This window comes from Archangium sp. (assembly GCF_057119385.1).
Genome location: NZ_DBNGVP010000078.1, coordinates 1 through 57,671, shown reverse-complemented (window position 1 = coordinate 57,671; position 57,671 = coordinate 1). Strand labels below are relative to the sequence as shown.

42 protein-coding genes (1 of these 42 running past the window's edge) are annotated in these 57,671 nt (G+C 70.1%); 18 read left to right on the top strand and 24 right to left on the bottom strand.

Translation table 11 applies throughout. From position 1 onward, the window contains the following. On the top strand, positions 1–1,222 hold the 3' portion of the coding sequence (locus AC16DP_RS18810; protein WP_329727337.1) for a HAMP domain-containing sensor histidine kinase. 158 nt of this gene lie to the left of the window's left edge; 1,222 of the gene's 1,380 nt are visible here — the last part of the coding sequence; its start codon lies off the left edge, out of view; its stop codon occupies positions 1,220–1,222. Here the strand turns inward: AC16DP_RS18810 and AC16DP_RS18805 are convergent, their stop codons facing one another. From AC16DP_RS18805 to AC16DP_RS18765, 9 genes are all read right to left on the bottom strand, one after another. Next, on the bottom strand, positions 1,223–2,812 hold the full coding sequence (locus AC16DP_RS18805) for an ABC transporter substrate-binding protein (protein ID WP_329727338.1): 1,590 nt from the start codon (positions 2,810–2,812) through the stop codon (positions 1,223–1,225). A 9-nt stretch (positions 2,813–2,821) separates the two neighbouring features. Next, positions 2,822–3,901 carry an SCO family protein gene (locus AC16DP_RS18800; protein ID WP_329727339.1) on the bottom strand — a complete coding sequence of 360 codons (1,080 nt, stop codon included), beginning with the start codon at positions 3,899–3,901 and terminating at the stop codon, positions 2,822–2,824. Then, positions 3,898–5,880 (bottom strand): YncE family protein, encoded by a 1,983-nt coding sequence (locus AC16DP_RS18795; protein ID WP_329727340.1) that lies wholly within the window; start codon positions 5,878–5,880, stop codon positions 3,898–3,900. The genes AC16DP_RS18800 and AC16DP_RS18795 overlap by 4 nt, the downstream gene beginning before the upstream one ends. A gap of 36 nt (positions 5,881–5,916) precedes the next feature. Further along, on the bottom strand, positions 5,917–11,073 hold the full coding sequence (locus AC16DP_RS18790; protein ID WP_329727341.1) for a copper oxidase: 5,157 nt from the start codon (positions 11,071–11,073) through the stop codon (positions 5,917–5,919). Between the two features lie 412 nt (positions 11,074–11,485). After that, positions 11,486–12,247: an AAC(3) family N-acetyltransferase gene (locus AC16DP_RS18785; RefSeq protein WP_329727342.1), complete on the bottom strand. Its 762-nt coding sequence runs from the start codon at positions 12,245–12,247 to the stop codon at positions 11,486–11,488. A gap of 75 nt (positions 12,248–12,322) precedes the next feature. Continuing rightward, on the bottom strand, positions 12,323–13,288 hold the full coding sequence (locus AC16DP_RS18780) for a hypothetical protein (RefSeq protein ID WP_329727343.1): 966 nt from the start codon (positions 13,286–13,288) through the stop codon (positions 12,323–12,325). Next, on the bottom strand, positions 13,288–13,764 hold the full coding sequence (locus AC16DP_RS18775; RefSeq protein ID WP_329727344.1) for an ABA4-like family protein: 477 nt from the start codon (positions 13,762–13,764) through the stop codon (positions 13,288–13,290). The genes AC16DP_RS18780 and AC16DP_RS18775 overlap by 1 nt, the downstream gene beginning before the upstream one ends. A 109-nt stretch (positions 13,765–13,873) precedes the next feature. After that, complete coding sequence (locus tag AC16DP_RS18770) at positions 13,874–14,806, bottom strand: glutathione S-transferase family protein (RefSeq protein ID WP_329727345.1); 933 nt, start codon at positions 14,804–14,806, stop codon at positions 13,874–13,876. A 64-nt stretch (positions 14,807–14,870) separates the two neighbouring features. Beyond that, the gene (locus tag AC16DP_RS18765; RefSeq protein WP_329727346.1) at positions 14,871–15,161 is read right to left on the bottom strand and encodes a DUF2277 domain-containing protein; all 291 of its coding nucleotides are present in this window, start codon (positions 15,159–15,161) and stop codon (positions 14,871–14,873) included. 165 nt (positions 15,162–15,326) lie between these two features. Here AC16DP_RS18765 and AC16DP_RS18760 point away from each other — a divergent pair, with 165 nt between their 5' ends. Beyond that, positions 15,327–16,457, top strand: a complete 1,131-nt coding sequence (locus tag AC16DP_RS18760; protein ID WP_329727347.1) for a mannosyltransferase family protein — start codon at positions 15,327–15,329, stop codon at positions 16,455–16,457. A gap of 160 nt (positions 16,458–16,617) precedes the next feature. Beyond that, positions 16,618–17,649 (top strand): ADYC domain-containing protein, encoded by a 1,032-nt coding sequence (locus AC16DP_RS18755; RefSeq protein ID WP_329727348.1) that lies wholly within the window; start codon positions 16,618–16,620, stop codon positions 17,647–17,649. Between the two features lie 6 nt (positions 17,650–17,655). Here the strand turns inward: AC16DP_RS18755 and AC16DP_RS18750 are convergent, their stop codons facing one another. Continuing rightward, positions 17,656–18,576 carry a sigma-70 family RNA polymerase sigma factor gene (locus tag AC16DP_RS18750; protein ID WP_483956813.1) on the bottom strand — a complete coding sequence of 307 codons (921 nt, stop codon included), beginning with the start codon at positions 18,574–18,576 and terminating at the stop codon, positions 17,656–17,658. Positions 18,577–18,733: 157 nt separating this feature from the next. On the opposite strand from AC16DP_RS18750, the gene AC16DP_RS18745 reads away from it, so the two are divergent. The 5 genes from AC16DP_RS18745 (at position 18,734) to AC16DP_RS18725 (ending at position 29,683) form a co-directional block, all read left to right on the top strand. Beyond that, entirely contained in the window at positions 18,734–22,621 is a 3,888-nt protein-coding gene (locus AC16DP_RS18745) for a bifunctional serine/threonine-protein kinase/formylglycine-generating enzyme family protein (protein WP_329727349.1), read from the top strand. A gap of 56 nt (positions 22,622–22,677) precedes the next feature. Continuing rightward, a complete protein-coding gene (locus tag AC16DP_RS18740; protein WP_329727350.1) occupies positions 22,678–23,112 on the top strand; it encodes a TetR/AcrR family transcriptional regulator in 435 nt (144 codons plus the stop codon). A 258-nt stretch (positions 23,113–23,370) separates the two neighbouring features. Further along, positions 23,371–25,434 (top strand): CHAT domain-containing protein, encoded by a 2,064-nt coding sequence (locus tag AC16DP_RS18735; RefSeq protein WP_329727351.1) that lies wholly within the window; start codon positions 23,371–23,373, stop codon positions 25,432–25,434. Beyond that, positions 25,431–29,114 carry an nSTAND1 domain-containing NTPase gene (locus AC16DP_RS18730; protein ID WP_329727352.1) on the top strand — a complete coding sequence of 1,228 codons (3,684 nt, stop codon included), beginning with the start codon at positions 25,431–25,433 and terminating at the stop codon, positions 29,112–29,114. The genes AC16DP_RS18735 and AC16DP_RS18730 overlap by 4 nt, the downstream gene beginning before the upstream one ends. Before the next feature lie 98 nt (positions 29,115–29,212). Beyond that, positions 29,213–29,683, top strand: a complete 471-nt coding sequence (locus tag AC16DP_RS18725) for a hypothetical protein (RefSeq protein WP_329727353.1) — start codon at positions 29,213–29,215, stop codon at positions 29,681–29,683. A 41-nt stretch (positions 29,684–29,724) separates the two neighbouring features. Here AC16DP_RS18725 and AC16DP_RS18720 read toward each other — a convergent pair whose 3' ends face one another. From AC16DP_RS18720 to AC16DP_RS18710, 3 genes are all read right to left on the bottom strand, one after another. Beyond that, complete coding sequence (locus AC16DP_RS18720) at positions 29,725–30,333, bottom strand: hypothetical protein (protein WP_329727354.1); 609 nt, start codon at positions 30,331–30,333, stop codon at positions 29,725–29,727. A gap of 6 nt (positions 30,334–30,339) precedes the next feature. Then, complete coding sequence (locus AC16DP_RS18715; RefSeq protein ID WP_329727355.1) at positions 30,340–32,703, bottom strand: BamA/TamA family outer membrane protein; 2,364 nt, start codon at positions 32,701–32,703, stop codon at positions 30,340–30,342. A gap of 121 nt (positions 32,704–32,824) precedes the next feature. After that, positions 32,825–33,757 carry a LysR family transcriptional regulator gene (locus AC16DP_RS18710; protein ID WP_329727356.1) on the bottom strand — a complete coding sequence of 311 codons (933 nt, stop codon included), beginning with the start codon at positions 33,755–33,757 and terminating at the stop codon, positions 32,825–32,827. 109 nt (positions 33,758–33,866) lie between these two features. Between AC16DP_RS18710 and AC16DP_RS18705 the strand changes: the two genes are divergently transcribed. Beyond that, on the top strand, positions 33,867–34,568 hold the full coding sequence (locus AC16DP_RS18705) for a type 1 glutamine amidotransferase domain-containing protein (RefSeq protein ID WP_329727357.1): 702 nt from the start codon (positions 33,867–33,869) through the stop codon (positions 34,566–34,568). A gap of 15 nt (positions 34,569–34,583) precedes the next feature. On the opposite strand, the gene AC16DP_RS18700 is transcribed toward AC16DP_RS18705, so the two are convergent. The 6 genes from AC16DP_RS18700 to AC16DP_RS18675 form a co-directional block, all read right to left on the bottom strand. After that, positions 34,584–35,972 (bottom strand): sigma-54-dependent transcriptional regulator, encoded by a 1,389-nt coding sequence (locus AC16DP_RS18700; protein WP_329727358.1) that lies wholly within the window; start codon positions 35,970–35,972, stop codon positions 34,584–34,586. Between the two features lie 34 nt (positions 35,973–36,006). Continuing rightward, positions 36,007–36,555, bottom strand: a complete 549-nt coding sequence (locus tag AC16DP_RS18695; protein WP_329727359.1) for a hypothetical protein — start codon at positions 36,553–36,555, stop codon at positions 36,007–36,009. A 239-nt stretch (positions 36,556–36,794) separates the two neighbouring features. After that, positions 36,795–37,592: a hypothetical protein gene (locus AC16DP_RS18690; RefSeq protein ID WP_329727360.1), complete on the bottom strand. Its 798-nt coding sequence runs from the start codon at positions 37,590–37,592 to the stop codon at positions 36,795–36,797. A 58-nt stretch (positions 37,593–37,650) separates the two neighbouring features. Continuing rightward, positions 37,651–38,394, bottom strand: coding sequence for a hypothetical protein (locus AC16DP_RS18685; RefSeq protein ID WP_329727361.1), 744 nt, complete (start codon positions 38,392–38,394; stop codon positions 37,651–37,653). 5 nt (positions 38,395–38,399) lie between these two features. After that, on the bottom strand, positions 38,400–39,602 hold the full coding sequence (locus tag AC16DP_RS18680) for a sensor histidine kinase (protein ID WP_329727362.1): 1,203 nt from the start codon (positions 39,600–39,602) through the stop codon (positions 38,400–38,402). Then, the gene (locus AC16DP_RS18675; protein WP_329727363.1) at positions 39,587–40,066 is read right to left on the bottom strand and encodes a SpoIIAA family protein; all 480 of its coding nucleotides are present in this window, start codon (positions 40,064–40,066) and stop codon (positions 39,587–39,589) included. The genes AC16DP_RS18680 and AC16DP_RS18675 overlap by 16 nt, the downstream gene beginning before the upstream one ends. Before the next feature lie 157 nt (positions 40,067–40,223). On the opposite strand from AC16DP_RS18675, the gene AC16DP_RS18670 reads away from it, so the two are divergent. Then, entirely contained in the window at positions 40,224–41,366 is a 1,143-nt protein-coding gene (locus AC16DP_RS18670; protein WP_329727380.1) for a hypothetical protein, read from the top strand. A 13-nt stretch (positions 41,367–41,379) separates the two neighbouring features. Next, the gene (locus AC16DP_RS18665) at positions 41,380–43,551 is read left to right on the top strand and encodes a bifunctional alpha,alpha-trehalose-phosphate synthase (UDP-forming)/trehalose-phosphatase (protein WP_329727364.1); all 2,172 of its coding nucleotides are present in this window, start codon (positions 41,380–41,382) and stop codon (positions 43,549–43,551) included. A 10-nt stretch (positions 43,552–43,561) separates the two neighbouring features. Here the strand turns inward: AC16DP_RS18665 and AC16DP_RS18660 are convergent, their stop codons facing one another. Next, positions 43,562–44,224: a hypothetical protein gene (locus AC16DP_RS18660; RefSeq protein ID WP_329727365.1), complete on the bottom strand. Its 663-nt coding sequence runs from the start codon at positions 44,222–44,224 to the stop codon at positions 43,562–43,564. A 120-nt stretch (positions 44,225–44,344) separates the two neighbouring features. After that, positions 44,345–48,034 carry a DUF3857 domain-containing protein gene (locus AC16DP_RS18655; protein WP_329727366.1) on the bottom strand — a complete coding sequence of 1,230 codons (3,690 nt, stop codon included), beginning with the start codon at positions 48,032–48,034 and terminating at the stop codon, positions 44,345–44,347. A 406-nt stretch (positions 48,035–48,440) separates the two neighbouring features. On the opposite strand from AC16DP_RS18655, the gene AC16DP_RS18650 reads away from it, so the two are divergent. Continuing rightward, positions 48,441–49,454, top strand: coding sequence for a DUF4082 domain-containing protein (locus AC16DP_RS18650; protein WP_329727367.1), 1,014 nt, complete (start codon positions 48,441–48,443; stop codon positions 49,452–49,454). A gap of 66 nt (positions 49,455–49,520) precedes the next feature. On the opposite strand, the gene AC16DP_RS18645 is transcribed toward AC16DP_RS18650, so the two are convergent. Next, positions 49,521–50,285: a hypothetical protein gene (locus tag AC16DP_RS18645; protein ID WP_329727368.1), complete on the bottom strand. Its 765-nt coding sequence runs from the start codon at positions 50,283–50,285 to the stop codon at positions 49,521–49,523. A gap of 137 nt (positions 50,286–50,422) precedes the next feature. On the opposite strand from AC16DP_RS18645, the gene AC16DP_RS18640 reads away from it, so the two are divergent. The 5 genes from AC16DP_RS18640 (at position 50,423) to AC16DP_RS18620 (ending at position 54,045) form a co-directional block, all read left to right on the top strand. Further along, a complete protein-coding gene (locus AC16DP_RS18640) occupies positions 50,423–50,707 on the top strand; it encodes a hypothetical protein (protein WP_329727369.1) in 285 nt (94 codons plus the stop codon). 203 nt (positions 50,708–50,910) lie between these two features. Beyond that, a complete protein-coding gene (locus AC16DP_RS18635; protein ID WP_329727370.1) occupies positions 50,911–51,840 on the top strand; it encodes a hypothetical protein in 930 nt (309 codons plus the stop codon). Positions 51,841–51,843: 3 nt separating this feature from the next. Further along, positions 51,844–52,305, top strand: coding sequence for an immunity 26/phosphotriesterase HocA family protein (locus AC16DP_RS18630; protein WP_329727371.1), 462 nt, complete (start codon positions 51,844–51,846; stop codon positions 52,303–52,305). An 868-nt stretch (positions 52,306–53,173) separates the two neighbouring features. Next, the gene (locus tag AC16DP_RS18625) at positions 53,174–53,497 is read left to right on the top strand and encodes a hypothetical protein (protein WP_329727372.1); all 324 of its coding nucleotides are present in this window, start codon (positions 53,174–53,176) and stop codon (positions 53,495–53,497) included. Between the two features lie 86 nt (positions 53,498–53,583). Then, positions 53,584–54,045, top strand: a complete 462-nt coding sequence (locus AC16DP_RS18620) for an immunity 26/phosphotriesterase HocA family protein (RefSeq protein ID WP_329727373.1) — start codon at positions 53,584–53,586, stop codon at positions 54,043–54,045. A 46-nt stretch (positions 54,046–54,091) separates the two neighbouring features. Here the strand turns inward: AC16DP_RS18620 and AC16DP_RS18615 are convergent, their stop codons facing one another. Further along, positions 54,092–54,787, bottom strand: a complete 696-nt coding sequence (locus AC16DP_RS18615; RefSeq protein WP_329727374.1) for a ComF family protein — start codon at positions 54,785–54,787, stop codon at positions 54,092–54,094. A gap of 78 nt (positions 54,788–54,865) precedes the next feature. On the opposite strand from AC16DP_RS18615, the gene pfp reads away from it, so the two are divergent. Beyond that, positions 54,866–56,221, top strand: coding sequence for a diphosphate--fructose-6-phosphate 1-phosphotransferase (pfp, locus tag AC16DP_RS18610; protein ID WP_329727375.1), 1,356 nt, complete (start codon positions 54,866–54,868; stop codon positions 56,219–56,221). A gap of 160 nt (positions 56,222–56,381) precedes the next feature. On the opposite strand, the gene AC16DP_RS18605 is transcribed toward pfp, so the two are convergent. Beyond that, positions 56,382–57,383 (bottom strand): sensor histidine kinase, encoded by a 1,002-nt coding sequence (locus tag AC16DP_RS18605; protein ID WP_329727376.1) that lies wholly within the window; start codon positions 57,381–57,383, stop codon positions 56,382–56,384. Positions 57,384–57,671: the final 288 nt, after the last annotated feature.

Below are 57,671 nucleotides of genomic sequence, written 5' to 3'. Positions count from 1 at the left end.
CTTCGACGGCCCCGGACAGAAGGTCCACCTGCACATGGGCGTGTCTCCCCTCGTCGAGCAGGTGCGCCCCTTCGCCCCGCAGGGCCAGCTCTTCGGCCCGGACGGGCGGCTGGTGATGCACTACCCGCCGCTGCTGGAGGGCGAGTCCGTCACCGACTCGCTGGTGCCGGGAGATCCCCGCGAGCCTCCAAAGCTCTCCACCCGCGTGCTGCCGGACGGCACCCGCCTGCGCGAGGTGGTGGTGAATGTCCGCTCGCCCCATGGAGAGCGGTATGCGCTGCGCCTGTCCGCGCTGATGGCGCAGGTGGATGGCTCCGTGCGCAGCTACTACCGCATGGCCTTCTCCCTGGCCGCGGTGACGGGGCTGCTGCTGCTGGTGCTGCAGACGTTCCTCGCCCGCCGCCTGGCGCGCCGGTTGGGCGCCATCACCCGCCACCTGACGCTGCTGCGCGAGGGGGACTTCTCCCAGAAGCCCGCTCCGGATGGGAGCGAGGACGAGATTGGCCAGCTGCGCGAGGTGCTCGCCGAGGCCACGGACAAGCTGCGCGGGGCGCGCGAGGCCCAGGAGCGGCTCATCGCCGACGCGGCCCATGAGCTGCGCACCCCGCTCACCCTCATGCGCACGCGGATGGACCTGGTGCTGCGGCGCGAGCGGGACGTGGAGGAGCTGCGCGCCTCCTTCCGCGAGGTCCGGGGCGAGGTGGAGCGGCTGGCCGTGCTGGCGAGTGAGCTGCTGGACCTGGCGGCGGCGGGGCGGGGGGAGTGGGACAGGAAGAAGGCGGACCTGGCCGAGGTGGTGCTCCAGGCGGTGGAGGGCGCGCGGGCCGAGGCGGAGGAGCGCGGGCTGCTCATCCGTCTGGAGTCGCCCGGGCGGGAGGAGGCCTGGTTCGATCCGGGTGGAGTGCGGCAGGCGATGGACAACCTGCTGACCAACGCCATCAAGTTCTCCCCGAAGGGAGGAGAGATTCGCGTGCGGCTCTGGCGGGCGCCGGGCGGGTTGCGCATCAGCGTGGCGGACGAGGGGCCGGGCATTCCGCCCGGGGAGCGGGAGGCGGTGTTCGCCCCCTTCCGGCGCCTGCGTGGAGAGGTGCCCGGAGCGGGGCTGGGACTGTCCATCGTGCAGGAGGTGGCGCGGCGCCACGGAGGCCGCGTCTGGGTGGAGCCGGAAATGGCCCGGGGCGCGGAGCTGGTGCTGGAGCTGCCACGCGGCCAGGCCGCCTGATCAGGGCGAGAGGGAGATCCAGGGCGAGGCCGCCTCGAGCCGGCCACTCGCCGCGTCCAGGCGGACGAGCTGGGCGCCCTGCACGCCCACGCGCCGGTTCACCCCGAACGTCACCGGCGGCGTCACCCCGGTGTCGAAGTCGCGCAGCTCCTCCAGCCGCAGCATCAGGTCCGCCCGCGTCACGTCGGCACCCGAGCGCCGCAGCCCCTCCACCAGCACCCGGGACGCCGCGTACGCGCCGAGCTGGAAGGCCACGTGGCGCGGCTTCAGCCCATGGCGCTGGAGGAAGGCGGAGAAGGCCCGCAGATGCGCCTCCCGCCCCTCCACGCCCGGGGGATAGACGAAGAGGACGGGGAGGGTGCTGCCCGCCACCACCTGGGGCTCGGCCAGCCGGGCCGGGGCATACACGGGCACGTCGAGCCGCGGGCGCTCCAGCGCTCCCAGCAGTGCCTTCAGCCCCGCGGTAGGGCCGGCGTAGAGGATGGCCGGAGGCGGGGATTGGCGCAGGCGCTGGAGGGCGTCCGGGCCGGGCACGCCGTCCACCAGCGCGAGCTCCACGGGCGCGGGCAGCTCGCGCCGCAGGGCCTCCTCACGTGCCGCGCGAGCCCAGCCCAGGCCCGCGCCGTCCTCCGAGCGCACCACCACCAGCGGCCGGCGGTGCAGCACGTGCTCCTCCTCGTCGGCCCGGGCCAGGTGCTGCACCACCAGCCGGGCCTGCACCGGCTCCTCCGGGTAGAGGAAGAAGATGGGACTGTCCACCTCGCCCGCGCCCTCGCCGAGCGACATGGGCAGCACCAGCGGGATGCCCTCGCGCCGCAGCAGCGCGTCCGAGTCCGGCGTGCCCCTGCGCACACTGCCCACCAACGCGAGCACTCCCCGCTCCACCAGCCGCGTGGTGGCGTCCGGGCCGGGCACCGTGTCGTGCTCCACCACCAGCTCCAGCCGGCGCCGGAAGATGCCTCCGCCCGCGTTCACCTCCGCGAAGGCCGCGCGCAGCACGTCCGCCACGTCCTGTCCCGCCTCGCCCGCACGGCCCTGGAGCGGCAGCGCCGCGCCCACCGTGAGCGTGGTGGGAGTGATGCCAGGGTCCGTCGTCTCGCCCAGCGTCTCCAGGTAGGCGAGCAGCTCCTCACGCTCGGCCGGGCCAAGCACATAGCGCGGCATGGTGGTGCCCAGCGTCCGCCCGCTGGAGGACACGCCCTCGGTGATGGCGCGCAGCAGGGTGGCGCGGTCATGGGCGGGGCGCGAGCGATCCTCCACGTCCAGCGTGGCGCGCGGGTGGGCTCGCCGCAGGGAGCCGGGGCGGATGTCGGGCACCTCCACGCCTCCTTCGAGGCTGCCCCGGCCCGAGGGTGTATGGCAGCGGGCGCAGGCGGCCACGGTGCCACTCAGCTCGATGCGCTCGGGCCCGAGCAGTCCCACCAGCGGCTCGCCGCGCGCGCTCTCTCCCCGCTGGAAGAGACTCCTCCCACGCCTGGCCGCCTCGGGGTTCGCGGGAGCGGGGGCCGGGGCCGGCTCCTTGCGGCAGGCCCCCAGTACCCCCAGCAGCAGCAGCACCACCACCCGTGCGGCCCACCCTCGCCCCTTCATGCGCGCTCCCTACCGTGGATCATTGAGGTGCTCCACCGCGTACACGAGGTTGTCCACGAAGGACATGGCGGGCGCCTTGACCCACATGCCCGTGGCGGCGTCGCCGATGAGCAGCGTGGAGCTGTGGGCGTTGGGGTCATCCGTGTAGCCGCCGAGCTTCTTGAGCACGAGGGAGATGTTCTCCCGGGAGCCGGTGAGGAAGTACCAGCCGGGTCCCACGCCGAACTTCTTCGTGAAGCGCGCGAGGCTCTCCGGGGAGTCGTTGGCCGGGTCCACGGAGAGGGTGATCATCGTGATGTCCTTGCCCACGCGGCCACCGAGCTTGCGCTGCAGCTCGGCGAGGTGCTTCGTCATGGGGGAGCACACGCCCTTGCAGGAGGTGAAGGCGAAGTTGATGAGCACCTTCCGGCCGCGGATGAGGTCCTCGTAGAAGCGGTGCGTCTTGCCGTGCTGATCCACGAGCTCGGTGTTGGTGAAGTAGCGGGCGGCGGAGGCATCCCGGGCGGAAGCGGAGTCGACGTCGAGCTCGGCGGGAGGGGCGGAGGCGGCGCGCACCTCGCGGATGGCCTCGAGGATGGAGGAGGCGGAGCCGAGCCCGTCCACGCGCAGCCACTTGCCGGCGGTGGCGTTGCCCACGAGGACGAGGGGCCGGTGGGCCTCCTTGTCCGGCGTATAGCCGCCGAGCGCGGTCAGGGCCTCCTTCACCTTGTCCGGCTCGCCGGTGAGGAAGGACCAGTGGGGCCCCGGAGCGAAGCGCTGGGCGAACTGGCCGAGGCGCTCCGGGGTGTCATTGGTCACGTCCAGGGTGATGGAGATGAATCGGACGGGAGGCCCACTGGCACCCAGCTCCTTCTGGACGCGCGCCAGCGTGGCGGTCATGGGCGAGCAGATGGTCTTGCAGCGGGTGAAGATGAAGTTGATGGCGACGGTCTGTCCTCGGACGAGGTCGCTCCACAGCCGCACCGGGCGGCCGTGCTGGTCCACGAGCGGCACATCGGGCACCTGGACGTTCAGGGCCTCCTGGGCGAGCGCCAGGGAGGGCGCCGCCAGCAGCAGCAGGGCGAGGACGCGCGCGAGCAGGGTCTTCATGGATGGGTCTCGGGAGTGGTGCGGGCGGTCAGCGCGGGCTGGACGCCGAGGGTGAAGTGGGGAAGCTCCCCGAGCGCGGCGCCACGGCCCTCCACGCCCACGAGGAGCTGGTACTGGCCGGGCTCGGGCGCGGTGAGCTCGACCTCGAAGAGGCCGTCGCCGACTCGCTGGGGCTCGGGGCGCTGCTGCCAGTGGCCGGAGGGCGGGCGGAACACCAGCACCTGGAGCTCCTCCGGTGACAGCGGGCGTTGATCCTCCAGGTGCGCGGCGGGCGCGAGCTGGAAGCGCAGCCGCGCGGGCACCCCGGCGGTGAGCAGCTGGGAGGGATTGAACTCCGGCTTCAGGGTGAAGGGCAGCTTGCGGAAGGCGGAGGCGTCCTCGGGGACTCCGGCCACCTTCCACTCGAGACACGCCGAGGTGCGCGGGTTGTCCAGCAGCACGAAGACGTCATAGGTGCCGTTCTCGCGCACCACGGCCTCGGAGGTGAAGACGCCGGGCTCCACCTCGCGCAGGGAGCGGTCCAGCACCAGCACGGCCTTGGGCTCGCGGCCGTAGTTCAGGTGGGTGCCGCGCGGGGCCATCATGCCCTCGGAGTACAGGTAGAGGGCGCGGTCCGGAGTGCCGGCCACGAGGACGGTGTTGCCCTCGGGCAGCACGGCGACGGGCGCGGAGCGTCCGAGGTCCTTCGCCAGCGAGGGCCGCTTCTGGCCCATGGTGACCTGCACCACGGAGGGCTTGCCGGACTTCTCCAGCGAGGCCAGCTCGATGAGGGACATGCGCGCGTCCCCGGTGTTGCGCACGTAGGCGAACGCCCGGGTGAAGAGAACGCGATCCGGCTCGGAGAAGCCGGTGAGGGAGTGGGCCACCTGGCTGGAGGCGGCGTCGAGGATGTCCACGCGGTTGCCGCGTGGGTAGAGGACGAAGGCCCAGCGGCCGGAGGGCTCGAAGCGCAGCTCTCCGGGCGCGGTGGCCAGGGAGATGCGGCGGGACACCTCGCGGCTCGCGGCGTCCACCACCCACACCTCGCCGGTGCGCTCCTGCACCGCGTAGAGGGCCCGCGCCACCTCGCTGTAGGCGATGGAGCCCAGGCCCTGGCCCACGTCCACGCGGCCCAGCACCTCGCGCGAGGCCACGTCCACCGCGGCGAGCACGCCCGCCTCGCTGCTGGAGATCCACGCCGTGCGGCCGCCCTCGCCGAAGGCGAACTCGTGCCGGCCCTCGCCCACGTCCAGCGTGTCCAGCACCTCGCGCGAGCCGGTGTCGATGATGGAGACGGTGCCATCTCCCTCGTTGCTCACCCAGACGGAGCGCCCGTCCGGGCTGACGGCGAGCCGCCCCGGCTGCCGGCCCACGGGCACGTTGCGCACCACCACGAAGCGGCGCAGGTCCACCACCGACACCGTGCCCTGCACGGGGATGGAGACGTAGAGGGCCTTCATGTCCGGCGTCAGCGCCCAGTCCGCGGGCGCGCCGCCCAGGGACACCAGGTTCTGCAGCTTGGTGCGGCTCAGGGCGATCTGCGGATCGATGACGGAGAGGGTGTGGTCGTGGTTGAGGGTGAGGAAGAGATAGGAGTTGAGGTTCACATCGGGCCGGGCCGACAGCAGGCCGCCCAGGTACGTCTGGATGCGCTCCTTGCAGGCCTTCTCGTCCGGAGCCGGCTGGCCCTCGGGGCGCAAGGCCATCCACCCCAGGGGACGCACGCCGCGCAGGGGCTGGCCGGTGCGGGGATCCGTCAGCGTGAAGTGGGTGGTGGCCTCCAGCGGAGAGCCCCGGGCGGCGTCCGGCGTACGGGCACGCAACTGAAGGTCGAACGACACGGCCAGCTCCGCCTTCTTCACCGACACGGGCGGAGGCGCGGGCAGGACCACGGGCTCGGGAGGAGCCGGAGGCGGTGGGCTGGACGGAGTCCGCAGGCCCGCGGCGGCGAGGAGCCCCGCGAGCACGACGCTCGCGGCGAGGAGGAGGTGCTTTCTCATGGGAGTCATCTGGAACCGGGGAGGGCGGGGACTGCTCTACTTCACGCGGAACACGCCCCAGAGACCGCCACCGCTCCACTGGAAGCTGGCCAGGTCGCGGTAGAGGTAGTCACCGGGGGCGGCGAAGCGGCCACCGGCACCGTACTCGGGGATGAAGTTCCACGACTGCATGACGGACATGCCGCCCTGGGTGGAGATGACGGGCGAGAACGGGTTGGGGCCCATCCTCCGGGACGAGGCGCCCGCGGCCCAGGCGTTGGTGTACCACTCGGCGCCGTGGAGCGCGAAGGCGTGCTGGCGCCCATGGCCCGAGGGGTGGCCCACGCGGATGCGCAGCGGCTCACCCGGGCTCGCGGTGAAGAGGGGCGTGGCCGGATCTCCATGCGCCGCGGAGCTGAGGATGTCACCCAGGTCCTTGTCGTTGATGTCCTCGGGATCCGTCTGCGGCGGCAGACCCAGGCGGGCCCAGAGGGGCTCGGTGCGGTAGTTGAATGCCTTCAGGCCGGTGTCCTGGGAGTCATCCACGCCCTTGATGTTGCGCAGGGCGGTGCCGCTGTCGAGCCCGTCCGTGTCCCACCAGGTGGCGTTGTCCGAGTGCAGCCCGAGATCGTCCTGGAAGAGCAGGACGGCCTCGCGGAACACCTGCTCCTGGCCGCTCACGCCCGTGTACTTCACGCGGGCCTGGGCGTCGGTGCCCGGGTCCGTGCTCCAGTCGGCGTCGGGCGGCTCGATGATGAGGGCGCCGATGCCGCCGTGCATGCCGTGGTTCACCACGTCCGCCATGTTGCGCAGGTTGACGATGCCGTACTCCACCGGCGTGTAGATGCCGCGGCGGAGGGGCGAGCTCCAGGCGAAGCTGCGGAAGTCACCCGTGTACCAGCGGTAGACGCGCCTGCCTCCCGGCGGCACCGTCTGCCGGGCGTTGAGGCCCACGTTGGCGCCGTCATCCGTGTTCACGTCGTAGTGGACGAGTTGCGGATGCAGCGAGACGTGATTGGAGGGCCGTACCTGGTTGACGTTGAAGTACGGGGTGATGGGCGCGTGGTGGGCCCACTGCGGCGTCTTCTTCAGCACGGACGGCAGGCGGTTGGTGAGCACCACCTGCACGCACTCGCCGGCCCGCGCCCGGAGGATGAGCGGCTCGGGCTCGCGTGCTCCGCTCCTCAGGTCCGCCAGGTACTCGTCCCGCGCGAAGAGGATGGCGTCCGGGTCATACAGGTCGTACTTCTTGTTGTAGACGAGCCGCTTGTCCGGCAGCCAGTTGAGCGCGTCGATGGCGGACACCCGGTAGAGCCGCACCACGCTGCCGCGCGGGCACGAGTCCACCTGCACCGGCTTGATGCCGAACCACTGGAGCTTCACCGCGTCTTCCACCAGGGCCGGCTCCAGCTGCCGCATCTCCTCGGGGTACACCATGGCGTAGTCCACGGTGCGCTGCTCCAGCTGCTTGCCGCTCTCGTCCACCTCGAACGACGCCTGGATCGTCTCTTCCTTCGTCGGATCCAACTTCACGAGGACGGACTCCTCGGGCATGTCCAACAGGGGGAGCGGCTCCCAGGCGCGGATCTTCTCCCTGTAGGAGAGGGCGGCGGAGTCCAACGTGACCACGTCCGCGGCCTGGAGCGCCACGTGGCCGAGCGTCTTCAGGTTGGACTGGCGCTTCTTGTACGTCCGCATGATGCCCCACATGCCGTTCCACAGGTCGCCGGTGGCGGCGCTCTGGTACATGTAGTCGGCCGTCTCGTAGGAGCCGCCGATGGGGGGCAGACCGTTGGTGAGGTTGAACTCGAAGTGCTCGGACATGCCGATGGGCTGCGCGTTGAAGTAGCCGCTGTGCGGATCCGCGCCTTCACGCAACCACTTGTGCCCGTGCAGGGTGAAGGAGTGCTGCTCCTCCTGCGAGCCCTGGATGAGGCGGATCTTCACCTTGTCACCCTCGTAGCCGCGCAGCAGCGGGGTGTACGGATCTCCGTGCACGTCCGAGCGGAAGACGTTGGCCATGTCTCCGCGCGAGTCGGTGCGCTGCACGCGGTTGGCGCACCGCGAGGGCCGGCTGGCGATGCGCAGGGGGATGGGCTCGTTGCGGTAGTTGATGAGCATGGTGCCGGGGTCCGCGGCGCTGATGGCCTCGGGCATGGGCACGTTCTCGAACTCCACCGCCCACGGCAGCTTCGCCTCCTTGTAGTTGGGCGGGTTCACCGGCTGGCCGCACTCGTCATACGCGATGGCGTAGTCGCCGAAGGCGAGCGCGAACTCGCGGAAGCTGTTGGCCGCGTCCTGGGTGATGACGTCCGCCCGCCAGCTCGTGGGGCCGCCGTCGCTCAGGCGTGAGCCGTAGTAGACGCCCGTCTGCGGATCCCTCCACTTCGAGCCCCGGGGCTCCACGATGAGGCCGCCGTAGAAGCCGTGCTGCTGGTGGCTCGAGGGCCCGAAGTGGTCGTGCGTGAAGACGGTCTCGATGGTGCGGTCCCGGCCCGAGGCGTCCTCGAGGGGATCCGCCCACCAGCGCTGGGTGGTGGTCTGCGCGCCCTCCACGCCCAGCAGCGGGTGCTTCACGGGGTGCAGCTGCACGCGGTTGCCGGTGGGCTCCAGTGAGCCGTCGGCCTCGAAGGCGCCGCCCGCGGCGGTGATCTTCTCGATGCGGTGCACCACCTCCTGGAAGGAGAAGGTGCCGTCCTCGTAGTTCCATCCGTTGCCCGCGCCGTCCGCGGACGTCACGTCGAACTTCACCAGGTGGATGTGCTGACCGATGGTGTCGGTGGGCGTGTAGATCTGGTAGTCGTCCGCCTGCAGATCCTTGGGGATGAGGTTGGTGGCGTAGAAGTTGATGCACTCGTTGGACTGCGCCCGGAAGAAGAAGGGCTCCGGAGGCCGGGCACCGCTGCTCGTGGCGGCCACGTCGTCGTTGAGCACCATGAGGCGGGCCTGCCGGTCATGCCAGCCGGCGCGGTTCATGTTCTGCAGGTCGATCTGCAGATAGGCGGCGCGGTAGTTGCGCACGGGCACGCCCTCGGGGCACGGGTCCGCGAAGGGCGCACCGGGCCTCGGCTTGCGGCCGTTGACGTAGAAGGAGCCCGGCGCACCCGTGGCCGTGTAGCCCGGGTAGGCCGCGACGATGTCGCTCGTGTAGTAGGGCCGCGGGCCATGGGAGGCGCCGGGGAACTCACCCGCGTGGAAGGACATGGCCTTCTTCTCCGTGGGCGTGCCGTCCTGGGGCAGCAGCTTCACCTCCAGCGCGTGGTGGTCCATGTAGAAGCGCTTGCCGGGCAGCCCGTACGTGGAGGGCCCGATGGCCTGGGTGACGATGTGGCGCGGAAGGCCGCCGTCCTGCTCGAGGTCCAACGGCGGCTGCGGCGGGCGGTGGCCGGCCTTGCCGGCGATGTAGAAGGGGAAGCCCGGGAAGGCGGGCCGCATCACCGTGTTGCCCGTTGCGTCCACCACGAGCGTGTCCGCGTAGGTGGGCATGGGCGGCATGGCCCGCTCGGGGATGGGGATGACGGCGGGGTTGGGCGTGCCACCGGTGATCTCCGCGTCCGGCAGACGGCGATCCTTCGTGCCGTCCTCGAAGACGTCATGCACGCGCCACAGCGCCCACATGCCCTGGGCGAAGTGCGGGTAGAGGTGGCAGTGGTGGATGGAGTCGCCCGGCGTGAGGTTGCGGTTGCCGGAGCCACCGAAGTTGATGTCGTAGGTGAAGGCCGAGCCCGGTCCGATGGTCTGCGAGTCCAGGTAGTTGGAGTTGTCCTCGCCCGGCGACAGCTTCCACTGGTGGGCATGGAGGTGGAAGACGTGCGTCTCGGCCGGGCCCGCGTGGATGTTGCGGATGCGCACCGGGTCTCCCAGGTAGCTGTGGTGCACGTTGGACGGATCATCCGGGTAGAGCGCGCGCACGGCCTTGCCCGTCCAGTCCTTCTCCACGTTGAGCGCGGGGTCTCCGTTGGCCCAGGACTCGAGGAAGAACTCCTCGTACATGCAGTCGGCGCAGTCCTTGGTGGGGCCGATCTTCGCCCGGTTGGCGAGCAGCTCCGCGCCCAGACCCGCCACGCCGTAGTTCACCCCGAAGCCGTCTCGCACGCTGTGGAAGGTGGGGTTCCACTCCAGCTCGTCGAAGGCCTGCACCGCCTTGATCTGATCATGGTAGATGGCGGTGATTTCGCGGAAGTGGCCCTGGTCCTTCGAGGTGTGGGTGCCCACGCTGGTGCGGGAGTAGCCGGTGATGATGGCCTCCAGGTCCCCGTGCCAGAGCTCATTCGTCTTCGTGTCGAGGATGTTGAGCAGGGGCCGGCCGTCGGAGTCCCGCGCCTCGTAGTCGAGCAGGGGCGTGCCGTCCGGGTTGGACAGGGGATTGCCCAGGCCGTCCTTCCGCATGGCGGCGCGCAGCACGGCGTTGGAGACCTTGGAGCGGTACCAGCTCGAGCCCTCGGGCTCGACGTTGACGGCGCCGAAGAGCCCCTGGGCGGTGGAGCCGCCGTCACCCTGGCCGCCGAACGAGGCGCCCATGCTGTACATGAAGAAGGTGCCTTCGTGGTCCGCGTAGAAGGTGTACGTGTGGCTGTCGCCGGGGTTCACGAGCGAGCTGGCGTTGTCCCCCACGTTGGCGCCGTCGTCGGCGATGCTCAGGTACTGCAATCCCTGCACGTGCACCGAGGCGCGGCGGGTATAGGGCGAGTCGTCCTTGTGGGTGGAGTCGAACTCCTTGTCCTGGCCCTCGAAGAACCAGAAGCCTCCCACTGCCTTGCCCTCCAGCATCGAGGCGATGCGATCCCACGTGCGCGTGAGCAGCCAGGTGGGCAGCACCTTGCGCACCACCGAGTAACCCGAGGCCGGATCCTCCACCTGCGAGACGGTGGGCTGGGACTCATGCGGGCTGGGGATGGCCGAGCGCGTGGGCGCCAGCCAGTTGGTGAAGTGGATGCGCAGACAGTCACCCACGTTGGCGCGCAGCGCGAGCGGGCGCGGACGTTTGTCCAATCGCAGGCGCGCGTTGCCCGGACCGGCGGGCTTGCCCGAATCAATGGGCTCCACGTCCCGCTTCAACGCATACATCATCCCCGTGGGGTTGTAGGCGCCGAACCGGTTGTAGGTGTAGACCTGATCCAACGCCACCACCTCGGCGGTGAGGGTCCGTTTGCAGTCCACCTCCAGCGCGGGCCGGGGCTGCGCCTCCACCAGGGGCATCTGCTGGGAGGCCATGGCCTGGTACCCGGGCTGAGAGGATGCGGCTCTCCCCTCCTCGGAACCGGCTCCGCCACCCTGACAGGCCACCGCCGAGGCGAGCACCGCCGCCAGGAACGCGCGGTGCGGCACCAGGGCGCGCCCTGATGACCTCGCTCTCTCTTCTCTTGCCAATGACGACACGTTTCCCTCCCTGAATGGACAGGGCTGTCTGTCATTCCTGAGAGGATTTTCAGGCTGAGAATCCTCTCAGGAATGAGCCCTTCACGGGGAATGCACTCGCACCGGGTCCGGAGCTATTCGTGCTTTCCTGGCTCCACTAGGGGGATGCGGCATGTAAAAGTAAAGCCACCGCGTAACCCCATGAACTCACGAGGGGGGTGAACGGTGGCTCGTTGCTAGCTGAGAATTTTCTGAGGAACGCGGGGTGTTACCGGACGCTGGCACGCGCCAGGTCACACTCCTCGCAGTGCTCCTCCGGCGCACAGAGGAACACGAGCGGCTCCGCCGCGAGGAGCTCGAGCGCGACGGAGACGATGGCGCGTGAGTCGCACAGCCGCGCCTGGGCGTGGCCCACGAGCCCCTCGTGCTGCAACCCGCGCGCACGCAGCGGTGCGTCGACCCGGTTGAAGCCCCGGCAGCAGTGGTCGGTCTCGGGAATCATCACGGTGCGTGCGGCACCGTCGACCTCGACGACGCAGGGGTGCTCGATGGAGTAGGGGACCCCCGCGATGGCCTCCGCCAGGTGCAGTGTGGTGTCCTCGCCGTGGCTCACGCCGAGGAGCAACACCTGCCCGGCGAGGTCATGGACGCGGCCCACCGGGCTGTCCGGGCCGTGCGGCGGTGCCAGCGGCTGGGGGGCGCAGATGCGCTCGGCCTGTGGACCCACGGCCGCGAACGAGCCGCCCGGGTGCGTGCTGCGCCGGACACCCGGCTGTCTCCAGAACAGCTCGGCGGTGATGCCCATGTCGCACGTCGGTGTCGACGCGGGGTCGAAGACCGACTCGCCATCGGTCATCGTCGGCATGACCAGCGTGCCTTCCTCCCCGAGCGCGGACCTCAGCGCGGCGATCAGCCCCAGGGGACCTCCCTCCACCGGGCGCACCGCACGGAACGACGTGTGGACGAGCAGCACGCCGCCCCGCCGTACACCCAGGGTCCGAAGCTGGGTGACCACTTGCTCGATGCTCATCTCCGCCATCGTGTCGCTCCATCCGCCGGGTCCAAGAGGGGCGGTGGGACTCTACGCTGGCGGCCCTCTCCGGTGTCAGGCCGCGGCGGCGGAGACGCGCGGGTGCCGCAGCGTGGCGGCGGCGGTGGCCAGGGCGCTCGTGAGCACCAGCGCCAGGGCCGAGAGCCCCACCGCGTCCCAGTGGACGATGGGCAGGCCCCGGAGCGCCTGCATCGCGAGCACCAGCATCACCCCCGTGTAGGCGATGCCCGTGGCCCGGACGGCGGCCAGGCGCTGCGCCTCGGAGCGGTGCCGCCGGCGCGCGAGCAGCGCCGCGAGGATGGGCAGCACCTGCATGGCGTGCAGCCCGAGGAAGTGCGCCGGCCGCATGTCGCCGGCCACGGTGCTCCAGCCGACCAGGGGCAGGCCCGGGCCGCCGTCCTTCGCGCCGAAGGTGTGCGAGCCCGCTTCCACCATCCGCTGCCCGGCCTTCACGGCCTCGAGCTGCGCCGCGTTCGGGTTCGTCATGAAGTACCCGAGCCCCGTGCCGATCACCGCCGCGATGAAGCCGATGCGCAGCGCCGCCGCGAGCGGGCGATCCGCCATCCGCGTGCGCAGCAGCGCGACCGCGAGCACCATCATCGTCACCCACAGCACCGTGATGGCGATGCCCATCGTGCTGAAGACGGCGGCGTCGAACGGCGTGCCCACGTTGAAGTGGCTGCGGACCCCGCGCGCCGCCTGGAGCGTGATGGCGATGATCTCCAGGATGCTGGTCGCGGCGAGGATGTTCCCCGAGATGCGCACGAGCCGCCGCTGCTCGGAGAGGAAGGAGAAGAAGTACAGCACGGTGGCGTTGTACGCGGCCAACGACACGTAGAACTTCGTCGGCTTGAGCCAGAGGGGCTCGCCCACCAGCTGCCGGGGATCCAGGAAGAGCCCGAGCGTGGTGAGCACGGTCCCGAGCACCATGGCCACGGTGGAGACGGCGAGGGGAGGAGAGAGCGCCCAGGCACGGTTCCAGAGCGAGCGCATGGACAGGGCGGAGGTGGAGGCGGACATCAGCGGACTCCTTCGGTGGCCAGGGGAGCGGCCGGCTGGGGCAGCGAGGCGATGGCCGGCAGGAAACGCCGGGTGAAGAGGCGGACGGCCGCGTAGGCGAGGTATCCGGTGGGACCGAGCATGAAGGTCATCAGGAGGCAGGGCGCGACGAGCAGGTGGGGGATGCCGCGGCGCTGGGCGTCCGCCAGCACGACCCGGCCCACCAGGAAGTCGAACGCGAGGTAGTGGATCCACCCGGCCAGCAGCATGCCGGGGCGCTGGAGGGCGGCGCCGATGTGCTCCAGCGTGTCGAACTGGCCGAGCAGCCCCGGCAGGTGCGGCGCCACCAGCGTCAGGTAGACGACGCCAATCACCAGGGGAATCACGTCGCTCTCCAACACCCACCGCGTGAAGCGGGCCCGGGGGGCCAGGAGCATCGAGGCCCAGCCCAGCAGCACCGGGACGTTCAACACCTTCAGGATCAGCTCGCCGTCCATGGCTCCTCCAGCGGTTCGTCCGCTTTGATGTTTCTCATGTAAACATCGGATGTGGCCGCTGTCAACATGCGGTGGGACGAGGACCCGCCGGAGGGCGAGCCCTCGGGGCCTACTCCACCTTGCGGACCTGGAAGCCGAGCCGGGGGAAGTGCACGACGACCTCGCCCGCGCGCGCATCCACGCGCCGGATGGCGAGCTCGTTGGGGCGCGACAGCACGAGCTCGCCTTCCACCGGGTCGATGCCGTAGTCGGTGGGGGCGACCGTCACGCGTGTGCCGCGCGCGAGTCCGTGCAGGTCGAGGAAGGGCTCCTCCTCGGTGGGCAGCGGCTTGCTGGCGGCGGCGAGCGCGACGGCCTCACCGCTCTCCAGCTTGTCCCAGGTGCCGTGACCGATGGCCTGCATGCGCTCCATCCAGGCGGCCAGGCGCGGGTGGGAATCGAGGATGCTGGCGACGGGACCGGCCCGGCGGATGAACCAGAGCGGATGGTAGACGGAGAAGTCGGCGATGCTCGCGGAAGCGCCGAGCATCCAGCGCCGGCCGTCCCCGAGCTGGGTCTCGAGTTGCTCGAGGTACAGCCGCATCGCCCCGGTGGCTTCCGGAGGCGCCATGGGGGGCAGATTGGCGCGGAAGGCGGCGCGGTCGGCGAGGAAGGCCTTGGCCTGCTCGGGTGGCATGCCCTCGAACATGGCCTTCAGGCCCGCCGGCTGAAAGGTGTAGGGAATCGCGGTCCAGAACAGCGTGGAGTCCGCCCACTGCGCCTGGGTGCGCGCCAGCCCCGCCGATTCCGCGGGGTACAGCGTCGGCGTGGGCGCGAGCCGCTCCAGCACGTCGGCGATCAACGCCGTATCGCAGTAGATGTCCGCGCCGATCTGCAGGAGCGGGGTCTTGCGGTAGCCGCCCGTCAGCGCGATCACGTCCGGCTTGGGCATGATCGGGGGAATGAAGACGGAGGTCCACTGCAGGCCCTTGAAGCCGAGGACGGTGCGGATCTTCTCGGCGAAGGGAGAACGCGGGTAGTGGTGGAGCATGAGTCGGGACATGTCCCCGAGTCTTTCCAGGGTCCGCTCCAGGAGGCGAGCGGGAAGTCCGGGGAGTGCTTCCTGGTCAGCTCGCTCCGCGCGCCGGCCGTGGCTTGAAGCGCAGGCGCGAGCGTTCGCGCGCCTTGTGGGCCTCGACCTCGCGGTCCCGGGGTTGGGCCGTGGTGGACAGCGAGTCGAGCAGCACGCGGGCGGCGGCCGTGACGTCCTCCACGGCTTGCGTGAAGGCCGCTTCGTTGGCCTGGGACGGTTTGTTGAAGCCGCTCAGCTTGCGCACGAACTGCAAGGCAGCCGCTCGGATCTCCTCCTCCGTGGCGGGCGGCTCGAAGTTGAACAGCGTCTTGATGCTCCGGCACATGGCTGCCTCCAATGCTCGATCCTCCGGGATGATAATCTGCGGCATGCGTTCACGGATGCGGACGGCCTCGTCATGGCGGAGAAAAGCTTGAGTTGAAACGGCCGCGGCCGTCACGCTGAGCTGACTTGACCCCGGAGGGTTTCTGGACGAATCCCCAGGGGACCCATGCTCCGCTCCGCCTCCCGCACCGTCCTCCTCGTGGCACTCGGTGCATTCGTGCTCTGCACCGTCCTGGTGACGCTCGCGGCCCGCTCCTCTCCCGAAGCCTACAGTCCCGCGCAACGCGCCTGGCCCGATGCCCCCACGCTGCGGGGCTGGGTGCGCTTCGACAGCGGGTGGTACGCCGACATCGCCACCGACGGCTACTTCTACTCCCCGGGCCGGATGAGCCCCGTGGCCTTCTTCCCCGCATACCCCCTCGCCATTCGGGGGCTCGGGCTGCTCGGCGTGGACCCCTTCCTCGCGGGCGTGGTGCTCGCCGCCCTCTGCGGTCTGCTCGCCCTGGTGCTCTTCACCCGCTGGGCCAGCCTCCGGGCCGGAGATGACGCGGCGCGCGACGCGGGACTGCTGCTCGCCCTCTACCCCTTCGCCTACTACCTCTACGGAGCGATGTACGCGGACGCCCTCTTTCTCCTGCTGGTGGTGGGCGCGTTCTTCCTGCTGGAGCGGGGACAGTTGCTGTCCGCCGTGTTGCTCGCGGCCGTGGCCACCGCCGCGCGTCCGGTGGCACCCGCGTTGGTGTTCGGGCTGGTGGTGCGCCGGCTGGAGTGGAAGCACGAGCGCGGCCTGCGCTGGGAGGCCAGGGACGCGCTGACGCTGCTGGCCGGACTGGGTTTCGTCCTCTACATGCTCTACCTCTGGCGCGCCTTCGGAGAGCCCTTCGCCTTCGTCAAGGCGCAGTCCGCTCCGGGGTGGGATCAAACGCCGGGCTGGCGCACCTGGCTCAAGGTGCACTGGTTCCAGGGCTTCTCCCGGCAGATGGAGCTCGCGGACGGGCTGCGGCTGGTGGGGCATGCCGCCATCACCCTGGGAGCGCTCGCCCTGGTGTGGCCCACCGCGCGCCGGTTGGGCTGGGGCTATGGCGCCTATACCCTGGCCATTGTGGGACTGCCCGCCCTCTCCAGCAAGGACTTCATGGGCATGGGCCGCTACCTGCTCGCCGCCTTCCCGCTCTTCCTCACGCTCGCGGTGTTGCTGCGCGAGCGCCCCCGGTTGCGCTGGAGTCTGCTCGCCGTCAGCGCGGCGCTGCTCCTCCTGCTCGCGACGGCCTACGGCTCCGGCGCCTACGTCTCCTGACGGCACTCTGTGGCATTGCGTCTCACACGCTCCCGAGCCGCGAGCGCGGTCCGAGAAGGGGTCCGCGGATTTCCTGCATGATTCTCCAGGTCACCGTCTCTCCTCGGATGCGGGGCAGCGGTTCGCGCCCACCGGAGTGAATGCCCAAGGAGAGAAGGTCATGACCGCGATGAAGAAGTATCTGTTGGCCTGGCTGTGTCTTCAGCTCCCCGTGCTGGCGCACGCCGAATCCACCGGGTCCGCGAGCGTGGCCCCCTCCGAGGCCGAGCGCTACGCGCGGCGCTGCCAGTCCCAGACGCGCCAGCGCACCGTGAAGCCCCAGGGGACGATGCTGTGGGGCACCCGGCGGAGCTGGGACACCGAGAAGATGGCCCCCGAGCGCAGCAGCGTGCTCGTCTCGGCCAGCCTCACGCCCGTGCTGCTGGCGGAGGCGCAGGGCAAGGCCTTGACGCTCGAGGGCGGGCACCTGGTGGCGCCCTCCACGGGCAAGGGCGTCGTCGGCGCCGTGCTCCAGGGGACGGCGAGCGACGGCAAGCCGGTGGAGGTGGCCATCTGCGGCGCGGAGCCTTCCGCCGAGGATCCCGGAATGGTCTGGTACCGCATCGAGGCCTGGAACGCGGTGGCCCAGGAGTGGGAGAACCCCTGCGTCGCGCTGGCTCGTGTGCCGGATCCCCGCGCGCTCGCGGTGGGCGGCGTCTGGGACGAGAGCGGCGCCCACCATCCAACGCCCGGCAGGTTCACCTTCGCCTGTGAGAACGGCGCCATCACCAAGTGCATCGGCTGGGGCTACAAGCCCTGGGCGAGCCGCGATGGGCAATCCCTGGCCCCCCTCCACCAGGCCTGCACGCGCATGGCCCGCGCGGACTACTGCGGCAATGGCCGCAGCCACACGCACGAGGACACTCCCCTCGACATCTATGATCGGCTCGGCGTGCTCGCGCGGACGACCGAGTCCTCGGCGGGATGGGAGCTCTCGCGGGCGTCCTTCGAGGCGGCGTGGGCAACGGATGGCGCCACCTGCCTGGCCCGGACGCGTGACGGCCGCGCGATGGAGACGATCCTCCAGGAGTGCCCCCACCGCTTCCAGACGGACGAGGCGCTCGAGCTGGGCGAGGGAGACCGGTGCACGGTGCGGCGCACGGACGTGAGCCCCGGGGCCGCGCTGCTGCGCAACCAGTCCTATGGCCCGTAGGACGCCTCAGGAGCGGGGCTCTCCGTCCTCCTGCTTCGTCTCCTCACTCAACAACTGGCTCATGTGCATCCGGCTCTCGAGGGTGGCCAGGAAGCTCTTGAAGTCACGGTGGGAGAGGCCCAGCCGCTTCTCCAGACGGCGCTGCGTCTCCTCGTAGATGGTCTGCCGTGTCGTCTTCAACCAGCGGGAGATCGTCGATTGATTGACGCGGAAGAGCGCGGCCAGCTCATACATCGACAGCTGATCGACGAAGTAGAGGCGGAGCCGGTGGCGATCCTCGTCCGAGAGCGTGGCGAAGGCCTCGCGCACGGCCTGGCGGAATTCGACCTGGTGACGCCGTTTGATGAGCTCCAGCTCCGTGTTGTCTTCCGTCGGGAGGTCGATGTCACCCGAGTCCTCCTCGGGAGCGGGCTTCTCGCCGAGCTGATGCTTGATGGCGGCGCGCACGCCGGTGACACGCACCCAGCTCAACAGGGCGCCCCGGCCCGTGTACTCCGAGATCTTCGGGCCCCCCTCGGGCGTGGGGACCAGGAGCTTCACGCGCACCTGCTGGCACACGTCGTCGAGCGTCGCGGTGGGCAGCTTGTGCCCCCGGAGCAGCCCCGGCAGCTTCGAGAGGTAGTGACGATCGAAGAGCTCGAGGGCGGAGGCCATCCCTCGCGTGCACGCACACGCGAGGTACAGCTCCGCCAGGGAGAGTTGCTCGAGGAGTGGCTCGACGGGACTGGGGGGCCGTGCCTCGGGCAGCCGTTCGGCGAGGTGCGTCACGAAGGGCTCGGCGGACAGGGCGACCGTTGGCCACTTCGCGCGGGCGCTCTCCCAGTGCTGGAGCAGCAGGCCTTCGAATGCGAGGGGATCCGCAGGAGGAAGGAAGCGCACCTTCACATGCGCGAGAAACGTCGCCGCCAACACAGACCCTTGCGCCATTGGGATTGCTGTACCATGCGCTCCGTCAGGCCAGCAACGGGCGCCCGGGCGCACTTCTCTGTCAGTGAAAGAGCCTGATTCTTTCGACGCCATGCATCCATTCACTCCCAACGACAATGGGTCGGGTGCATCCGATTGCCTGACGGACGAGCTCCTGGTGGATCTCCTCGATGGCCGTCTGTCCGACGAGGCGCTGGCCCGTGCCCATCGGCACGCCGCCGGGTGCGGTACCTGCCGGGCGCTCCTCGTCTCCATGTCGCGCGGGGGCCTGGGGGAGATGCCGGGTGTCCCGGAGAGCTCCGGACCGGGCGGCGCCGGTGTGGAGGAGCCAGGTCCATCGTGGACGCCGCCCGAGGTGTTCGACGAGTTCCGTCTCGAGCGCGTGCTCGGCCGTGGCGGCATGGGTGTCGTCTACCTGGCACACGACACCTCGCTGGACCGGCGCGTGGCGGTGAAGTTCATCGCCTCCCGCCAGCCCGAGCCCCGCGTCCGTGCGTACTTCGAGACCGAGGCCCGTGCGCTCGCCCGGTTGCAGCACCCGAACGTCGCCACGGTGTTCCGCGTCGGTGAAGTAAGGGGTCACCCGTACATCGTCTCCGAGTACGTCATGGGCCAGAGCCTCGCGGAGCTGCCCGTGCCCATGCCCTGGCGCCGGGTCCTGTCGCTCGGCGTGGGTCTGGCGCGGGGGCTCGCGGCGGCACACCGCCAGGGCGTGCTCCACCGCGACCTCAAGCCCTCCAACGCCCTCCTCACCGAAGCGGGCGAGGTGAAGCTGCTCGACTTCGGTCTGTCCGAGCGCTTCGAGCCGGGCGAGGCCTCTTCGCCGTCCAGCAATCACCTCGTGGGCACGCGGCCCTATCTGGCGCCCGAGCTGTTGGCGGGGGCTCCGGCGTCTCCTCGAAGCGACCTCTATGCCCTGGGCCTCGTGCTCCACGAGCTGTGGACGGGCGAGCTGCCACGGGGCCCGCTCCAGGTGGCGGAGGTGGAGGCCGCGCGGGAGGGAAGGCCGGAGATCGATCCGGACTTCGCCCTCCTCATCGCGCGGTGTCTGGCGCCCGAGCCGCTCGAGCGCTTCGCCTCGGCCGAGGCGCTCCGTGAAGCCCTCGAAAGGCTCGAGCAGAGCATCACCCCCGCGCCCCTGGCGGCCAGCAATCCCTATCGCGGCCTCGAGCCCTTCGAGGCCGAGCACCGGGCGCTCTTCTTCGGACGGGACGCGGACATTCGCGCCGTGCTCGAGCGCCTGCGCCACCAGCCGCTCGTCCTCGTCGCGGGGGACTCGGGGGCCGGCAAGTCCTCGCTGTGCCGTGCCGGCGTGCTGCCCCGGGTGGAGGCGGGGATGCTGGGCGAGGCCCATGAGCGGCTCACGCTGTGGCCCGGGCTCCGCCCGCTGGAGGCCCTGGCCGCCGCGCTCGCACCCGTCCTGGGCCGGAAGGAGGCGGAGCTCGTCACCGCGCTCGCGGACACCCCGGGCTGGCTCGGACAGGCGCTGCGCGAGCTGCACCAGGAGGGGCGGGGGCTGCTGCTCTTCGTGGACCAGCTCGAGGAGCTCCTCACCCTCTCCGAGCCGGTGCAGGCGGCGCACTTCGCCCGGCTCCTCGGCGAGCTCGCCCTGCCGTCGCAGCGAGTGCGCGTGCTGTTGACGGTGCGGGGCGACTTCCTGACGCGGCTGTGCGCGTTGCCCGGCCTGGGCGACGTGGCCGAGCGGGCGCTCTACATCCTCCGTCCCATGCCGCCCGAAGGGGTACGGGAGGCCATCGTCGGCCCCGCGCGTGGCCGGGGTGTGGTCTTCGAGTCCGCGGAGCTCATCCAGACGCTCGTCGAGTCCACGGCGCGCGGCGTGGGCAGCCTTCCGCTGCTCCAGTTCGCGCTCGCCGAGCTGTGGGAGCGGCGCCACCCGGCCCAGGGCCGCATCACCCGGGCGGCGCTCGAGGAGATGGGCGGCGTGGCCGGAGCGCTGTCGCGGCACGCGGATGGGGTGCTCGCGCGCCTGAGCCCCCACGAGCGCGAGGCGGCGCGGCGCCTGCTGCTCCAACTGGTGACAGGGGAGGGGACGCGCATCGAGCGCGCCGAGGAGGAGCTCGTCGAGAGCTCGGATGGGGCCACCGGTGCCGCCCTGCGCGCGCTCGTCGAGGGCCGCCTCCTGCACACGCGCACCACGGGAGGCCAGGCGCGCTGTGAGATCGCCCACGACTCGCTCATCGAGAGCTGGGGGACGCTGCGGGGCTGGCTCGACGACGACACCGGCCATCGCGCGGTGCGCAAGCGGCTCGAGACGGCGAGCGCCGAGTGGGAGCGCCTGTTGCGCGCCCGCGAGGCCCTGTGGGGCGAGCGTCAGCTCGATGAGGCGCGTCCGCTCGAGCCCTCCTCGCTGGGGCCCCGCGAGCGGGCCTTCCTCGTGGCCTCCCGCCGCGCCGTGACACGCCAGCGGTGGGGCCGTTGGCTCGTCGTGCTCGTCCTGGCCGTCACCGCCGCCGTCTCCTCTGGCGCTCTTCGCCTGCAGCGCTACCTCGAGGACGCGCGCTTCGTGGCCGCCCAGGCCGGCTCGGTGCGGGAGGCGCTCGCCACGGGCCGTGCGCTCGCCCTGCGCGCCAGCGTGCGCCGGGAGGAGGCGCTGGCGTTGTTCGACGGCCGGCCCTCCTCGACCATTGGTCCGGGCACCCTGCCGAGCCCCCAGGACCGCAGGCGGGCCGCCGAGCGGCGATGGAGCGAGGCGCTCGTCCTGAGGGAGCAGGCCAACGCGGAGTATGCCCGCGCGAGCCAGCTCCTGGAGAAGTCGCTGGATCGCGACCGCGGCCACGTGGAGACGCGCCGGCTCATCGCGGAGGTCACCTATGCCCGGTTCCTCCTCGCCGAGCGCTTCCACCAGCAACGCGAGCGCGACGCCTGGGCCCACCACCTGGAGCAGGTGACCGACACCGCGAAGGAGGGCGCGCAGTGGAGGCAACGGCTCCATGCTCCGGCCGAGCTGGAGCTGGTGACGGAACCTCCCGGCGCACGTGTCGAGCTCGAGCGCTACATCAATCTTCAGGGAACGCGGCACCGCCAGCCCGTTCCGAATATGGGTCCCCTGGGGCCCACCCCCCTCTCCCGGCTGCGCCTGCCCGAGGGCTCCTATCTCCTCCACGTCACGCACCCGGGCCGCGTGCCGGTGAGACTGCCGCTGCTCCTCGAGCATGGCGCCCGCGAGCAGGTCCGCCTCGTGCTCCCCACCGCGGTGCCCGCCGGCTACGTCTACATCCCGCCGGGCTGCTTCCTGCTGGGCAGCGCGGATCCGGAGGAGGTGCGGCTCTTCATGCTCAGCGCGCCGCTCCACCGGGTGTGTCTCAACGAGGGCTTCCTGATTGGCAGGCGGGAGGTGACGTTCGGCGACTGGCTGGCCTACCTCGACACCCTGCCCGCGGACGCGCCCGCCAGACGGCTGCTCGAGCAGCCGCGCTTCAGCAGCACCGGGGCCGTCACGCTGCGGTGGCAACCCGGTACCGGGTGGATCTTCTCCTTCTACCGCTCGCGCGAGGACGTCTTCTCGGCGAAGGAGGGGGAGACGTTCCGCTATCCGGCGCGCACCCTGCGCGACACCGCCGACTGGCGCCAGTTCCCCCTGTCCGGCGTCTCCTCCGAGGACCTGGTCCAGTTCTTCTTCTGGCTCGACCACACGGGGCGTCTGCCGGGCGCGCGCCTGTGCAGTCAGAACGAGTGGGAGTACGCGGCCCGAGGTGCCGATGGCCGCCGCTACCCCCATGGCGAGCAGCTGCAGCCCGACGACGCCAACATCGACGAGACCTATGGCCGGCTGCCCACGGCCTTCGGGCCCGACATGGTGGGCTCGCACCCGGCCTCGGTGAGCCCCTTCGGACTGGAGGACATGGCCGGCAACGCCTTCGAGCTCACCCGCTCGCCGACCGGGGAGTTCGGCCGCGTCGTCCTCCGGGGCGGCGCCTGGTACTACAACTCCTTCGGTGCCTACGTCGCGCAGATCTCCGAGGGAGATCCGACGGCGCGGGATGCCGCCATCGGCGTGCGCGTCTGCGCCTCGTTCTCGCCCTGAGCCGTCCGCTCCTGTCCCCCGGCCCCGGCCGTCCGCTCCTCGGGCGGGCCTCTGCATTGAGCTCGGGCAAGTCCGACCGGAGCAGCGAGACGCGCGAGCTGCTGCTCGTCACGGCGGAGCGGTTGTTCGCGGAGCACGGGGTGGAGGCGGTCTCCAACCGCCAGGTGAGCGAGGCGGCGGGCCAGTCCAACAACTTCGCGGTGGGCTACCACTTCGGCACCAAGGAGGAGCTCGTGGTGGCCATCGTGCGCCGGCACTACGAGCCGATCGAGCGGCGGCGGTCCGAGATGCTCGCGGAGATCAAGGGGGAGGCGGAGGTGCTCGTGCGGCAGGGGATGACGGAGCGCCGTCACATCGAGCTGTTCTCGTTCGTGGAAGGCATCAACGACGTCTACCTGGTGGCCACGGTCGTCGCCCTGCTGGCCGTGCCGCTCAGCCTCGGCATCCGCAAGAAGCCGGTGGAGTTCCAGGCCGCCGTGGAAGCACGATAGGGATTCCTGAGTGGGCCAGTGGAGTCGTGAGGCGCAGCGGCTCCGGGAGGGGCTCTCCGAGCGTCATGAGCGGCTCCAGCCCAGGACGCCCACGAGGCCGGGCAGGACAGGGTCCGTTCGGAGAAGCGACGCCACGGCAGCCCTCCCAATCGGAGCGACAGGGGCGCTCCTCGTCCTCGCGCGCCCTTCCTAACTTGAGGGTGGCTCTGGCGTGCTCGCGCCGCGCGGTGCACAGCGCCGGAACAAGGGGGTGGCGTGGTGTCAGCCTGGAAATCGTCCAAGGAATGGGTGGAGCTCGAGCTCCGGCGCGCCGGGGCCGAGGTGCAGGTGCGTGTCCAGGGCGGGAGCCGGGATGAGCAGACCGAACCCATCTCCCTCGGTCCCGACTTCACGCTCGAGTCGCTGGAACGGTTCTCGGCCGACGTGGGCAAGGCCGCCCAGGGGTGCAAGCCGCTCGAAGGGGCCCTGCTCGAGCGGGCCCATGCCCTCCACCAGGCCCTCTTCCGCGGGAAGATCCAGACGGTGTGGGCTCAACTCCACGAAGCGGCGGGGAGCGGCCAGGTCCTGCTCCGGCTGATGCTCCACGAGCCCTCGCTCCAGGCCGTTCCCTGGGAGGCGATCTGCGAGCCCGGGACGACCATGGGCTTCCTGGGCAACTCGCCGGACGTGCTCCCGACGCGGGGCGTGCACTCGACGGATCCCTTCAAGGTGCTCGAGGTGTCCGGTGCCATCCGCGTCCTGCCCATCGCCCCCTCGGGCCCCGCGGCCCTCACGACGCTGAAGCAGGCGCTCGCCGAGCGCATCTCGACAGGGGAGATCGAGTGGCTCGAGCCCCTCACCGATTCCCGCGCCGGGTGGCGCTCCCTGTCCGACCGCCTGGCGTGCGAGCCCTTCCCTCACGTCATCCATTTCATCGGCCATGGCGGCCTCGAGAAGGGCATTCCCACCCTGTTCCTGGGGGAGGACGACCGCGGCGAGCCGTGCTGGATTCGCGTGGAGCTGTTGGCCCAGCAACTCCAGGAGCGGTTGCGCCATCACCTGCTGCTGATGGTCCTCGAGGCGTGTGAAGGCGCGAATCCCGGGGCGCTGGCCAGCGCGGCGGAGCTGCTCGCCCGGGCCGGCGCGGATGCGGTCGTCGCCCATCTCTGGCCGGTCAAGACGGACGTGGCGCGCACGTCCTCGGCGACCTTCTACCGGGAGCTCACCGGCAAAGCCAAACGGCGGGGAGACGTGGCGCTCGCCCTCAACGATGCCCGGCGGGCGGTGTTGGGCGAGTTCCAGTGCAGCGCCGAGGCCTTCTCGCCGGTGCTCTACCTGCGCGGGCACGACTCCGTGCTGTTCGATTTCGAGGGCCGGAGGGTCTCCCCTCCGCGGCCCCTCTCCCCGGGGGCGGCCGTGGACGTGGCACCGCCCTCGCCAGCCCTGCAGCGGCTGCTGGAGGGGCCCTTCACCCTGCTGCTGGGGGACCAGTGGAAGGACGAGCGTCTGGTGCTGGAGGGGGACTTCCGCCAGCACCTGTGCGAGGAGCTCGCGAAGGAGGGAGAGGATGGCGACGCGCTCCGCTGGTTGCCGCTGAGCGCCCTCACCGAGCGGTATGTGCTGCATTGGTCGGAGGAGCGGCTGCTCTGGCGGTTCCAGAACGTGTTCAAGAGCGTCCAGCCGGCCTCGCCCCTGCTCGTGTCCTTGGCGCGGCGGCTCGTGCCCGGGGTCCACATCACCCTGCTGCGCTTCCCCATGCTGGAGCTCGTCCTGGCCGAGCAGCGGCCGGAGCTCACGCTCTATGCCATCCAGCCGCCGGCGCCTGGCGCACGCTCGGACGCGCCGGCGACCATGATGCGGCGCGCGGCGGGCGCGGAGGGCTGGGAGCAGATCGCAGATCTGCCCAGGGAGCGCGACAGGCAGCGGGAGCTCATGGTGCTCCGGCTCTACAGCGGCTTCCTGCCGGAGCGGGACTCCGGCCAGCCCCTCATCACCGAGGACCACTACCTGCTGGGCATCCATGAGCTGAATGAGCTGCGTCCTCCCGAGCTCACCAGCTTCATCGGGGGCGAGCTGTACAACCAGCCCGTCCTGCTGCTGGGCATGTCGCTGCTGTCCTGGCACCACCGCATGTTGCTCCACCGGCTCTTCGGGAGGAGGCCCCTGCCGTTCGGAAGCGTGGTGTTGCTCGAGCCCGAGGCGGCGAAGAAGGAGCGGCGCCTGTGGGAGAGCGGCAAGGGCCTGCCGGGGGGAGAGGGGGGCGAGGGCGTGCAGGTCGTCGGCTCGGGTGTTCCGGAGCTGGTGGGCTCGCTCGGCACGTCCGAGGAGGCGAGGGCGCCATGAGTGGAGCGGAGCGGATCAATCCCTTTCCGGGGCCCAAACCCTACCGGGAGCAGGAGCGCGAGCGTTTCCTGGGCCGGGAGGAGTGCACGCGGCTGCTGGCCAACAACATCCTGATGCACCCGTGTGTCCTGCTCTTCGGCCCGTCGGGGTCGGGCAAGTCGTCGCTGATGCAGGCCGGGGTGGTGCCCCTGCTGGAGGTGCAGTACCGCTTCCGCACGGTGCGCGTGGATGCCTGGCTGAAGGAGGAGCCGCCGCTGGAAGTGCTGGCGAAGGCGATGTTCTCCCGCTTCGAGCTGGGAGAGGTGCCCGCGGGGATGGCGCCCGCCGAGGCCATCGAGGAAGCCATCCGGTGGGAGAAGCGCTCCTCGGAGCGGCCCGTCCTCCTCTACCTGGATCAACTGGAGCAGCTGCTGTTCCCGGACAGGAAAGCGGAGGAGCTGGGCGAGCTGGTGAAGTGCCTGGAGCTGCTGGCGCACAAGCCCGTCCGGGGGCTGCAGCTGGTGCTGGCGCTGCGGGAGGACTACCTGGGGCGCTTCCGGCACAGGGCGAGGGGACGGAAGGTGCTGTGGGAGCAGGGCTTCCGGCTGGGGCCGCTCACGGTGGGGGAGATGGTGGGGGTGGCCTGTCAGCTGGCGGGCATGGGCGTGCCGAAGCAGACGTGGGAGAAGGACGAGGTGCGCCGGTTGATCCTCCAGGTGCGGGAGAAGGGGCAGGCAGAGACGGACGAGGCGGAGGTGCAGGCGGCGTTCGCGCAGATCGTCTGCCATGCGCTGTGGGAGGAGCGGGCGGAGAAGGGAAGCGTGGCGGGGCCGGTGGATGCGGAGCCCATCGTGCACAGGTACCTGGAGGCGACGCTGGAGGGGTTGGGGCCGCTGAAGGCGGATGCGCGGAGGCTGCTGGAGGAGTACCTGGTGGCGAGCGACGGCACGCGGACGCTGCTGATGGAGGAGCAGGCGCGGGCGGTGCTGCCGGCGGGGGAGGCGCAGAAGGTCTTGAAGAGCCTGGAGGACGCGGCGGTGCTGAGGGCGGAGGCGCACGGGGGGAGCCGCTACTTCGAGCTGGGCCACGACTGGCTGGCCAGGAAGGTGCTGGAGCTCCGGAGCAAGCGGCTGGGGGAGGAGCGGGCGCTCGAGCGCGAGCGGCTGAAGCGGGAGGAGGCGGCGCGCAGGCGGCAACGGGAGCGGGCCAGCCGGCGCAGGTTGCTCCTCGTCACGGCGGTGTCCTCCGCGGGGGCGCTGCTGATGGGCGCCCTGCTGCTCTGGACCCTGGGACTGAAGCGACTGGTCCTGGATCAAGCCCTGATGGCGGGCGCTCAGGAATGGGTGGCGCGCGATCAGCCCGATACGGCGATCAGTCTGCTCTCGGAGATCAAACATCCGAAGAAGGTGCGGGGGTGGGTGGAGCTGTCGAACGAGGCGCTGGCCTCGAATCATCTCATCGGGGTGCTTCCCGCTGGGGAGCTCATCACGGCCGCGGCGATCAGTCCGGACGGGCAGCACGTGGTGACGGCCTCCGAGGACGGGACGGCGCGGGTGTGGCGCGCGGATGGGACGGGCGAGCCGGTGGTGTTGGAGGTGCACGAGGGGACGGTGAGGTCTGTCGCGTTCAGCCCGGACGGGCAGCACGTGGTGACGGCTTCCTCGGACGGGACGGCGCGGGTGTGGCGCGCGGACGGGATGGACGTGCCGGTGGCGTTGACGGGGCACGAGGCGGGTGTCACTTCCGCCACGTTCAGCCCGGCGGGGGATCGGGTGGTGACGACGTCCTCGGACGGGACGGCGCGGGTGTGGCGCGCGGACGGGACGGGCGTGCCGGTGGCGTTGAAGGGGCACACGAAGCCGCTCACGTCCGCCGCGTTCAGCCCGGACGGGCAGCGCGTGGTGACGGCTTCCATGGACGGGACGGCGCGGGTGTGGCGCGCGGACGGGACGGGCATGACGGTGGTGTTGAAGGGGCTCGCGGAGCAATGCACGGCGCGTCCACTCCAGGGGACGCCACGCCAGGAGGAGCCACTCCAGTCCGCCGCGTTCAGCCCGAAGGGGGAGCGCGTGGTGACGGCTTCCTTCAACGGGACGGTGCGCGTGTGGCGGGCGGACGGGACTGGGAAGCCAGTGGTGTTGTGCGGGCACACGGAGTCGCTCACGGCCGTCGTGTTCAGCCCGGAGGGGGAGCGGGTGTTGACAGCTTCCTTCGACGGGACGGTGCGCGTGTGGCGGGCGGACGGGACGGGCGAGCCGGTGGTGTTGAAGGGGCACACGAAGTCGCTCACGGCCGCCGCGTTCAGCCCGAAGGGGGAGCGCGTGGTGACGGCCTCCTCGGACGGGACAGCGCGGGTGTGGCGTGTGGACGGGACGGGCGAGCCGGTGCTGTGGGCGGGGCACGAGGGGCCGGTGCGGTCTGTCGCGTTCAGCTCGGACGGACAGCGTGTGATGACGGCCTCCACGGACAGGACGGCGCGGGTATGGCAGGTGGACGGGACGGGCGAGCCGGTGCTGCTGCGCGGGCCCGAGGAGCCACTCGTGGCGGTCGCCTTCAGCCCGGACGGACAGCGGGTGGCAACGGCTTCCCTGGATGGGACGGCGCGGGTGTGGCGGGCGGACGGGACGGGCGAGCCGGTGGTGTTGAAGGGGCACGAGGGGCCGGTGATGTCTGTCGCGTTCAGCCCGGACGGGCAGCACGTGGTGACGGCTTCCGAGGACGGGACGGCGCGGGTGTGGCGCGCGGACGGGACGGGCGAGCCGGTGGTGTTGAAGGGGCACGAGGCGGGTGTCACCTCCGCCGCGTTCAGCCCCAAGGGGGAGCGGGTGGTGACGACATCCTCGGACGGGACGGCGCGGGTGTGGAACGCGGATGGGACGGGCACGCCGGTGGTGTTGAAGGAGCACGAGTGGGCGATCGAGCCCACCGCGTTCGCGGGCGGAGGGGGCAAGCCGCTGGTCTTCGGGCGCACGAAGCCGCTCACGGCCGCCGCGTTCAGTCCCAACGGGGAGCGGGTGGTGGCGGCTTCCTATGACGGGACGGCGTGGGTGTGGCGCGCGGACGGCTCGGGCGAGCCGGTGAAGTTGTCGGGGCCCACCCGGGGACTCCAGTCCGTCGCGTTCAGCCCCAAGGGGGAGCGGGTGGTGGCGGCCTCCCTGGACGGGACGGCGTGGGTGTGGCGCGCGGATGGGTCGGGCAAGCCGATCGAGTTGCACGCTCGAGAGGCGGATGTCTCGGCCGCCGTGTTCAGCCCCGAGGGGGAGCGGAAGATGGCTGCTTCCGGGGACGGGGCGAGCGAGCCGAGGGGGTGGGGGAACACGAAGCCGCCCGCGGCCGCCGTGTTCAGCCCGGATGGGAAGCGGGTGGTGACGGCCTCCCTGGACGGGACGGTGCGCGTGTGGCGGGCGGATGGGAAGGGCAGGCCCCTCACGGTGTGGAAGTGGTCCACGGCGTCACTCACGGCCATCGCGTTCAGCCCGGATGGGGCGCGGGTCCTCACCGGTTCCGTGGATGGAATCGCGAGAAACTGGCCCGTCTCCATCGAGTCCATTCAGCAACTGCTCCAGGAGGCCCGCACGAACTGTCTCTCCTCCGAATTGCGTCACACCTATTTCGACGAGAGCGAGGAGACGGCCCGGAGCAGATACGAGGCATGTGAGCGCTCCCACCACCGCACTCCCCTGCCCGAGGAGGCCTCTTGAGCCCCCGCAGGGCCGCCCGTCTTCTTCGGGGGGGCCTCTTTCCCCTGGAACCCCCCGTCTCCAATTCAACAGGGGGAAACAGCCACGCGGAGAGTCCCATGCGAAAAGCCCATGTCCTGCTGCTCGTCACGCTGAGCCTGCTCGCCGCCCCCGCCCTGGCCGAGGAGATCATCCATCCGGAGAGCGGCCTGAAATTCGTTCTGCCCCGTGGGTGGACGTACTCACAGGACGGCGACGCCCTCATCGCCACCAATCTGAACGGGACGGTCTCCATGATCTTCCTGGTGACGGATATCGACAGCTCCGCGGATCTGCTCGACGCCATCAGCCAGGAGCTGGGCGACAGCATCCAGGATGCCCAGCTCACCAACCAGCCCGTCAGCCAGCAGAGCCACGGCCTGACGCTGGTTCATGCCGAGGGCATCGGCATCTGCGGGGGTGAGGCGTGTGATTGGGATCTCACCCTCGTGACAGGTGGCAGGAAGAACCTCTTCATGGTGGCCATCGGCGATATCGCCACCAACGAGAGCGCCATCCACCGCGTGTACGACTCCATCAGGAGTCAGTGAAAGCCATCCCCCCGCTCACGGGGGCGCCGGAGAGGAACCGCTCAGGGCCGCTGGACGGAGCAGCGGCCCTCGGCGCGGCGCGTGAGGTCCTCGGCCACGGTGCGCAGCAGGCCCCGCGTCAGCGCCGAGCGCTGCGCCTCCGTCTTCTCCCCCTGTGTGAGCCACTGCGCCATCTTGCCCAGGCTCGCCGCCGTCACCACCTGCAGCCGCACCCCCACCTCCACCTCGAGGGCCGCGCCGGCCTCCGGCTCCTCCTCCAGCGTCCACGCCACCCGCTCCAGCTCCAGCGTTCCCACGCCCGCCGCCAGCGGCCTGCCGTCCAGCAGCCAGCCGCCCTCCTTCGCCGAGTACGCCAGCACCTGCGTCAGCCTCGCCGCGTCCATCCGCTCGGAGAACCACAGCGGCCGGCGCCGCAGCAGCGTCAGCTCCACCTCCAGCCGCCCCGCCAGCCCCAGCCGCATCAACCGCTCCAGCTCGGGCGCCACCAGCGCGAGCGCCTCGGGCCGCACCACCACGCGCCGCCCCGTCCGCGCCGCCGAGCACGTCACCTTCGGCGGCTCCTCGCCCCGGGCCACGGGCGCGAGCAGGCCCAACGCGGCCACCAGCGCCGCGCCGGAACTCCTCCCTCTGCTCGTGCCAGTCGGCCGCATGGTGTCTCAGAAGGGCCGCACGAAGAGCAGCCGCGCCTCGGGGGAGAGCGACGCGCGCTCGTCCGTGCGCCAGGCCACCGACAGGTGCACCGAGTCCCCGAAGTACAGCTGCGCGCCCAGGCCCAGCTTCGGATCCATCCAGCCCAGCTCCTGGGTGTGCACCGTGCCCATGTCCGCGAAGACCCCGATGAAGTCCCACCGGTACTCCGCGCTCGCCAGCAGCGAGGCGTCCCCGCGGAACTCCTTGAAGGCGTAGCCGCGCAGCCCGCTCCACCCGCCCAGGGCCTCCTGCTTCTGCAGGGGCAGGTCCTCGCCGCCCGCCGCGCGCACGCGCAGCCGCAGGCCGTCATCGTGGCCGGTGTTCACGTACAGCACGTTGTCGCTCACCAGCTTCCAGAAGCGGTACTCCGCGCCACCGCCCAGCGCCGGGCTGCCCACCTCCAGCGTCAGCAGGTTGCGCACCGCCGTCCGCTCCGGCCAACCCCAGTCGTGCCGCACCTGGGACAGCTCGGGGTTGCGGAAGAGCGGGCCCCCGCGCGAGGAGCGCTTCGCGTCGCTCGCGTACTCGATGCGGCCCACCACCGACGTCATCCGTCCCTCGTCCACCAGCGGGTTGGGGAAGGGCGCCGAGTCGCGCCGGAAGAGCGAGAAGGGCGGCGAGAAGCTCACCAGCGAGTCATACGTGTCCCGGCGGTACTCCGCCCCCACGAGCAGCTGGGGCGACAGGCGCCAGGTGGCGAAGCCCGTGAGGCCCTTGCGCCGGAAGTACTCCGCGTCCGGGCGGTTGAGCAGCGCGGAGTAGATGTACGAGTCGATGGCGCCCATCCGCCACCGGTCGTTGGTGTCCGTGAAGTCATACAGCTGGACGCCCACCTCGGCGAGCCGCACCGCCGGCACCTCCACCTTCGCTCCCACCAGCCAGTTGAGCCGCCGCTGGAAGGCCGTTTGCTCCGGATCGCCCGGGATGCGCTGGCCGCCCCAGCGCAGGGGGATGGTCAGTGCCCCCTCCAGCGTCACGTGGGCCCGGTTGTGCACGTCCCACAGCTTGAGCGAGCCCGACAGGCCGGGCGCGAAGCCCGTCACCTGCGTGTGCATGGGGATGAGCTCCGCGTCGAAGCTGGAGCCTCTCGGGCGCGCGTGCACCACCACGCGGCGGCCCACGGTGGTGATGGCCTCGTCCCCGGAGCCGTGCTTCCACCCCTCCGCCAATGCCTCCCAGGACAGCTCCACGTCGTCGTCCCAGTGCTTGCGCTTCTTCTCGCGCTGCGTCTCCTCCACCGGCCGGTAGCGCCGCCCGCCGTTCTCCTCGCGCACCTCCTCGAAGCGCGTGGCCGGCCTGGGCAGCGCCTCCACGTCCCGCAGCTTGAGGAAGGGCATCTCGTGCTCCAGACGCTCCTCCGCCCGGCGCAGATCGCTGCGCAGCAGGACGTCGCCGGGCTTGATGCCCATGACCTCGCGCACCCGCGCCGCCACGTCCTCCTCCACGCCCCGCACCTCCACCGCCTCCACCGTGCCCTCGTCCACCCGCAGCCGCAGCTGCCCCTCCGGTGTCAGCGTGGCGTCGAGGCTCGCGAGCAGGTAGCCCTCGTCCTCGAGCTCGTCCTGTGCGCGCTCCAGCGCCTCGGGCAGCCCCTTCCACACGAAGCCCGGGTGGAACCGGCCCTCGTCATCGAAGAAGGCCAGCAGCTCCTTCGGCGGGTTCGGCGCCAGGCACTTCCGGGAGGACACGTGCCACCGGATTCCCTCCGCTCCGATGTGCACGAGGGTCTCCGCGTCGTCGTCGTCGTCGTCCTCCTCCTCATCGTTCGTGGAGGCGGACGGCGGCAGGCGGAACAGCTGGTCCTGTACGTCCTCCTGCTCGTCCTTCTGCAGGCCGGTGATGTCCACGCTCGTCACGTGGGGCTGCTCCTCCAGGGCCACCACCAGCACCGGCGTCGCGCCCTCCGCGAGCCGAACCGTGGGCGTCACCTTCGAGAACAGCCCCGTGCTCGCGAGACGCTCGAGGATGAGGGCCGCCTGCTCCGGGGAGAGCGTGCCCTTCTCCGGAACGTGCGCCAGTGCGCGCACCACGGGCTCGGAGAGGCGCTGGAGGCCCTCGAGCTTCACGTCCGCCAGCGCGCGGTTCTCCCCGTTGACGCTCAGCCGCAGCGCGCCGAGCACCTCGGAGTCCGGCGCGTCGTCCGCCTCGGCCAGGCAGGGGTCTTCTGGCGGCCGGGGTGGGGGCGCCTCCTGGGTGGCGGCCGGGGGCGTCGTGCCGTCCTTGCCGGAGGTCTCGGGCGTCTGGGGCGTGGCGACGCCCTGGGCGTTGGCCGCGAGTGACAGGAAGCAGAGAAGGTGTGCGATGCGGTTCATGCGGGACGGGAGGAGCATGAGGCGTTCCAGGCCGGCGGGCGCTGCAAGTGCGCGAAACCACAGGGGGCCGCACCTCGCGGAGGATGTCATCTCCACATCCTGATGTCGCGGGGTGATGTGCTGATGACATCGGGCGGTCTCAACCGGGCCTCTGCCGCGCCGCCGGGCTGGCCCCCAGCAGCCAGTCACGCACCGCGAGGAATCGTGCGGTCGGAGCCGAAGCACGCCGCCAGGCCAGCCACAGGGTGGCTCGAGGCTGGCGCAGCGGGCCGTGCCGCCGCTCCGGCCTGAGCGCCAACACCCGCCCGGCGCTCAGGCTGGCTTCCACCAGGTAGTCGGGCAACACCGCGATGCCGCACCCGGCCTCGGCCAGGGCCAGCATCTCATCCAGGTTGGCGATATGGCACACCACGCCCTGGGGCAGCGGGGTGCGCGGCCCGAAGGCGGTACGCCACCAGGGCGCCAGCATGGCCAGGTCCTTGTCGAAGGCGATGTAGCGCTGCGCGGAGAAGTCCGCCACGGTGCGTGGCGTTCCCCGCCCGTCCAGGTAGCGAGGCGAGGCCACCGCGATGAACTCCTCCTGGGCGATGGCGCGTGACTCCAGCGCCACCTCATCGACGGGGGCGCCGATCACCGCCAGGTCCACCTCCCCGGCGAGCAGCCGGCGGACCAGCACCGAGGCCACCTCGAAGCGCACCGAGAGCGTGAACTCCGGGTAGCGGGCGAACAGCGGCGGCAGGCGCGGCCGCAGCCAGACACGGCAGAAGGGCGCCGGGCCACCCAGCCTCACCTCGCCGCGCACCGCCGTCTGCTCGGCCCTCGCTTCCTCGACGGCGGCTTCCACCGCGGGCAGGTGCTCCCGCAGCCGCGCCACCAACACCGCCCCGGCCGTGGTGAGCCGCGCGCGCCGTCCCACCCGCTCGAAGAGCGTCAGCCCCAACTGGCCCTCCAACGCCTTGAGCTGCTGCCCCACCGCCGAGGGTGTCACCCCCAGCCGGGCCGCCGCCGCCGCGTGGGTCCCCGCCCGGCTCACCTCCAGCAACGTCCAGAGCGCCTCGTGATTGACAAGCATGGCTCTACATTATGCGTAGAAACCCGAGCGTTTCTAAACACAGCCCCCGGGCTATTCCTCCGTCCATCGGGTGGCGGGAAGGCCCCGCCCCGCATGAGGAGCCAGGAGCATGGGCGCAATGACCGCGGTGAAGGTGTTGAAGATCCTGTTGATTGTCACCAGCCACGAGCAGATGGGCGCCAGCGGCGAGCGCACCGGCTTCTGGATGGAAGAGCTCGCCGCGCCCTACGCCGAGTTCTCCACGGCGGGAGCGCAGGTGGACATCGCCTCGCCGCTCGGAGGCAAGGCCCCGGCGGATCCGCGCAGCCTCGGGGAGCAGTCGGAGGTGGTGCGCGCCTTCCTGGCGGACCCGGCCGCGGTGAAGAAGATGGAGAACACCCTCGCGCTCGAGCAGGTGAAGGGCACCTATGACGCCTATTTCGTGGTGGGTGGCCACGGCGTCATGTGGGACCTGGCCGCGTATGCGCCGCTGCACAAGATGCTGGGGAAGGAGTGGGATCGGGGCGCGGTGGTGGCGGCGGTCTGCCACGGGCCCGCGGCGCTGGTGGGGGTGAAGGACAAGGCCGGCAAGCCGCTGGTGGCTGGACGGCGGGTGGCCGGCTTCTCCAACGAGGAGGAGGCGGCGGTGAAGCTCGACAAGGTGGTGCCCTTCGCGCTGGAGACGCGGCTGAAGGAGCTGGGTGGCAACTACGAGCGCGGCCCCATGTGGAAGAGCTTCGCGGTGCGTGACGGGCGCCTGGTCACCGGGCAGAACCCCGCCTCGTCCGCGGCCGTGGCCCGCGAGGTGTTGAGCGCCTTGCGCGAGCGCTGAGGCGCCGGCATCCCCTCACGTGGCGGGGATGCCGAGCGCCTTGATGCGGCGGTGGAGGTTGCCCCGGTCCACCTGGAGCAGGCGCGCCGCCCCGGCGATGCTGCCTCCCTCCTCCAGCGCCGCCTTGATGAGCGTGCGCTCGAAGTCGTCCACGTGCTCGCGGTAGCTCTTCTGTCCGAGCACCAGCCGCGCGGGGGCCGCCGCCGTCAGCGCCGCCGCGCCCGTGAGCGACTCGGGCGTCAGCGTGAGCGGTCCCTGGCCTCGCAGCAGGTTCTGCCGCTCGATGTAGTTGCGCAGCTCGCGCACGTTGCCGGGCCAGGGCCAGGCGCGCAGGGCCTCCTCGGCCCCGGGTGCCAGCTCCAGCTTCACGTTCGGCCTGGCCAGCTCCGCCGCGAAGGCGCGCGCCAGCGGGAGGATGTCCTCGGGCCGCTCGCGCAGGGGCGGCAGCGTGAGCGGCAGCACGTTGAGCCGGAAGTAGAGGTCCTGCCGGAAGCGCCCCTCCCGCACCGCCAGCGCCAGGTCCCGGTGTGTGGCCGCCAGGATGCGCACGTTCACCGGAATGGGCATTCCTCCGCCCAGCCGCTCCACCTCCTTCGTCTCCAGCACGCGCAGCAGCTTCGCCTGCAGCTCCAGTGGCATGTCCCCCAGCTCGTCGAGGAACAGCGTGCCGCCGTGCGCCTGCTCGATACGGCCGAGCCGCCGCGCCGTGGCGCCCGAGAAGGCCCCGCGCTCGTGGCCGAACAGCTCGCTCTCCAGCAGGGTGGAGGGGATGGCGGCGCAGTTGACCGCCACCAGCCGTCCCTTGCGTCCGGAGACCAGATGCAGCGCCCGCGCCACGCGCTCCTTGCCCGTGCCCGTCTCGCCCGTAATCAGGATGGCGGTGTCGCTCGGGCCCACCCGGGCGATGAGCGTGCGCAGGGACTCCATGGCCGGGCTGTCCCCCACCAGGTGCCCGGGCCGGGCCAGCTCCTCGCGCAGCCGCTGCTGCTCCTCGCGCAGCTCGCTCAGCGCCAACGCGTTGCGCAGCGCGGTGAGCAACCGCTCGGGCGAGGGCGGCTTCTCCACGAAGTCGGTGGCCCCCAGCTTCAGTGCCTGCACGGCCTCGGCGGGGGAGGCCTCGCCGGAGAGCACCACCACCGGGAGGGGCAGGGGACGAGGCAGCCGCGCGAGCAGCTCCAGGCCCGTCTCTCCGGGCATGCGCAGGTCCAGCACCATCAACGCGGGAGGCTCGCCGGGGGCGTCGAGCAGGCGCACGGCCTCGGCGGTGGAGCGGGCCTCCACGGGGGAGAAGCCCTCGTCGGAGAGCAGGCCCCGCAGGCCCTTGAGGACGCCGGGGTCGTCATCCACCAGGAGGATGCGCGGGCCGGACGTCTGGGGGCGTGGAGCGGTGACAGGCGAATTCACGGGCCCAGCGTAGCGCAAGGGCCCCGGCGCCTGTTCAACGCGGGCTGTCGTCCGCCACCGGCGTCGCCCCGGCGGGCGCGGGTTCACTCACGGTGGGAAGGGCGCGGACCGCCGCCAGGTAGTCGTCTCCCCGCTTCTCCGCGAACAGGTCCAACACCAGCATCAGCGACGCCTGCATCACCAGCCCCACGCCCACCCCGTACAGCACTTCCTTGCGGCGGAACGCATACGCGAGCCCCACCCCCACCAGCACCAGGCCCACCTCCACCCGCTTGTAGAGCTCGAAGTTGCGCATCACGACCTCCATGCGCGGTACCTCCGCCCGCTGGAAGGCCAGGGGGGATGCGGCGAGCTGCTGCGTGAGCGCCGCCACCTGCGCGTCGGTGCGGAAGGCCACCGTGCCGCCCACCACCAGCTGGATGAGGCCCACCGCGATGAGCGGGTACGCCATGCCCCGGTACGTGTGGCCCGTCACCAGCAGCCACACCGCCACGCCCACCGCCACCACCCCCGCGAGCATGAACAGCCAGCTCTCCGCCTTCTCCGCCGCGAAGTAGCCCACCATCTGCTCCTGCATTCCCATGACCCACCCTCTCGTCACGGTGCTCTCTCCGCGACAGTTGATGACCTCGGGTCATTAAATGGATGAGTGAGGGTCAGCAGTCAAGGGGACCGGCCTCGGGGAGTGGAGGGAGGGCCGCGCCCTGTTCCCCAGGAGCGGGTGCGGCATGGGGGCATGTGTTACCGAGCACGCTGGATGAGGGAGAAGTGGGCCTGGGTGAGCGAGCTGGGCTCACGGACTGAGGGGCGGGAAGGATGATGCTAATGCCACCCCAGCTTTCTGTCCCAGGCAGCCAACTGTATGGTCACCGTGTATTTGTAGGCACTGGAGAAATCATCGAAGTCCTTCGAGGGAAGCGTCGAGAGGCGCTCGCGCAGGAAGCCCGGGTCGCTGAGCACCTCGGGGTGCTTGAATTCGGTGTCCGCCGCGACCAGGGGGGGAATCATTCGCAGCAGGGCCTCGATGCAATCCTCTCGGGTCGCGCGAGACATGCGCTCCACGGTCAGGGCCATGTGCTCGCGGACCGAGGCAGGGCCTCCGGGGCACCAGGCCTCCAGGGTCCTGCGGTAGATGTCATCCATGAGCTCTTCCAGCGTGTACTTCTGATCGAATGACCAGAACGCGTAGCGAAGGCCCTGGAGCACCTCCCAGAAGTGGAGCACGGCGGCGAGCCGTTTCGCCATGCGCTCAGCGCTCCGCAAGGGATACGGAGACACGACATGGTCGAGAGCCCCCCAAGGGGTGCTGAGGCAGAAGGACTCGAAGGCATCCCTCATGCGCTGGCGCTCCTCCTTCGGGACTCCCTCATTCAAGTACATGAAGACGTCGCCGAACATATGCATTCGCCAGCGGGGGTCGCCCGTGTCGAAGTCGGCCCCTGAGTGCATGAGTAGCACTTCGCCAGGCGGCACCTGGCGCATCTCCCGGGGCTGGGGAAAGGAACCGGTCTTGAGGTACTCCCGGGCCCACCAGCGGCCCTCGGCACCCACCTTGCGGCGAGTGGTGACCTTGGTGCCGTAGAGCATCGCTGGAAACTCGAGCGCTGGGGCTTGTTCCATGGGCATGGCTTTCGGCCTAACACGGCGGTCAACAGCTCCTCAATCGCCTCCCGCCTGCTCAGCGGCAATCCGCGGGCAGGTAGACCTGACCCTGGAATCCCTTGGGGCGTTCTCCTCCTTCATAAGCAGACCGGATGGCCTGCTCGGCCAATTCGCCGCGCTGTTCTACCTCTTCCCTGGGCAACTCCTCTTCCTTCTGGGCCGCTCGCTCCTTCCAGGAAGCACCGGACTTCTTGCGCCGGTAGCTCCAGCGGTACAGCGTCACTCCGGGTTCTGGCGTGCGCCAGGACAACCTCCAGAGTGCGCCCCCGTTTTCGAATTCGAGGAAGAGCGACCCTTCGAAGCCGGTGCCTCTCGTGAGCTTCTTGTCAGGGTCGACAGCCTCATTCAGAGCCGCCAGGTAGCGCCCCACCTGTTCTCTCCCTTCCTCGCGTGACGCCTCATTGTCCGGTTTGATCTCGAAGAGCACGAGGGCGCGGGTATCGGTGATGTCCGGACGCAAGAGCCTCACGAACTCCGAAAGGCGTTCGGGGTCCCCCAACTTCCCTTGCTCCACGATTTTGTAGAGGTTGATGGTTCCGAGGAAGACGGTGTTGGAGGGATGCTGCAGGCGGTACTCTTTGCCAATGGCGTCATGTGCGGCCTTGCCAAGGAAAGGGCCCCAGGGCTCCTTGGAATCAGGCTTCCGGCCAGGAAGCTTCGAGGCGGGCGGCTCCGCCCAGGCCCCGAGGGCCGCCACGAGCACCACGAGAAAACCCGCCAGCCCCCAGGTGCGCCCCGTCCTGCTTCCACTGCGCCTCATGTCCCTCATGCTCCTTCCGGTGTGTTGTGGTTCTGGGGCAGCTCCACGAGCGCGAGCGTGCCGCCACCGGGCGCGGGCTCCAGGCGCAGGGTGCCGCCGTGCTCGTGGACGATCTTCTGGGCGATGGGCAGTCCCAGGCCGCTGCCCTCGGGCTTGGTGCTGAAGAGGCCCCGGGTGAGGGCGGGGCCCTCGAGCACTTCGTCAATCCCACTGCCTCCGTCACGGATGGAGACGCGCACCGCCGAGGCGAGTGTCTCGATGGCGATGCGCACGGGGGCGGAGCCGGCCGTGGAGGCCTCGGTGGCGTTCTTGACGAGGTTGCCGAAGAGGCGGCGCAGGCCGTCCGGGTCCGCGGAGAGCGAGGGCTCGGGGCCGGGTTGCAACTCCACGGGCACGGGCGAGGTGTCCTGGTAGAGGGCGCACACGTCGGCGAGCAGCGGGCGCAGGGCCACGGGTTGGATGCGCGGCGCGGGCAGGCGGGCGAAGTCGGAGAAGCTCCGCGTCATCCGCATGAGCCGCTCCACCTCCTCCTGCAAGAGGGACACGGACTCGGTGAGGCGCGTGGCGTCCGGAGGCGTGTCTCCGCGCGACAGCCGCGCCAGCGCGAGCTTCATGCCGGTGAGGGGGTTGCGCAGCTCGTGGGCGAGCGCGCGGGCCACGTCCTGCCATGCCGCTATCTGCTCGGCGGCCTTGAGGCGCTCGCGCTGGGCGGCGAGTTCGCGGCCCATGCGGTTGAACTGGACGAGGAGGAATTGCAGCTCGTCGCGGGGCGTCTCGGGGGCGGGGAGCTGGACGGAGAGGTCTCCCCGCGCGTAGGCCCACATGCCGCGGGTGAGGGTGGAGACGGGGCGGGTGAGGGCGCGGCCGAGCAGCACGGCGGCGCCGGTGAGCACGGTGGCCGAGACGAGCAGCAGCACGCCGATGAGCCAGGGTGTGCGGCGCGCGAGCGCACGGCGGGCGAGCTCCGCCTGGGCGAGGTTGAGCCGGGCCTCCTCCAGCACGTCCTGGGAGCGGCCCTCGCGGGCGAGCCCCGCGGACACGTCCTCGAGCACCTGCTCCACGGGCGTCAGCGAGACGGAGAGGAGATCCTCCAGGGCCTGCCGGGCGATGAAGCCGAGCAGCACGAGCGGCACCAGCCCCGTGACGAGCATCACGGCGAGGAGCCGGCGGCGGAAGTTCGCGGGAGGAGGCGTCAGGTCGGAAGGCATCGGCGGGGCGATGTTGACGCCACGCGGGGCCCGCTTCCAGCTTTGGCTTCAGGCGGAGAGAGGCGCAGCCCCTGCTCCTCGAGGCGCGCGCTCGCCCAGCCCATCGCCTCGTGCTCCTGGGCGGTGACGAAGTACGGCACCGGCAGCGGCTTGAAGTGCATGACGGTGCTCACCGACAGCCGCATGACGGGCGAGGTGATGACGAACGCCATCCCGAGCACCACCTCGCGCAGGAGTCCCTCGTGCTCCTGCATCCAGAGGACCTGCCGCTGCCGCTGCTCGGGCGTGGGCAAGCCTCCCCGGGTCAGGTCGGTGACGCTGAGGTACCGCTCCCGCCGCCGCAGGCTGGAGGAGACCGTCTCCAGGTAGTGCTCGTACTGCCGGGGCGTGGGCGTTCCCACGAACCGGACGAGCCGGAGTGGCCAGCGCGAGTCATCGAAGGTGATGGAGGAGTCGGGAAGCATGGCACTCCACGAGGGCCGGGGATTCTGGGCGCGTCGGCAGCTTCCCTGTCCGCCCGGCGAGCAGGTGGGAAAAAAAGAAGCACCTCACGTACCTGTTCAGCAGCGGTCCATTCGACGGCCCTCCATTCGACGTTCGAGGCTGGTACCCTCCGGCGTGATGTCTCGTTTTCTCGCTTCCTCCCAGGCCTGGCTCTTCGGACGAGGCGTGGACCTCTCCGTCTTCGCGGGCAGCGCGCTCGTGTCGGTGGCGCTCGTGCTCGCCGCGCCCGCGCTGGGCGCCGTGGGGGATACGCCGCTGTGGGCGTGGGCGCTGTTCGTCGTCTGTGTCGACGTGGCCCACGTCTGGTCCACGCTCTTCCGCACCTACCTCGATGGGGACGAGCTGCGGAGCCGGCCCGGGCTCTACATCGCCGCCCCGCTCGCCGCGTACCTGTCGGGCGTGTTCGCGTACCTGCTCTCCCCGGGCACCTTCTGGCGGCTCTTCGCGTACACGGCGCTCTTCCACTTCATCCGCCAGCAGTACGGCTGGGTGGCCCTCTATGGCCGCAAGGCCCGTGTCCCGGACACCGAGCGCGTGCTCGATGCCGCCGCCATCTACGCCGCCACCCTGGGCCCCGTGCTCTGGTGGCACGCGAACCTTCCCCGGTCCTTCTGGTGGTTCGTGGAGAACGACTTCGTCTCCGGTCTGCCCGCGTGGGTGGGCACCGGGGCGCTCGCCGTGCAGGGGCTGGTGCTGGCCGCGTGGGCGGGCTTCCAGGGGGCGCGCGTCCTGCGCGGCGAGGGCCTCCAGGTGGGCAAGGTGCTGCTCGTGCTCGCCACCGCGGTGACGTGGTTCGGCGGCATCGTGGTGGCCCGGGATGACTTCGCCTTCACGGTGATGAACGTCGTCCTGCACGGCGTGCCCTACTTCGCGCTGCTCTTCCGGTACACGCGCGGGCGGCTCGCCGAGGGGGGTTATGGCTGGCTGGGGCCCGTGGTGCGCGCGGGCCTGCCCGGCTTCCTGGGGGTGCTGTGCGTGCTCGCCTTCGGGGAGGAGCTGCTCTGGGACACGCTGGTGTGGCACGAGCGTCCGCGCCTCTTCGGCGAGGGCGGCCCGGTGCTGCCCGCGGACGTGCTGGCGCTGGTGGTGCCGCTGCTCGCGCTGCCGCAGGCCACGCACTACGTGCTGGACGCGTTCATCTGGAAGCCGGGCCGGGAGCCCCGGCTGCTCGCGCGGCTCGGGTGGACACGCGGCGGCCAAGGTTCTCCAGGTGGCACGGCCCCCATTTCAGGGGTGGCCATCTCCCGCGTGGCTGAGTAAGGGTCTGGGACGTATGTCCCGACTCCTGCTCGTTTCCAATCGCCTCCCCGTCACCGTGAAGTCGGACAAGGACGGGGTCTCCGTGGTCCGCAGTGCCGGAGGGCTCGCCACGGGCCTGCGCGGCCCGCATGAGCGCTCGGGGGGCGTGTGGATCGGCTGGCCGGGGGATGTCTCGCGCCTCACGCCGCCGCAGCGCGCGTCCGTGGAGGCCCAGCTCGCCGAGCTGCGCTGCGTGCCCATCCACCTGAGCGCCAGCGAGGTCAGCCGCTACTACGAGGGCTACTCCAACCAGGTCCTCTGGCCGCTGTGCCACTACCTCATCGATCGCATTCCCCGGCAGGACCGGGACTGGGACATCTACCGCAAGGTGAACGAGCGCTTCGCCGACCTGGTGGCGAAGCAGTACCAGCCCGGGGACACCATCTGGGTGCACGACTACCAGCTCATGCTGGTGCCGGCCTTCCTGCGCGCGCGGCTGCCCCAGGCGCGCATCGGCTACTTCCACCACATTCCCTTCCCCTCCAGTGAGATCTTCCGCAGCCTGCCGCACCGCGTGGAGCTGGTGCGCGGCCTGCTGGGCGCGGACCTCATCGGCTTCCACACGCACACGTACGTGCGCCACTTCGCCAGCACCCTCATGCGCCTGTTGGGGCTGGAGACGGTGGTGGACCGGGTGGACCACGAGGGGCGCGAGGTGCGGCTGGGCGCCTTCCCCATGGGCATCGACGCGCAGGCCTTCGAGAACCTCGCCAACGACCCGGCGGTGCTCGACGAGGTGCGCGTGCACCGGGAGAAGAGCACGGAGCAGCGGCTGGTGCTGGGCGTGGACCGGCTGGACTACACCAAGGGGATTCCCCGCCGGCTCATGGCGGTGCAGCGGCTGCTGGAGCGCGAGCCCGCCTGGCGTGGCCGGCTGCGCTTCGTCCAGGTGGCCGTCCCCAGCCGCACCGGGGTGGAGGACTACGCCACCTACCGCGAGAAGGTGGACGAGCTGGTGGGACGCATCAACGGCCTGTACGGCAGCGTCCACAACGTCCCGGTGCATTACCTCTACCGCTCCTTCAACGAGAAGCAGCTCGCCGCCCTCTACCGCGCCGCGGACGTGATGCTCGTCACGCCCATCCGCGACGGCATGAACCTGGTGGCCAAGGAGTTCTGCGCCGCGCGCCCGGACGAGGACGGCGTGCTGGTGCTCAGCGAGTTCGCCGGCGCGGCGGACGAGCTGGGGGACGCGCTGATCATCAACCCCTACGACGTGGAGGGCATGGCGGACGCGCTGGAGGCGGCGCTGGAGATGCCGCAGGAGGAGCGGCGCACGCGCATGCGCACCCTGCGCACCCGGGTGAAGGAGTACGACGTGCACTGGTGGGTGCGCTCCTTCCTGGACATGCTCGAGGCCACCCCCCCGGCCCCTCCGCGCGTGGAGCCCGCGGGCGCGGAGGTGGCGCTCGAGCGCATGCGCCGGGCCGGGCGCCTGCTGCTCCTCATCGACTACGACGGCACGCTCGTCCCCTTCGCGCCGAGGCCCGAGCTGGCCGCGCCGGACGTGGCGCTGTTGGACCTGCTGCAGCGGCTCGCTACCCGGCCGGATACCCGGGTGCACATCGTCAGCGGGCGCACCAAGGAGACGCTGGAGGCGTGGCTCGGCGCGCTCCCGGTGGGCCTGCACGCCGAGCACGGCCTCTGGTCCCGCCTGGCGCCGGGCCAGGAGTGGAAGGCCCTGGAGGGCGTGCCCACGGACTGGAAGGCCCTGGTACGGCCGGTGCTCGATGCCTTCGCCGCGCGCGTGCCCGGGGCCCTGGTGGAGGAGAAGTCCGCGTCGCTCGCGTGGCACTACCGGCAGGTGGACCGGGTGTTCGGCGCGAGGCAGGCGCTGGAGCTGCGGCTGCACCTCGGCGAGGTGTTCGCCCACGGCCCCCTGGAGGTGCTGCCCGGCGACAAGGTGGTGGAGGTGCGCGCGCGCGGGGTGAACAAGGGCCGCGTGGTGGGCACCCTCACCGGGGGCATGGCCCCCGGCACGTTGGTGGTGGCCCTCGGCGATGACCGCACGGACGAGGACCTCTTCGCCGCGCTGCCCGAGGGGGCCCTCGCCATCCACGCGGGCGGCAAGAAGACGCGCGCCGGCTACCGGGTGGACGGCCCCACCGAGGTGCGCCAGCTGCTCGCCGCGCTGCTGCCGGGCTGAGGCACCCGGCTCACAGCCGGATGTTCTCGTACTCGAGCAGCGCCGCGAGCCCGTCCTCCATGGCCTCGCGGGCGGCGGCCGTCTGCCGGTAGAGCAGGGCGTGCATCCGCTGGTCCTTCTCGTCGCGGCTCTCACACCCCTTCGAGTAGTCCTCGAAGGCGCGCAGGCCGCTGATGAGCTGGGCGAGGTGGTTGGGGCACTCGCACTTCACCGTGGCCACCAGCTCCATCAACCGGCCGAGCTGCTCGTGGGTGAAGCGCGGCGGCTTGGGCGCGTGGGCCGCGGCCCGGGGCACCTCCTGGCTCCGGGCCTGACGCGCCTCGTCCAGCGCCCGGTGGACGTGGGTGCGCAGCAGGCCGAGCGGCAGGGGCCCCTGGACGAAGCGGATCCGTTGAGAAGTGAGCGCTTGGAGCATGCCATGGTGCGTCAGCCGGTAGCTGACGACGGCGTGCGCGGCGCCGGTGAGGGCGAGCAGCTCGGGCACGAGCCGCTCGGGCACCTTGCCCAGGTCCACGAAGTCCAGCGCGAGCACCTGGGGCCGGAGTGCCGGCACCTCGGCGCGGAACGCCTCCAGCGAGCTCCCCACCCACACCACCTCCAGGTCCCGAATGGCCTGCGGGTTCGCCTGGAGCTGACTGGGGTAGGTGTCTCCCAACAGCGCCAACTTCACCATGTGTGCTGCCCCCTTGTCCCTATGCGGGCCGGCACATGGATGCGCGAGCGGTGAGTGCGTTTCCCGGGGGGGTGCTCAGGCGGCCTTGCCCGGAGCCTCGGCGCTGGACCCCTCTCGTTTCTACCGTTCCGCGGTGGGGGAGGCGGGCCCTCGCAAGGTCACCTTGCGAGCGAAGGACTGGTCCACCCGGCCGAGGAAGGAGCGGAAGGACGGGTAGTCATCCGCCTTCACCCGGGCGGCGGTGAGGGCCACCTCGCCGTCGCACAGCAGCTGGTTGCCCTCCTGCCGGAAGGAGACGCGCACGCGGCCGAAGGGCGTCTCCTCCTGATAGGCCGGGGGCAGCTCGGCCACGCCGTAGCCGGGGGGCAGCGTGTAGCGGAAGGAGAAGTGGTTGACCCAGGGGCCACTCATCACCAGGTCGAAGCGGCGCTCGGCGAGCGAGGCGTAGGACTGGGTATAGGAGCGGCCGGTGCCGAAGGGCAGGAAGCGCAGCTGGCCGGGCAGGGCCTCGGAGAAGCGCGGGATGGTCATCTTGAAGTCCACCTGCACGTCGTCATCCAGGCGGGTGGTGTCGTTGAGCTTCACGTCGTGCACGGTGAGGCCGGGGAAGCTCTGGGCCCAGGAGCGCTCGAAGGTGGACTTGCGCGAGGACACGGCGCGGTAGGCGCGGCGGTACTCGGGCGCCATCTGCCCGCCCACGCGGGTGGCGCCGGTGACGTCGGCGTTGCCGTCCGGGCGCAGCGTCAGGTTCATGGTGAGGCGGGTGGCGTTGTCCTCGGGGCGCGCCTCGGGCGTGGTGGAGAAGGTGGCCTTGCCGCCCGGCTCCACCACCAGCACGTTGGCCACGCGGTCCCCGCTGGGCAGCTCGCGCGCGCCGTGGAACTCGGCGGTGCCGTCCAGGTACAGGTCGAAGCGCGGCACGTAGACGATGGCGTGGTTGAAGGCCGCCAGGCTCGCCGGCTCCTCGCCGATGGAGCCCAGGTTGCGCATGCGCAGCAGCACCAGCCGGCTGTCCACGCCGGCCACCTTCAGCATGGCATGGATGAGGCTCGCCTTGTCCTTGCAGTCGCCGAAGCGCCGCGCCAGCACCCGGTCCACCCGGTACGGCTTGTAGCCGTGGATGCCGAACTCCAGCGCCACGTAGCGCGTGTTCGTCACCACGAAGCTGTAGATGGCCCGCACCACGGCCTGCTGATCCTTGCGGTCCACGCCCTGCAACACGGTGTCCACCGTGCGGCGCAGCTCCTCGTTGGGGGTGAGTTGGTCGCGGACGAGGCCCCACCAGTAGCGGCCCACCTCGTCCCAGGTGCGGTAGGTGGAGACGTGGAGGTTGGCGGCCACCTCGGCCCAGCCGGGCATGCCGGGCTCGGGCACCACCTTGGAGACGTGCTTCGCGCTCCAGCGGTAGAGGACGCTGCCGCCCTCCACGTCCTCGCGCGCGTGCGCCACGCCGGGCAGCTTCTTCTCGTTCCAGTAGAGGGGCCGCTCCTTGGGCATCTCCACGAGGAACTGGTACTGCACCTTCGGGTAGACGCCCTGCACGCTCTCCACGTCGCCCCAGTAGTCGGACAGGAGGTTGTCCTGGGCGGTGTCGTCCACGCGGTACTGGAGCTCCAGCACGTCGCCCACGGCGAGCGCGGGGAAGGAGAGCACCTTGGCGCGGGCGTCGTAGTACATGCCCGTCCAGGGCTCGTTGATGTTGCGGTCGCTCTCGCCGTAGCTGTCCACCACGGAGCCGTCCGGCTTGGTGATGCGGGCGCGCAGAATCCGCACCTCCTGCCGGTCCGGCGAGTAGGTGACGGGGTAGGAGCGGAAGGCGTCCACGCCACGGGTGTTGAGCACCTTCACGGCGAACTGGTGGAGCCGGCCGGACAGGCCGCTCTTCTGCACGCGCACGTAGGTGTTGTCCACCAGGTACACGGCGTCCTCGGTGGCGTAGGCGTCGGCGTCCTTCACCAGGCCCTTGAAGTCGGCGAGGTAGCGGGCGCCGGTGCTGGCGGACTCCCCCTTGAGGGTGCGCACGGCCTCCTTGAGGGCGGGGTTCTGCGGACGCAGCGCCAGCGAGCGCTCGAAGGAGGCGAGGGCCTCCTCGCGGCGGCCGGCGGACAGCAGGGCCCGGCCCTCGCGCTCGTACACCTCGGGCTCGTCCGGGGAGAGGGCGCGGGCCTCGGCGAAGTGAGCGGTGGCCGCGTCGAGCTGGCCGTTGGCGGCACGCAGCTCCGCCAGCTTCAGGCGGGAGGCGTTGTCGAAGGGGTCGAGGATGAGGATCTGCGCGAGCTCGCGCGCGGCGGCCTCCACCTGGCCCAGGTCCGCGAGCTGCGAGGCGAGCTGGGCGCGGCTGTAGCGGTCGTCATGGCGCAGGGCGAGGGCCACGCGCAGCCGGGCGATGGAGTCCTGGGGCCGGTCCAGCATGCGGGCGGCGGCGGCGGCGGAGCGCACCACGCGGGGGATGCGGGGCAGGCGCTGGAGCGTCTCCTCCACCATCACGTGCGCGCGGGCGGACTCGCCGAGCGTCTCGTAGGCGCGCGCCAGCGTGAGGCGGGCGGGGGCCGAGTCGGGGGAGAGCTCCACCACGGGCTTGAGCAGCTCGAGGACGCGCTCGGGGTGGCCGCGCTCCAGCTCGAACTCAGCGAGCGCCACGCGGGCCAGGGTGGAGGTGGGGTCGGCGCGCAGGGCGGCCTCGAGGAAGCCGCGGCGCAGGTTGAGGTCATCGCGGTGGGTGCTGGCGGCCAGCAGCTGCAGGCGCACGTCCTGGGGCGCCTCGCGGGCGGCGCGGTCGGCCTCCACGGTGGCGGTGTGCTCGCGCTCGTCGAAGGCGCGGAAGAAGTCGAGCACCGTGGCGTACTCGCCGCGCAGCCGGGCATCCGCGGGGGCCCTGGCCACCAGCGCCTCGAGGGCGGAGGTGACGGTGGGCAGCGGCTGGGGCGCGGCGGAGGGGCCCTTGGTGAGGGCGGGGAGGGTGGAGGGGAGGGTGACGCGCAGGCGGGGAGTCGGGTCGCGGCGCAGGAAGAAGCCGAGCGGGCCGGACTCCTGGCACACCTTGAGGAGGACGCGGTTGAGGCCCTTGCGCAGGCGCACGGAGACGCGCGCCTGGTCCGGGCGGGGCGCGTTGTAGGTGTCGCCGCTGGAGACCTTCTCGCCATTCACCCAGAGGCGGAAGGCGCCGGAGGTGCCCACGCCGAGCGCCACGCGGGTCTCGGCGGGGACCTCCAGCCAGGTGAGGGCATAGGCCACGGCCTCGCGGTTGGGACGCACGGCGGAGGCCAGGTCGACATAGCCCTCGGTGGGGCTGACGGCGAGCCGGCGCCAGGAGACCTGACGTCCCTTGGCGCCGGGGTAGGTGGCGGAGAGGTCCAGGGTGGCGGCCTCGGGGCCGAAGTCGGTGTCGCAGCCGGACTTGCCCTCGTTGTCGAAGCCGCCGACGACGTAGTAGTCGCCGATGAAGCCGAGGGAGGAGTCGTGGATTTCGGAGGCGCGGTTGAGCCGGCCGCGCGAGCGCTCCAGGTCCATGAAGAGGAACCAGGCGGTGGCGCGGGTGCCGGGGTCGGTGTCCCGGCGGGTGGCCACCTCGGCATAGGTCTTCACGAGGGGGGTGAGATCCTCGAGGTCCTCGCGGAGGGCGTGGAGCCGGATGAGCTGGGCGGCGCCGCGAGGGGAGGAGGCGAGCTGGAGGGCTTCCTCGGCCTGCTCACGGGCGGCGGTGACGCTGGACTCGGAGGCGGCCCGGGTGAGGAGCGGGCAGGCGAACGCGAGCAGCGCGACGAGCCAGGTGGTGCGCGAGAGCACGGCGAGCGGTGGGGTACGGGACATCCGTGTTCCTCGTCCGTCGAAAAGGGTGCCGGGGGTGAGAGTCGGCGCGGGTGAACAGCCGGGCATCGGAGAGCCTTCCCCTGCATGCGACGTCATGGGCGGACAAGCAACTGAAATGTCGGCCGCCGGGCGAGGGAGGAGCCTCATCCGTTGGCCGGTGACGGATTCCCCCTCCCTCTGCGTGCGGTGCGTGGCCTCGGGCGCGAACCTGGTCTGTCGCTCCCCGACGCATCCACGGACTGACTGCTTCACGGAAAAGTGACATTCCTTTGTTACTGGGATTAACAGGAGAAACATGCTAGGGGGTGGACGGCCTTTTCAGGCCCCTGTTCTGGGCCGCGCCACCTTTCGTGCGGGAGGGCGGCCCCGGTTCGAAACCCTTGCACGCGTACAAGACGAGGCATCCATGAAGCGCTTTTTCACGGCGTGCGCGCCGCTCATGCTGACGGCTCTGCTGTCCGCCACACCCGCGCTGGCCCAGAGCCCGGCCCTGGACCAGGCCAACGAGCCGTACAGCCTGTACTCGGTGCAGCTGTACACGGGAGCGGTGCCCGGCGGGCAGACCTTCACCGCGGGTAAGAACGGGTACCTGACCCGGGCCTCGGTGTACGTGCAGAAGCAGTGTCTGCCGAACTGCCCGGACATGCTGGTGCAGCTGCGCTCGACCTCGGGGGCCGTGCTGGCCAGTGGCACGGTGAGCCAGTCCGTGATTCCCACGGGCAGCTACAACTGGATCGACGTCGACTTCAGCGCTCCCGTGCTGGTGGCCGCCGGGACGCAGTACGCCCTGGTGGTGCAGAACGCCCAGCCGTACTACTCGGGTGGCTATGACTGGCGCTACGAGGCCAACTCCTCGGTGGACTCCTATCCGGGGGGCATGCTGTTCCAGGTCGGCTACAACTCCCACCCGGCCTACGATCTCTACTTCCGCACGTATGTCGTTGCCGCCGAGGTCCTGGACCAGGCCAACGAGCCGTACAGCCTGTACTCGGCGCAGCTCTACACGGGGGCGGTGCCCGGTGGGCAGACCTTCACCGCGGGCCAGAACGGGTACATGAAGCGCGCCTCGGTGTACGTGCAGAAGCAGTGCCTGCCGGACTGCCCGGACATGCTGGTGCAGCTGCGCTCGACCTCGGGGGCGGTGCTGGCCAGTGGCACGGTGAGCCAGGCCCAGATTCCCTCGGGCAGCTACAACTGGATCGACGTCACCTTCAGCGCTCCCGTGGCCGTGGCCGCCGGGACGCAGTACGCCCTGGTGGTGCAGAACGTCCAGCCGTACTTCTCGGGTGGCTATGACTGGCGCTTCGAGCTCGACTCCGCGGTGGACTCCTACGCGGGGGGCATGCTGTTCCAGGTGGGCTACAACTCCCACCCGGCCTACGATCTCTACTTCCGCACGTACGTGAGCTCCTTCCCCTGAGCTTGGGGAGGAAGCGGACTGTCATCCGAACCCACTCGTGGACTGGCTTCCACGAGTGGTGTTTGCTCACGGAGAGAGGGATTGAGGCGGGCGTGGCGCCTTCATGATCGGGATGTAGCACTTGCCCTGGTACTCGGCGTGATCCTCATCGCACGGCGGACGGCGTGCGATCTCTATCCAGCAGCCGCCGTTGATCGCGACATGGTCCGCCTTGGTTCGGCAGGGGGGCCTGACCTGGTTCGAGAAGGGCTTGTCGGGAAGGGGATAGGCGATACCCGTCCGGCCCTGTACTTCTCCGTCGATCAGGAATGAGGACGAAATCCCGGCGTCCGCCAGCTCAGCGAGGCCAGGAGTTGAAGGCTGCTGAGTGGAAGGGCCAGGACGGGTCCCCATGCCCCACCAGAAGCCACCCACCAGCACGAGCACGGCGAGTCCCGCGGCCACCAGTCCCCTGAGCCAAGGACGCCCTACCCGATGATCCATCGGGGCGCCAGTCAGGTGTGCGCGCATCCTGGCGTTGCTTCCCACGGCCTCGAGTGCCGCGAGAAGCAGGGTGAACAAGTTGGCCAGTTCCGCCAATCGGCCTGTTGATGGTGCCCGCTCCACCTCCAGGGCGATGTAGGGCGGCGTGCTCTGGAAGGAGGCGCGCACCTGCCAGTTCTTCCTGGGTCCCCAGGAGGGCCGAGGCCCGGGCATCATCACCAGGGCAGGCGCTCCCGTCTGGACGTTGCGCGCCTCGTGGATGTGGCCCAGTTCCGCCGACGCGTGCTTGTACCGTTTGCCGAGTTGGAACGGGCCCAGCCGCTCACCCTTCTTCTTCGTGACTGTCATGTGCTGTCCTCTATCGCTCCTGCCTGCTCGATTCATACCACGGCGGGAGTCTCTTCCGCAGGGAGAACTCACGAGGTCATGGGTCCGTCCCGGTCCAGCCGTTTGACGGAGCTCGGGACCAGTGGTCTGTTCGCCGGATGCATTTCATCGAATCTCCGTCGAGGCTTGCCCGTTTCCTCTGGGGATTGGGAATCCTCAACCTGCTCGTCATCATCCTCATCAACCTGAACGCGGACAGCGTTCCGGCCTCGCAGGGGCCGCAGGGGGAGTTGGGTTATCTGGTCAAGGCGCAGAGGCGCGCGCCCGCTCGCTACATGCGGCCCCACACCGGGTGGTTCATCGACCATGGCTTCTGGCTCGTGATTGGCCCCTTCTTCCTCGCCTTCGCGGCTCACGGCATTCACGTGCGGTCCTCTCGGTGACCCTGGTGACGACCCTCACCCCCCGCCCTCTCCCAGGGGGAGGGATCATGCGCGGGGCTGTACTGCTCTGCATGTTTCTCGTGGGGTGTAGCGGCGCGGCCCGAAGCGTCCGTCACGCCACGGGTCCGCAAGAGCGCTGCGTTCATGTCCCGCGCCGTTTCGTTGCGTCGGGGAGACTGAATGAAGCGTTTCATGCAGCTGGCGTGGACATGGTGCCTGTGGCGGCAACGCTGGGGGCTGCTTCGCCAGCGGCGCCGTTGACCCCACCCTCGTCACCGCTGTTGGAGGGGCTCTCTGGCGAGGGCCTGGGTAATGGCATCCCACGCGGCGTGCTCCGGCTGGTGCCAGAAGGCGGCACGGCCGCGGGAGAAGCAGGGGCCGGTGGTGCGGCGGGAGAGCTCGTCGTCACTGGAGGCGCCGTTGTCGCGGCAGCCGGTAGTGTGCTCTTGCTCTGTTTTACCTTCGAGGCGGCCGTGGATGGATCGGAGACACCGATCGACATCGCGGATGAGTTCTACGGCACGCACTTCGGCGATGTGTCCGGGTGGGTCCAAGGTCGATACACATCCCATGCGCCCAACGGCGCAGGTGCAGGGGGGTCCAGTGACCAAACGGGGCCGACGTACGCCCCGCTCTCTCCTCCCGGCGTATCTCCAGAATCAGAACCCGGCAAGGACACCAGGAAAAGGCGGGGGCGCATCTATGTGACCTACAGGAAGCTCAACAAGAACACCCACCGCTACTACCTGGGGCGAACCAGCATGGTTGTCGATCTCTCCAGGCCCCTCGAAGAACAGGCAGCTCTGGCCGTTATTTTTCGAGACATGAGCCATCACATCGACGAGACCGATGAACCCAATGGGGCTGTGTTCGGTTTCGCGAGGGTTGATCAATTCGATATAGGGACTGCCATTGACTATGGCCGAAGATATGACGACGCCGCATACTGGCGGATTCGAGGAAGGGAGCAGCAGTTGATTGATTCCTATGGGGGCGCCCAATCCGACACGGGAATGCCCTATCGTACCGAGAACATCGTACGTGGTGTGGCGAAAGACAATCCGTGGGGCAGGCGGTTTCATGACGCGGCCACGGAGCGCTGGGGTCAACTTCATTCTTATACGGGGCATTAGGAAATGAAGAAGGTGCGCATACATAGACCGGGGACCTTTCTGAGAATTCCCCTTGCCGACGGGACTTTCGGTTACGGGAGGGCGCTTACACGGGTGTTTGACGCTTTCTACGCATACAGGACCGAAAGCCCTGACTCGGACCTCGACCGGATCGCATCCAAGCCAATCCTTTTCAAGATTGCTGTCCGCCATCTGGAGCCGGGCTCGTGGGAAGTCATTGGACGCAGAAAGCTCGAGGAGCCCCTGACTCAACCCATTGTTCAATTCAGGCAGGACGTGGGGAACTTCCGTCGCTGCGAGATCTTCGACACCGTCGGCAATTCGAGAAGTGCTGAGCCCCAGGAGTGTGTTGGGCTCGAGGCGATGGCTGTTTGGGAACAGCACGGTGTCGAGGACCGCCTGCTCGATACCTTCATGGGGAGGCCCAATGACTCAGTGGCGCACCTGAAGGTACGCCTGCAATAGGAAGTCGAGGCTTGATACCCGGTCTTGGGAAGATGCCAGGCGAGATCTCATAGAGAAAAGGCGCGGGCGGCACGGACGGTGGCCCCCGTGGTGAGCACGTCGTCCAGAAGGAGGAACTCCCGGCCCGCCACTGTGGGAGACTCGGAGAAGGTCCCGGAAACGTCGCCAGGAGGCGCTGCATGTCACGCGGGTGGGCCGTGCTGCTCTGCATGTTTCTCGTGGGGTGTAGCGGCGCTGCCCAGAGCGTCCGTCACGCCACGGGTCCGCAAGAGCGCTGCGTTCATGTCCCGCGCCGTTTCGTTGCGTCGGGGACACTGAATGAATCGTTTCATGCGGCTCGCGCTGGCGTGGAAGTGGTGCCTGTGGTGGCAACGCTGGGGGCGGCTTCGCCAGCGGTGCCGTTGACCGCACCCTCGTCACTTCCATTGGAGGGGCTCTCTGGCGAGGGGCTTGGTGATGGCATCCCACGCGGCGTGCTGCGGCTCGTACCAGAAGGCGGCACGGCCGCGGGAGAAGCAGGGGCCGGTGGTGCGGCGGGAGAGCTCGTTGTCACTGGAGGCGCGGTTGTCGCGGCAGCCGGTAGTGTGCTCTTGCTCTGCTTTACCTTCGAGGCGGCCGTGGAGGGATCGGAGACCCCGATCGACATCGCGGACGAGTTCTACGGCACGCACTTCGGCGATGTGTCCGGGTGGGTCCAAGGTCGATACCCATCCCATGCACCCAACGGCGCAGGAGCGGGGGGTCCAGTGCCCAAATGGGACCGATCTACGCCCCGCTCGCTCCTCCCGGCGCATCTCCAGAATCAGAACCCGGCGAGGACACCAGGAAAAGGCGGGGGCGCATCTATGTGACCTACAGGAAGCTCAACATGAACACCCACCGCTACTACCTGGGGCGAACCAGCATGGTCGTTGATCTCACCAAGCCCCTCGACTTTCAGGCGTATCGGGCCGTTGCTTTTCGAGATATGAACCATCACGTTGATGAGAACGACGAGCCGAAGGGTGCTGTGTTCAAGGAAGCGGAGGTTGATGAGTACGATGTCGGGGCTGCCATTGAATATGGCGAAAGATATGCCGACGCTGCGTATTGGCGGATCCGCGGAAGAGAGCAGCAGTTGATTGACTTTCATGGGGGGCCCAGTCAGATACTGGCAAGCCCTATCGAACCGAGAACGTCGTGCGCGATGTAGCGAAAGACAATCCGTTGGGCAGGCGCTTTCACGGAGCAGCCACGGAATTCTGGGGTCAACTTCATCCTTACACAGGATATTAGGAAATGACGAAAACAGTCATGCCTGGACCGGGGTCCTTTCTGAGAATTCCCCTGGCTGACGGTTCCTTTGGTTATGGGAGGGTACTTGAGCTGCCGATTGATGCTTTCTACGAATACAGGACTCAGAGTCCTGACGCAGACCTTGACCGGATCGCATCCAAGCCAATCCTCTTCAAGATTGCTGTCCGCCATTTGGAGCCGAGTTCGTGGGAGGTTATCGGGTGGAAAGAGATTGAGGAGTTTCTGGCTCAACCGATCGTCCAATTCAGACAGGACGTGGGGAACTTCCGTCGCTGCACGATCTTCGACAACGCCGGCAATTCGAGAAGTGCCGAGCCCCAGGAGTGTGTCGGGCTCGAGCGAATGGCTGTTTGGGAACAGCACGCTGTCCAGGAACGCCTGCTCGACACCTTCATGGGGCGGCCCAATGACTCAGTGGAGCGCCTGAAAGTGCGCCTGCAATAGGAAGCCGAGGCTGCTGCCCGGTCTTGGGAAGATGAGGGGTGAGGTCTCATAGAGAAAAGGCCCGGGCGAGGGTGATGACCTCGACACGGGTGGCCCCGGCCTCCCGGAGCGCGCTGGCGGCGGCGCGGACGGTGGCCCCGGTGGTGAGCACGTCATCCAGCAGGAGGAACTCCCGTCCCGCCACCGAGGGCGGCGCGGTGAAGGCCCCGTCCACGTTCTGGGCGCGCTCGGCCTCGGAGAGCCCCACCTGCCGCCGCGTCTCCCGGGCCCGGTTGAGCAGTCCCACGGGCGCTTCTCGGCCCGTGATTCGCGCCAGCTCCCCCGCCACCAGTTGCGTCTGGTCGTACTTCCGCTCGCGGTAGCGCTGATCGTGCAGCGGCAACGCGACGAGCACGGCGGGCGCCTGCTCGAGGAACTGGCGGCACTCGGTGGCGAGCAGCTCCGCGAGGGCGGGGGCGAGCTCCGGGTGGTCCTCGTACTTGAAGCGGTGGATGGCGCGGGCGACGGGGCCCTCGTGGGCGAAGGGGGCCGAGGCGCGGGTGAAGGGCGGCGGCGACAGGTGGCAGCGCGGGCACGTGTCGCGGGGGAACTGCCCGGGCTCGGCGCAGGTGCGGCAGCGCGAGGGCGGGAGCCGCTCCACGGCGAGGTCACACGTCTCGCAGAAGGCCGCGCGCACGGGCATCACCTTCGCGCAGGCGATGCACGCGGGCGGGTAGAGCAGCTCGAGGAGCGAGGAGAGCACGGGCCGGGAGTTAATACGGATGAACGAGGGCGGGGAAGGTGTCTGGACCTGAGACGGGTCTTCGGTTTGGATGGCCTCATGAAGAAGCTCGCCATCGTCGTCGCCGGAGGACCTGCTCCGGGCATCAACAGCGTGATTGGAGCGGCCACCATCCGCGCCCGTCTCTCGGGTGTCGAGGTCATCGGCCTCCAGGATGGTTTCAAGTGGATCTCCGAGGGGGACCTCTCCCACGTCGTTCCCCTCACCATCGAGGACACCAGCCGCATCCACTTCCGCGGCGGCTCGTACATCGGCATCTCCCGCGCCAACCCCACCCGCTCCCCCGAGCACTTCCAGCGCACGCTCGACGGGCTCGAGAAGCTCGGCGTGGGCATGCTCATCACCATCGGGGGGGATGGCACCGCCACGCTCGCGCAGATCATCTCGGAGAAGACCCGCGGGCGCATCCGCGTGGTCCACGTCCCCAAGACGATCGACAACGACATCGACCTGCCCGACGACACCAGCACCTTCGGTTTCCAGACCGCGCGCCACGTGGGCGTGGAGATCGTGAAGAACCTGATGGTGGACGCGAAGACGACCCACCGCTGGTACTTCGTCGTGGCCCAGGGCCGCAAGGCGGGGCACCTCGCCCTGTCCATCGGCAAGGCCGTGGGCGCGACCAACACCATCATCCCCGAGGAGTTCCAGAAGGGCTGTCCCGTCGCGTTCAACACCGTGGTGGACATCCTCGCGGGCTCCGTCATCAAGCGGCTGGGCTATGGCCGTCAGGATGGCATCGTCCTCCTGGCCGAGGGCCTCGCCGATTGCATCGACCCCGAGGATCTCGCCCGGCACACGGACATCCCCCGGGACCACATGGGCAACGTCCACGTGGCGGAGATCAACCTGGGCGAGGTGCTCGAGAAGGCGGTGAAGGAGCGGCTCGCCGGCCTGGGCATCAAGGCCACGCTCATCACCAAGTACATCGGCTATGAGGTGCGCTGCGCGGACCCCATTCCCTTCGACATGGAGTACACGCGAGACCTCGGCTACTGCGCGGCCCGCTACATCATCGAGGGGGGCACCGAGGCGGTGGTGTCCATGATCGACGGACGGTTCCGGCCCATCTCCTTCCAGCAGATGAAGGACCCGGCCACGGGGCGGCCCCGGGTGCGGTTGGTGGACGTGGACTCGGACCGATACAAGATCGCCCGGAGCTTCATGCTGCGGCTCAAGCGGCAGGACTTCGACAAGCCGGAGGAGCTGGCCCGGTTCGCCGCGGCCGCCCGGCTCACGCCGGAGGCCTTCCGCGAGCAGTTCTACCACCTGGTGAAGGACGAGCCCCAGGTGGCCGTCGATGTGGAGTTGGGCCTCACCACCAAGGTGGTGGATGCCGCCAAGGCGGTGGATGCCGCCAAGGCGGGAGAGCCGGTGGGTGGCTCGACGCGGTAGGGCCGGGGTCCAGGCCAACGGGGCGCCCTCCGGTCGCGCGGCGTGCCGACTGGTCCGACCATCGGACCAGTTGCTCCCCATCGCGGCCGGAACCTCCCCCCTGACAGGGCTGACTCCTCCTGGCCTTGCCCGAGCCCCGTGCACGCTCGGGGCGTGGGGGTCAGGCGGCGCGGGAGGTGATTTCCTCCTGGGCGGACGTCTCCTGCTCCGCGCAAGCCTCGTACAGGGGGAGGTTCACGCTGAAGGTGGTGCCCCGGCCCACCTCGCTGCGCACGGAGATTTCTCCGCCCAGCGCGGTGATGATGCCGTGGCACACCGAGAGTCCCAGACCCGTACCCACGCCCACCGGCTTGGTGGTGAAGAACGGGTGGAAGATGCGCTCCAGGTTCTCCGGTGGGATGCCGCAGCCCGTGTCGCTCACCTCGACGACGACATGGCGGGGGCCGCCCATGCGGGTGGAGATGCGGATCTCATTGCGCGCCGCCTGTCCCGGCGGGATGGCGTGGGCCGCGTTGATGAGCAGGTTGAGGAACACCTGGCACAGGCGCGCCTTGTGTCCGGAGACAGGTGGCACCGCCACCAGCTCCTCCACCAGGCTCGCCCGGTCCCGCAGCTCGTACGCCGCCACCTTCACCGCGCTGCGGAGGCTGGCTACGGCATCCACCGGGCCGCGCTCCATGTCGTTGGGATGGGAGAGGACCTTGAGATCCCTCACGATGAGGCTGACGCGCTCGGCGCCGTCGCGCGCATCGGCGATGGCCTCGATCATCTCCTGCTTCTCCTCCGGCGTGGGGGCGCCCTCGGTGCGGAGCAGCTGCTGCTGCACGTAGTCGAGGTTGCCGACGATGAACGCGAGCGGGTTGTTGATCTCATGTCCCAGGCCCGCCGCGAGCTGGCCGATGGTGGCCAGCCGGTCCGCGAAGAGCAGCTGCGCCTGCGTGGCCTGGAGCTGCTTCAGGCTCTCCTGGAGCCGGGCATTGGTCAGCTCCAGCTCGCAGGTGCGCTGGCGTACCGTTTCCTCCAGCAGGGCGTTGTAGTGGCGCATCTCGTGCTCGGAGAGCTCGGCCTCGGCCTTCAGGAGCCGGTTGCGGATGGCCTCCGCGCGCTCCCTGCGGCTCTCGAGCACCGTGAACGACCCTCCCATGCCTTGCGCCTTCATCATGCGGACCTCGCGAACGGGACAGCCGTGCTCATTGCGAGGCGCATGCCACCGTGTCTTCCAGGAAGGCGGGCGGGGAGGCCCGGGGTGTGGGTGTGGCGTTTCGCACCAGGGGAGGACACGAGAGGGTGTGGCCTTCTGGGTGGGTGCGGCGATCCGCCACACCCTAGTGGACTGTCCGACAAGTTTTTCAACATAGTCAGGACAGGTGCCGGTCCACCCACGAGTGCATCTTGGCGCGAGTCCAGGACCAGGTGAAGGGGTGGGCGTAGAGGCGGTTGTACTCGGGCC

Coding starts and splice junctions, on each gene's coding strand:
- AC16DP_RS18805 (WP_329727338.1), bottom strand. CDS start 2,812: ATGAAGGGGCGAGGGTGGGCCGCACGGGTGGTGGTGCTGCTGCTGCTG.
- AC16DP_RS18800 (WP_329727339.1), bottom strand. CDS start 3,901: ATGAAGACCCTGCTCGCGCGCGTCCTCGCCCTGCTGCTGCTGGCGGCG.
- AC16DP_RS18795 (WP_329727340.1), bottom strand. CDS start 5,880: ATGAGAAAGCACCTCCTCCTCGCCGCGAGCGTCGTGCTCGCGGGGCTC.
- AC16DP_RS18790 (WP_329727341.1), bottom strand. CDS start 11,073: ATGGCCTCCCAGCAGATGCCCCTGGTGGAGGCGCAGCCCCGGCCCGCG.
- AC16DP_RS18785 (WP_329727342.1), bottom strand. CDS start 12,247: ATGAGCATCGAGCAAGTGGTCACCCAGCTTCGGACCCTGGGTGTACGG.
- AC16DP_RS18780 (WP_329727343.1), bottom strand. CDS start 13,288: ATGTCCGCCTCCACCTCCGCCCTGTCCATGCGCTCGCTCTGGAACCGT.
- AC16DP_RS18775 (WP_329727344.1), bottom strand. CDS start 13,764: ATGGACGGCGAGCTGATCCTGAAGGTGTTGAACGTCCCGGTGCTGCTG.
- AC16DP_RS18770 (WP_329727345.1), bottom strand. CDS start 14,806: ATGTCCCGACTCATGCTCCACCACTACCCGCGTTCTCCCTTCGCCGAG.
- AC16DP_RS18765 (WP_329727346.1), bottom strand. CDS start 15,161: ATGTGCCGGAGCATCAAGACGCTGTTCAACTTCGAGCCGCCCGCCACG.
- AC16DP_RS18760 (WP_329727347.1), top strand. CDS start 15,327: ATGCTCCGCTCCGCCTCCCGCACCGTCCTCCTCGTGGCACTCGGTGCA.
- AC16DP_RS18755 (WP_329727348.1), top strand. CDS start 16,618: ATGACCGCGATGAAGAAGTATCTGTTGGCCTGGCTGTGTCTTCAGCTC.
- AC16DP_RS18750 (WP_483956813.1), bottom strand. CDS start 18,576: ATGGCGCAAGGGTCTGTGTTGGCGGCGACGTTTCTCGCGCATGTGAAG.
- AC16DP_RS18730 (WP_329727352.1), top strand. CDS start 25,431: ATGAGTGGAGCGGAGCGGATCAATCCCTTTCCGGGGCCCAAACCCTAC.
- AC16DP_RS18725 (WP_329727353.1), top strand. CDS start 29,213: ATGCGAAAAGCCCATGTCCTGCTGCTCGTCACGCTGAGCCTGCTCGCC.
- AC16DP_RS18720 (WP_329727354.1), bottom strand. CDS start 30,333: ATGCGGCCGACTGGCACGAGCAGAGGGAGGAGTTCCGGCGCGGCGCTG.
- AC16DP_RS18715 (WP_329727355.1), bottom strand. CDS start 32,703: ATGCTCCTCCCGTCCCGCATGAACCGCATCGCACACCTTCTCTGCTTC.
- AC16DP_RS18710 (WP_329727356.1), bottom strand. CDS start 33,757: ATGCTTGTCAATCACGAGGCGCTCTGGACGTTGCTGGAGGTGAGCCGG.
- AC16DP_RS18705 (WP_329727357.1), top strand. CDS start 33,867: ATGGGCGCAATGACCGCGGTGAAGGTGTTGAAGATCCTGTTGATTGTC.
- AC16DP_RS18695 (WP_329727359.1), bottom strand. CDS start 36,555: ATGGGAATGCAGGAGCAGATGGTGGGCTACTTCGCGGCGGAGAAGGCG.
- AC16DP_RS18690 (WP_329727360.1), bottom strand. CDS start 37,592: ATGGAACAAGCCCCAGCGCTCGAGTTTCCAGCGATGCTCTACGGCACC.
- AC16DP_RS18685 (WP_329727361.1), bottom strand. CDS start 38,394: ATGAGGCGCAGTGGAAGCAGGACGGGGCGCACCTGGGGGCTGGCGGGT.
- AC16DP_RS18680 (WP_329727362.1), bottom strand. CDS start 39,602: ATGCCTTCCGACCTGACGCCTCCTCCCGCGAACTTCCGCCGCCGGCTC.
- AC16DP_RS18675 (WP_329727363.1), bottom strand. CDS start 40,066: ATGCTTCCCGACTCCTCCATCACCTTCGATGACTCGCGCTGGCCACTC.
- AC16DP_RS18670 (WP_329727380.1), top strand. CDS start 40,224: ATGTCTCGTTTTCTCGCTTCCTCCCAGGCCTGGCTCTTCGGACGAGGC.
- AC16DP_RS18665 (WP_329727364.1), top strand. CDS start 41,380: ATGTCCCGACTCCTGCTCGTTTCCAATCGCCTCCCCGTCACCGTGAAG.
- AC16DP_RS18660 (WP_329727365.1), bottom strand. CDS start 44,224: ATGGTGAAGTTGGCGCTGTTGGGAGACACCTACCCCAGTCAGCTCCAG.
- AC16DP_RS18655 (WP_329727366.1), bottom strand. CDS start 48,034: ATGTCCCGTACCCCACCGCTCGCCGTGCTCTCGCGCACCACCTGGCTC.
- AC16DP_RS18650 (WP_329727367.1), top strand. CDS start 48,441: ATGAAGCGCTTTTTCACGGCGTGCGCGCCGCTCATGCTGACGGCTCTG.
- AC16DP_RS18645 (WP_329727368.1), bottom strand. CDS start 50,285: ATGACAGTCACGAAGAAGAAGGGTGAGCGGCTGGGCCCGTTCCAACTC.
- AC16DP_RS18640 (WP_329727369.1), top strand. CDS start 50,423: ATGCATTTCATCGAATCTCCGTCGAGGCTTGCCCGTTTCCTCTGGGGA.
- AC16DP_RS18630 (WP_329727371.1), top strand. CDS start 51,844: ATGAAGAAGGTGCGCATACATAGACCGGGGACCTTTCTGAGAATTCCC.
- AC16DP_RS18625 (WP_329727372.1), top strand. CDS start 53,174: ATGAACACCCACCGCTACTACCTGGGGCGAACCAGCATGGTCGTTGAT.
- AC16DP_RS18620 (WP_329727373.1), top strand. CDS start 53,584: ATGACGAAAACAGTCATGCCTGGACCGGGGTCCTTTCTGAGAATTCCC.
- pfp (WP_329727375.1), top strand. CDS start 54,866: ATGAAGAAGCTCGCCATCGTCGTCGCCGGAGGACCTGCTCCGGGCATC.
- AC16DP_RS18605 (WP_329727376.1), bottom strand. CDS start 57,383: ATGATGAAGGCGCAAGGCATGGGAGGGTCGTTCACGGTGCTCGAGAGC.